The organism is Paenibacillus sp. J31P190 (assembly GCF_059692075.1).
The window spans coordinates 1-57671 of record NZ_JCAUAS010000028.1; the positions used below are offsets into that span (position 1 = coordinate 1).

Annotated in this window: 51 protein-coding genes and 2 riboswitches; of the genes, 3 read left to right on the forward strand and 48 right to left on the reverse strand. The window is 45.6% G+C overall.

Annotated elements, in window-relative coordinates; all coding sequences use genetic code 11:
- Positions 1 to 320 precede the first annotated feature (320 nt).
- The 25 genes from lysS to AC58U0_RS31520 form a co-directional block, all read right to left on the reverse strand.
- Positions 321 to 1817 (reverse strand): lysine--tRNA ligase, encoded by a 1497-nt coding sequence (lysS, locus tag AC58U0_RS31400; protein ID WP_497382736.1) that lies wholly within the window; start codon positions 1815 to 1817, stop codon positions 321 to 323.
- Between the two features lie 87 nt (positions 1818 to 1904).
- Positions 1905 to 2381 carry a transcription elongation factor GreA gene (gene greA, locus AC58U0_RS31405; protein ID WP_029197805.1) on the reverse strand — a complete coding sequence of 159 codons (477 nt, stop codon included), beginning with the start codon at positions 2379 to 2381 and terminating at the stop codon, positions 1905 to 1907.
- Between the two features lie 221 nt (positions 2382 to 2602).
- Positions 2603 to 3619 carry a tRNA dihydrouridine synthase DusB gene (gene dusB, locus AC58U0_RS31410; protein WP_497382737.1) on the reverse strand — a complete coding sequence of 339 codons (1017 nt, stop codon included), beginning with the start codon at positions 3617 to 3619 and terminating at the stop codon, positions 2603 to 2605.
- A 17-nt stretch (positions 3620 to 3636) separates the two neighbouring features.
- Positions 3637 to 3849 carry a helix-turn-helix domain-containing protein gene (locus AC58U0_RS31415; protein WP_047682939.1) on the reverse strand — a complete coding sequence of 71 codons (213 nt, stop codon included), beginning with the start codon at positions 3847 to 3849 and terminating at the stop codon, positions 3637 to 3639.
- Positions 3831 to 4346: a 2-amino-4-hydroxy-6-hydroxymethyldihydropteridine diphosphokinase gene (gene folK / locus AC58U0_RS31420; protein ID WP_307436240.1), complete on the reverse strand. Its 516-nt coding sequence runs from the start codon at positions 4344 to 4346 to the stop codon at positions 3831 to 3833. Before folK ends, AC58U0_RS31415 begins: the two co-directional genes overlap by 19 nt.
- Entirely contained in the window at positions 4343 to 4711 is a 369-nt protein-coding gene (gene folB, locus AC58U0_RS31425; protein ID WP_057303848.1) for a dihydroneopterin aldolase, read from the reverse strand. Before folB ends, folK begins: the two co-directional genes overlap by 4 nt.
- Positions 4712 to 4728: 17 nt before the next feature.
- The gene (folP, locus tag AC58U0_RS31430) at positions 4729 to 5553 is read right to left on the reverse strand and encodes a dihydropteroate synthase (RefSeq protein ID WP_497382738.1); all 825 of its coding nucleotides are present in this window, start codon (positions 5551 to 5553) and stop codon (positions 4729 to 4731) included.
- A 29-nt stretch (positions 5554 to 5582) separates the two neighbouring features.
- Positions 5583 to 6440, reverse strand: a complete 858-nt coding sequence (gene pabC, locus AC58U0_RS31435) for an aminodeoxychorismate lyase (RefSeq protein WP_497382739.1) — start codon at positions 6438 to 6440, stop codon at positions 5583 to 5585.
- Positions 6441 to 6443: 3 nt separating this feature from the next.
- Positions 6444 to 7025, reverse strand: a complete 582-nt coding sequence (gene pabA / locus AC58U0_RS31440) for an aminodeoxychorismate/anthranilate synthase component II (RefSeq protein ID WP_497382740.1) — start codon at positions 7023 to 7025, stop codon at positions 6444 to 6446.
- A 33-nt stretch (positions 7026 to 7058) separates the two neighbouring features.
- Entirely contained in the window at positions 7059 to 8618 is a 1560-nt protein-coding gene (locus AC58U0_RS31445; protein WP_497382741.1) for an anthranilate synthase component I family protein, read from the reverse strand.
- A 116-nt stretch (positions 8619 to 8734) separates the two neighbouring features.
- Positions 8735 to 9676 carry a cysteine synthase A gene (gene cysK / locus AC58U0_RS31450; RefSeq protein ID WP_057303843.1) on the reverse strand — a complete coding sequence of 314 codons (942 nt, stop codon included), beginning with the start codon at positions 9674 to 9676 and terminating at the stop codon, positions 8735 to 8737.
- 111 nt (positions 9677 to 9787) lie between these two features.
- On the reverse strand, positions 9788 to 10729 hold the full coding sequence (locus AC58U0_RS31455) for a peptidyl-prolyl cis-trans isomerase (RefSeq protein WP_497382742.1): 942 nt from the start codon (positions 10727 to 10729) through the stop codon (positions 9788 to 9790).
- 44 nt (positions 10730 to 10773) lie between these two features.
- Positions 10774 to 11640 carry an Hsp33 family molecular chaperone HslO gene (gene hslO / locus AC58U0_RS31460; protein WP_497382743.1) on the reverse strand — a complete coding sequence of 289 codons (867 nt, stop codon included), beginning with the start codon at positions 11638 to 11640 and terminating at the stop codon, positions 10774 to 10776.
- Between the two features lie 23 nt (positions 11641 to 11663).
- Positions 11664 to 12428, reverse strand: coding sequence for a type III pantothenate kinase (locus AC58U0_RS31465; RefSeq protein ID WP_047682965.1), 765 nt, complete (start codon positions 12426 to 12428; stop codon positions 11664 to 11666).
- Positions 12425 to 13294: a carboxylating nicotinate-nucleotide diphosphorylase gene (nadC, locus tag AC58U0_RS31470; protein WP_497382744.1), complete on the reverse strand. Its 870-nt coding sequence runs from the start codon at positions 13292 to 13294 to the stop codon at positions 12425 to 12427. The genes AC58U0_RS31465 and nadC overlap by 4 nt, the downstream gene beginning before the upstream one ends.
- 1 nt (position 13295) lies before the next feature.
- Positions 13296 to 14906: an L-aspartate oxidase gene (gene nadB, locus AC58U0_RS31475; protein ID WP_497382745.1), complete on the reverse strand. Its 1611-nt coding sequence runs from the start codon at positions 14904 to 14906 to the stop codon at positions 13296 to 13298.
- Between the two features lie 120 nt (positions 14907 to 15026).
- On the reverse strand, positions 15027 to 15965 hold the full coding sequence (gene nadA / locus AC58U0_RS31480; RefSeq protein ID WP_057303838.1) for a quinolinate synthase NadA: 939 nt from the start codon (positions 15963 to 15965) through the stop codon (positions 15027 to 15029).
- A 212-nt stretch (positions 15966 to 16177) separates the two neighbouring features.
- Positions 16178 to 18130, reverse strand: coding sequence for an ATP-dependent zinc metalloprotease FtsH (gene ftsH / locus AC58U0_RS31485; RefSeq protein ID WP_497382746.1), 1953 nt, complete (start codon positions 18128 to 18130; stop codon positions 16178 to 16180).
- A gap of 97 nt (positions 18131 to 18227) precedes the next feature.
- Entirely contained in the window at positions 18228 to 18767 is a 540-nt protein-coding gene (gene hpt, locus AC58U0_RS31490; protein WP_029197788.1) for a hypoxanthine phosphoribosyltransferase, read from the reverse strand.
- Between the two features lie 71 nt (positions 18768 to 18838).
- Positions 18839 to 20251 carry a tRNA lysidine(34) synthetase TilS gene (gene tilS / locus AC58U0_RS31495; RefSeq protein WP_497382747.1) on the reverse strand — a complete coding sequence of 471 codons (1413 nt, stop codon included), beginning with the start codon at positions 20249 to 20251 and terminating at the stop codon, positions 18839 to 18841.
- Positions 20252 to 20286: 35 nt separating this feature from the next.
- The gene (locus AC58U0_RS31500) at positions 20287 to 21192 is read right to left on the reverse strand and encodes a protein kinase domain-containing protein (RefSeq protein ID WP_497382749.1); all 906 of its coding nucleotides are present in this window, start codon (positions 21190 to 21192) and stop codon (positions 20287 to 20289) included.
- Positions 21176 to 21895, reverse strand: a complete 720-nt coding sequence (locus AC58U0_RS31505) for a vWA domain-containing protein (protein WP_497382784.1) — start codon at positions 21893 to 21895, stop codon at positions 21176 to 21178. Before AC58U0_RS31505 ends, AC58U0_RS31500 begins: the two co-directional genes overlap by 17 nt.
- A 157-nt stretch (positions 21896 to 22052) precedes the next feature.
- On the reverse strand, positions 22053 to 25376 hold the full coding sequence (locus AC58U0_RS31510) for a collagen binding domain-containing protein (protein WP_497382750.1): 3324 nt from the start codon (positions 25374 to 25376) through the stop codon (positions 22053 to 22055).
- 197 nt (positions 25377 to 25573) lie between these two features.
- On the reverse strand, positions 25574 to 26380 hold the full coding sequence (locus AC58U0_RS31515) for a transglutaminase-like domain-containing protein (RefSeq protein WP_497382751.1): 807 nt from the start codon (positions 26378 to 26380) through the stop codon (positions 25574 to 25576).
- A 12-nt stretch (positions 26381 to 26392) separates the two neighbouring features.
- A riboswitch (cyclic di-GMP riboswitch) is annotated at positions 26393 to 26480 on the reverse strand.
- 87 nt (positions 26481 to 26567) lie between these two features.
- Positions 26568 to 27269 (reverse strand): class D sortase, encoded by a 702-nt coding sequence (locus AC58U0_RS31520; RefSeq protein WP_497382752.1) that lies wholly within the window; start codon positions 27267 to 27269, stop codon positions 26568 to 26570.
- Between the two features lie 526 nt (positions 27270 to 27795).
- Here AC58U0_RS31520 and AC58U0_RS31525 point away from each other — a divergent pair.
- Both AC58U0_RS31525 and srtB read left to right on the forward strand, forming a co-directional pair.
- Complete coding sequence (locus AC58U0_RS31525) at positions 27796 to 33189, forward strand: SdrD B-like domain-containing protein (protein WP_497382753.1); 5394 nt, start codon at positions 27796 to 27798, stop codon at positions 33187 to 33189.
- Positions 33190 to 33276: 87 nt separating this feature from the next.
- Positions 33277 to 34086 carry a class B sortase gene (gene srtB / locus AC58U0_RS31530; protein WP_497382754.1) on the forward strand — a complete coding sequence of 270 codons (810 nt, stop codon included), beginning with the start codon at positions 33277 to 33279 and terminating at the stop codon, positions 34084 to 34086.
- 24 nt (positions 34087 to 34110) lie between these two features.
- Here srtB and AC58U0_RS31535 read toward each other — a convergent pair whose 3' ends face one another.
- The 14 genes from AC58U0_RS31535 to spoVT all read right to left on the reverse strand — a co-directional run bounded on the left by AC58U0_RS31535 (position 34111) and on the right by spoVT (position 47179).
- On the reverse strand, positions 34111 to 34950 hold the full coding sequence (locus tag AC58U0_RS31535) for a transglutaminase domain-containing protein (RefSeq protein ID WP_497382755.1): 840 nt from the start codon (positions 34948 to 34950) through the stop codon (positions 34111 to 34113).
- A gap of 54 nt (positions 34951 to 35004) precedes the next feature.
- Positions 35005 to 35088, reverse strand: a riboswitch (cyclic di-GMP riboswitch).
- A 46-nt stretch (positions 35089 to 35134) separates the two neighbouring features.
- On the reverse strand, positions 35135 to 36277 hold the full coding sequence (locus tag AC58U0_RS31540; RefSeq protein WP_497382756.1) for a response regulator: 1143 nt from the start codon (positions 36275 to 36277) through the stop codon (positions 35135 to 35137).
- Between the two features lie 313 nt (positions 36278 to 36590).
- Positions 36591 to 39083 carry a stage II sporulation protein E gene (gene spoIIE / locus AC58U0_RS31545; protein WP_057303852.1) on the reverse strand — a complete coding sequence of 831 codons (2493 nt, stop codon included), beginning with the start codon at positions 39081 to 39083 and terminating at the stop codon, positions 36591 to 36593.
- Between the two features lie 327 nt (positions 39084 to 39410).
- Positions 39411 to 40007: a S1 domain-containing RNA-binding protein gene (locus AC58U0_RS31550; RefSeq protein ID WP_056833811.1), complete on the reverse strand. Its 597-nt coding sequence runs from the start codon at positions 40005 to 40007 to the stop codon at positions 39411 to 39413.
- 108 nt (positions 40008 to 40115) lie between these two features.
- On the reverse strand, positions 40116 to 40439 hold the full coding sequence (locus AC58U0_RS31555) for an FtsB family cell division protein (RefSeq protein WP_171649120.1): 324 nt from the start codon (positions 40437 to 40439) through the stop codon (positions 40116 to 40118).
- A gap of 15 nt (positions 40440 to 40454) precedes the next feature.
- Complete coding sequence (gene yabQ, locus AC58U0_RS31560) at positions 40455 to 41030, reverse strand: spore cortex biosynthesis protein YabQ (protein ID WP_497382757.1); 576 nt, start codon at positions 41028 to 41030, stop codon at positions 40455 to 40457.
- The gene (gene yabP, locus AC58U0_RS31565; protein WP_029197777.1) at positions 41027 to 41314 is read right to left on the reverse strand and encodes a sporulation protein YabP; all 288 of its coding nucleotides are present in this window, start codon (positions 41312 to 41314) and stop codon (positions 41027 to 41029) included. The genes yabQ and yabP overlap by 4 nt, the downstream gene beginning before the upstream one ends.
- 139 nt (positions 41315 to 41453) lie before the next feature.
- Positions 41454 to 41717, reverse strand: coding sequence for an RNA-binding S4 domain-containing protein (locus AC58U0_RS31570; RefSeq protein WP_497382758.1), 264 nt, complete (start codon positions 41715 to 41717; stop codon positions 41454 to 41456).
- The gene (locus tag AC58U0_RS31575) at positions 41717 to 41989 is read right to left on the reverse strand and encodes an HU family DNA-binding protein (protein ID WP_029197991.1); all 273 of its coding nucleotides are present in this window, start codon (positions 41987 to 41989) and stop codon (positions 41717 to 41719) included. Before AC58U0_RS31575 ends, AC58U0_RS31570 begins: the two co-directional genes overlap by 1 nt.
- A gap of 164 nt (positions 41990 to 42153) precedes the next feature.
- A complete protein-coding gene (gene yabN / locus AC58U0_RS31580) occupies positions 42154 to 43680 on the reverse strand; it encodes a bifunctional methyltransferase/pyrophosphohydrolase YabN (protein ID WP_497382759.1) in 1527 nt (508 codons plus the stop codon).
- Positions 43681 to 43831: 151 nt separating this feature from the next.
- A complete protein-coding gene (locus AC58U0_RS31585) occupies positions 43832 to 43975 on the reverse strand; it encodes a hypothetical protein (RefSeq protein WP_497382760.1) in 144 nt (47 codons plus the stop codon).
- A 15-nt stretch (positions 43976 to 43990) separates the two neighbouring features.
- Complete coding sequence (locus AC58U0_RS31590) at positions 43991 to 44140, reverse strand: hypothetical protein (RefSeq protein ID WP_497382761.1); 150 nt, start codon at positions 44138 to 44140, stop codon at positions 43991 to 43993.
- 405 nt (positions 44141 to 44545) lie between these two features.
- The gene (locus AC58U0_RS31595) at positions 44546 to 46504 is read right to left on the reverse strand and encodes a putative polysaccharide biosynthesis protein (RefSeq protein ID WP_497382762.1); all 1959 of its coding nucleotides are present in this window, start codon (positions 46502 to 46504) and stop codon (positions 44546 to 44548) included.
- A 132-nt stretch (positions 46505 to 46636) separates the two neighbouring features.
- Positions 46637 to 47179, reverse strand: a complete 543-nt coding sequence (gene spoVT / locus AC58U0_RS31600) for a stage V sporulation protein T (RefSeq protein WP_497382763.1) — start codon at positions 47177 to 47179, stop codon at positions 46637 to 46639.
- A 60-nt stretch (positions 47180 to 47239) separates the two neighbouring features.
- Here spoVT and AC58U0_RS31605 point away from each other — a divergent pair, with 60 nt between their 5' ends.
- On the forward strand, positions 47240 to 47407 hold the full coding sequence (locus tag AC58U0_RS31605) for a hypothetical protein (protein WP_497382764.1): 168 nt from the start codon (positions 47240 to 47242) through the stop codon (positions 47405 to 47407).
- A 179-nt stretch (positions 47408 to 47586) separates the two neighbouring features.
- Here AC58U0_RS31605 and AC58U0_RS31610 read toward each other — a convergent pair whose 3' ends face one another.
- From AC58U0_RS31610 to purR, 9 genes are all read right to left on the reverse strand, one after another.
- On the reverse strand, positions 47587 to 48684 hold the full coding sequence (locus AC58U0_RS31610; protein ID WP_497382765.1) for a peptidylprolyl isomerase: 1098 nt from the start codon (positions 48682 to 48684) through the stop codon (positions 47587 to 47589).
- Entirely contained in the window at positions 48671 to 52192 is a 3522-nt protein-coding gene (gene mfd, locus AC58U0_RS31615) for a transcription-repair coupling factor (protein WP_497382766.1), read from the reverse strand. The genes AC58U0_RS31610 and mfd overlap by 14 nt, the downstream gene beginning before the upstream one ends.
- A 74-nt stretch (positions 52193 to 52266) precedes the next feature.
- Positions 52267 to 52494, reverse strand: a complete 228-nt coding sequence (fin, locus tag AC58U0_RS31620; protein WP_497382767.1) for an anti-sigma-F factor Fin — start codon at positions 52492 to 52494, stop codon at positions 52267 to 52269.
- A gap of 131 nt (positions 52495 to 52625) precedes the next feature.
- Positions 52626 to 53186 (reverse strand): aminoacyl-tRNA hydrolase, encoded by a 561-nt coding sequence (gene pth, locus AC58U0_RS31625; protein ID WP_029197997.1) that lies wholly within the window; start codon positions 53184 to 53186, stop codon positions 52626 to 52628.
- A gap of 390 nt (positions 53187 to 53576) precedes the next feature.
- On the reverse strand, positions 53577 to 54224 hold the full coding sequence (locus tag AC58U0_RS31630) for a 50S ribosomal protein L25 (RefSeq protein ID WP_497382768.1): 648 nt from the start codon (positions 54222 to 54224) through the stop codon (positions 53577 to 53579).
- A gap of 152 nt (positions 54225 to 54376) precedes the next feature.
- Positions 54377 to 55780 (reverse strand): bifunctional UDP-N-acetylglucosamine diphosphorylase/glucosamine-1-phosphate N-acetyltransferase GlmU, encoded by a 1404-nt coding sequence (gene glmU, locus AC58U0_RS31635; RefSeq protein WP_057303820.1) that lies wholly within the window; start codon positions 55778 to 55780, stop codon positions 54377 to 54379.
- A gap of 131 nt (positions 55781 to 55911) precedes the next feature.
- Positions 55912 to 56196 (reverse strand): septation regulator SpoVG, encoded by a 285-nt coding sequence (spoVG, locus tag AC58U0_RS31640; protein WP_028557369.1) that lies wholly within the window; start codon positions 56194 to 56196, stop codon positions 55912 to 55914.
- A gap of 118 nt (positions 56197 to 56314) precedes the next feature.
- Complete coding sequence (locus AC58U0_RS31645) at positions 56315 to 56698, reverse strand: RidA family protein (RefSeq protein WP_171690726.1); 384 nt, start codon at positions 56696 to 56698, stop codon at positions 56315 to 56317.
- A 4-nt stretch (positions 56699 to 56702) separates the two neighbouring features.
- Positions 56703 to 57539, reverse strand: a complete 837-nt coding sequence (gene purR / locus AC58U0_RS31650) for a pur operon repressor (protein WP_029198001.1) — start codon at positions 57537 to 57539, stop codon at positions 56703 to 56705.
- Between the last annotated feature and the right edge of the window lie 132 nt (positions 57540 to 57671).

Consider the following 57671-nt stretch of genomic DNA (forward strand, 5'->3'; position numbering starts at 1 on the left):
TTTGAAAGCTTAATTGCTCATTTGCGTTGCTAGCGAGATTTTGCAATCTCTTTTTTGAACGATTTCTCGTTCGTGCTTACTCACTCGTTGTTCAGTTTTCAAAGATCAATTCCTCTTGTTCAACCCGCCCTCTTTCGAAAGCCGGAAGACCAATATACCATACCGAGAATTACTTTGCAACTTATTTTTATAAGTTGTTTTTGTTAAGCTCTTTGTTGTCTCAGCGGCAACTTTTATAAGATACCACAGACGCTATGAACATTGCAAGTGCTATTTTAAAAAGTTTCGAGACACTGATAGGTGCCTCGAAACGCAAGCCATTATTCACCTTGACGTTCCCGCATAAGCGGAAACAGCAGTACATCACGAATGGATGGTGCATTCGTCAATAGCATAACCAAACGGTCAATTCCTATTCCTAAACCACCTGTTGGAGGCATGCCATATTCAAGTGCACGAATGAAGTCCTCATCCATCTCATGTGCCTCGTCATTGCCTTGCTCTTTCTCACGCAGCTGAGCTTCAAAACGCTCTCTTTGATCGATAGGATCGTTAAGCTCCGTAAATGCATTGGCATGCTCACGCGCTACGATAAAGAGTTCGAAGCGATCCGTGAAGCGCGGATCCTCGGGGTTCTTTTTGGCAAGCGGCGAAATTTCTAAAGGGTGTCCGTAAATAAAAGTTGGCTGAATCAAAGTCTCTTCTACGAATGTTTCAAAGAATTGATTCACGATATGACCGAATGTCATATGAGGCTCAACTTGTACATGATGCTCTTTGGCCAAGCGATGAGCTTCCTCGTTCGACATGTGCACGCTAAAGTCTACGCCCTTAACTTCTTTAATGGCATCTACCATGGATACACGTCTCCAGCCAACAGCTAGATTAACCTCGTGATCGCCATATGGAACCGTTGTACCACCAAGAACCTCTTGCGCAATATGTGCAATAAGCTCCTCCGTAAGCTTCATGATGTCTTTATAGTCAGCGTAGGCCTCATAAAGTTCAATCATCGTAAACTCCGGATTGTGACGCGTAGAGATACCTTCATTACGGTATACACGCCCAATTTCGTACACTTTTTCTAATCCACCAACGATCAAACGCTTTAGATGAAGCTCAATCGCAATACGCATATGCAGCTGCATGTCTAGAGCATTATGATGTGTGTTAAAAGGACGTGCAGATGCTCCGCCAGCTACGGAGTGTAACGTTGGTGTCTCCACTTCTAAATAGCCCAGAGAATCCAAGTACCGACGCATGGACTGAATAATACGGGAACGAAGAATAAATGTCTGCTGCACATCTTGATTCATAATCAAATCAACATAACGTTGACGATAGCGCAGTTCCACATCACTAAGACCATGGAATTTATCCGGCAGCGGAAGCAAGGATTTGGTCAAAACCTCAAGCGATTTCACTTTAATAGAAGTTTCACCGGTTTTTGTTTTGAAAACAACACCCTGAACCCCAACCATATCGCCTAGATCCAGAAGATCAAAGGCTTGGTATTTGTTTGCGTCTAGCGCATCTTCACGCACATAGATTTGAATTTTGCCTGTAATGTCTTGAAGATGTGCGAAGCTGGCTTTACCCATGCCTCTTTTTTGCATAATACGTCCGGCAATACTGACCTCATGTTGTTCAGCATCCAACTCTTCTTTGGTTTTATCTTGGTAGGCTGTAAGGATTTCTTTGGTTGAATGCGTCCTTACGTATTTGCTACCAAACGGATCGACTCCTAGACCGCGAAGCTCGTCCAATTTATTACGGCGAATGACGAGCAATTCGTTCAATTCCAATTCCTGGCTCATGCTTTCATCTCCTACTTATTAGTAAAGGGTGCTAAAACCGGAAAAAAGCTTCCGAAAGGAAGCTTTCCAAAGGAATGCGGCTGCACGCTACTTTTTAATATCAATAATTTGATACTGAATGACGCCAGCAGGAACGGTAACGTCAACGTTCGCGCCCCTTTGTTTACCTAAAATAGCTCTACCTACAGGGCTTTCATTGGAAATCTTATTCATCAACGGATCGGATTCCGCCGTACCTACGATGTTATATTCAACCAAATCACCGAATTCTAAATCCTTCAGCGTTACGATTGAGCCAACACTCACGGTGTTGGTATCGACATCATCGTTATTAATAATACGCGCATTGCGCAGCAATTTTTCTAAAGTAATGATTCTGCCTTCAATAAAAGCTTGTTCGTTCTTCGCGTCTTCGTACTCTGAGTTCTCACTGATATCGCCATATCCGATGGCAACCTTGATTCTCTCAGCCACTTCCCGGCGCTTCACTGATTTCAGATGCTCAAGCTCATCTTCGAGCTTTCTTAAACCTTCTGGTGTAAGAATGACCTCTTTTTCAGCCATTTCCAACTGATCTCCCGTCATGTGAAAGATTTTCATATCGTTGAATCGATGCTTCCTGCTAGGAGTTGGGTCTTAAAAGAGCTGATTCAAGTAGTATGAATTCACGTTTCTTAAATAAGTTAGTTGCTCGTTTGTCTTTCAATATATGCAGGAACACATTAATATTGACTGATTATATTGCAACGGTTTCAAAATGTCAATCTCAACCATAGCTGCATTTTTTATTGAAGTACGGCTGATTCTTCATTCGTAGGTGATGAGGAATGCGCATATAGATGCTCGACATAATCATTCAAAGCTCGCACCATTTCATCACGCTTCAACATCTCCATAAGAGCATCCTTCACACGAGCCGCCCCTGTCATGCCCTTAAGGTACCACGCCATGTGTTTGCGCATCTCTTTCACAGCAACATGCTCACCCTTTAGAGCAACAAGACGGTCCATGTGTAATATCGCGATACGGATCTTCTCATCCGGTGTCGGCTCCGGCGGTAATTCACCATTAGCAAGGTATTGCACGGTACGGTAAAGCATCCAAGGGTTGCCCAAGGCGCCGCGTCCAATCATCACGCCATCTACACCCGTATGGTCTAACATGCGTTTAGCATCCTCAGGTGTTACAACATCACCGTTCCCAATAACGGGAATAGACAGAGCTTGCTTGACATCACGAATGATGTCCCAATCTGCTTTACCTGTATAAAGCTGCTCCCGCGTACGCCCGTGGACGCTTACAGCGCTGCCACCGCCTCTTTCGACAGCTTTAGCATTTTCTATCGCATAAATGTGCTCGGAATCCCAGCCGATACGCATCTTCACAGTTACAGGTTTGCTTACTGCCGCAACAACGGTCGCGATCATTTCTTCAATTTTCTCAGGTTGGAGCAGCCATCTCGCACCCGCATCACACTTTGTGATTTTCGGTACTGGACAGCCCATATTTATATCAATAATGTCTGCATTCGTCTGTTGGTCAACGATTCTAGCCGCTTGCACTAGCGTTTCGGTATCGCCACCAAAGATTTGCAGACTTAGCGGTTTTTCTCGATCATCAACATAAAGCATTTCCATCGAGCGGGAATTCCCGTGAACAATGGCTTTATCACTAACCATTTCTGCACAGACTAAACCTGTACCAAATTCTTTGGCTATGAGTCGGAACGCAGGGTTACAAACGCCCGCCATTGGGGCAAGCACGACTTTATTGGGAGCTTCGACATTTCCTATTTTCAGCACCGAAGATTCCACTCCTCTCATCTCGCAACCGTTGCGACTAACTCATCCGGTTCAATATTTAGAACTTGCGAGATTTTATTTATTATTTTGGTATCCGGTTTACGGGTACCTCTTTCTATAGCACCTAAGATGGCAATCGACACACCGAGTAAATCAGCTAATTCGTTCTGAGTGTATCCTTTTAGCTTACGAAAAGCGCGTATACGCTGAGCTACTGAGCTTTTTTCCATAGGATGACGCCTTCCTTTCCTTCCAGTTTCTCCAAATGCGCGGAGATGAATTCAAATGCAGCATCTTGTCGCTTGTAGAGAACCTCAGTGAGAGGAACTAATACAAAAGCCCGCTCATGCATCCGCGGATGCGGAATGATCAAGTCGGGGGTTGTAAGCTGATGGTCGCCGTAAAGGAGTAAATCCAAATCGATCGTTCTCGGGCCCCAGCGCAAATCGCGCGTTCGACCCAGTCTTTTCTCGATGGCAAGCATAGTGAACAACAACTCTTCTGCAGGTAAAACGGTGATGATTTGAATAACCATATTAAGAAAAGCAGATTGATCTACATAGCCAACCGGTTCGGTTTCGTAGATGCTGGACAATCCAGTAACCGTTATGCCCGACTCCTGATTCAGCGCTGTAATCGCATCCTGCAAATAGTGTTCACGATCATCTATATTGGATCCCAATGCGACATAAGCTATCGTGCCTTGTTCTCGTTCTTCGGCTGTCATTCATTTGCCCGCTTTCGGTTAATCTCTACAGTTACCCCGTCAAAAAATACGGCAAAGGGCGGATGCGGCTTAATGACGCGAACCGTCACTTCATTGATACTAGTATAAGTATGCAGCAGCTCGGATGCAATATTTTCTGCTAAAGCTTCAATTAATTTATAAGTGCGGCCTTCCACAACCTCTTTGACTTTAAAAAATACTTCCCCATAATTAACCGTATCATCCAAATGATCCGACTTGCCGGGTTTGTCTAGCGGAAGCATAAACTCTACATCTACATAAAAGCGTTGACCGAGCTTATTCTCTTCCGGAAAAACACCATGATTACCAAAGAATTGCATGCGGGAGAGTGTTATTTTATCCAATGTAGGAACCTCCAAGTTTAGGTTAACTGCGAACGAATAATGGCATCTGTCATAACCGCTAAACGTTTCATCGCTTGAACATCGTGTACTCTGATCATCCCGCAGCCTTGGGCAATTCCAAGCGCCACAGTCGATGCTGTTCCTTCCAGACGTTCCTCAGGAGGCAGACCCAGTGTCAGGCCGATGACACTTTTGCGAGATGTGCCTAAAAGGACCGGATATCCGAGATCGACGATCGTACGCAGATGGTTCATAAGGAACAAGTTCTGTTCGTAGGTCTTAGCAAATCCGATGCCTGGGTCTAAAATAATACGCTCTTCCCGAACGCCAACTTCTCTGGCTTGATTCGCATAAAACTGTAAGTCGGTAGTAACGTCACGGAGAAAATCAGAATAGGTGGGGTTCGCACGATTATGCGTGATGATAAACGGACAATCGTAGCTGGCCGCTACCTCTGCCATTCGAACGTCGGCTTGGCCGCCCCATACATCGTTGATGATATGCGCCCCCGCTTCTAATGCTTGCTTCGCTACCTCCGCTTTGTAAGTATCTATAGAAATAGGAATGTTTACTTCCTTACTTATTGCTTCAATGACCGGAATAACCCTTTGCAATTCTTCATCTTGTGTGACCTTGGCAAAACCAGGTCGGGTCGATTCTCCCCCGATATCAATGATGTCGGCGCCTTCAGCTACCATTTGGCGAGCTCTGCGCACCGCATCCTCTACCCTTACGTAATTCCCACCGTCCGAGAAGGAGTCCGGAGTTACGTTTAATATGCCCATAATGATCGTTCGATCACCAATGGGCAGCTCATGTCCTCTACAGGATAACACTTTCATTACTGTTCACTTCCTGTTGCTATCAGATGTTAGTTATAAAGCTCACTAAATTGGCGAGTTATCGGACCTACGATGCCCTCTCCAACGACGTGAGATTGTCCACTCGGTGTAAACAGTGTCGTAATAGGTACGATCTCTTGTATGGAATTAACGATAAACACCTCGTCGGCCTCCATGAGATCTTCCCATCGATATAGGCCGCCCTGTGTTGGAATCTGCTGCTGCTGTGCCAGCTGTAACACATAAGCTCTTGTGATGCCAGGTAAGATGCCTGTATCCAGCGATGGCGTATAGCAGGCTCTATCCTTTATGAAAAAGATGTTGCTCACGATACCCTCAGCTACGTAACCTTCTTCGGTCAGCATCAGGCCTTCTGCGCCAGCTGCCCAGTCATACTGCTGCAGCTCTCTTTTAGCAAGGATATTATTCATATAGTGAAAGGACTTGAAGCGGTATAAACCTTCCGGCGTATTACGAGGCAGCTTCAGCAGCTGCAGCGCTTTGCCCTGTGTATAGATCTGCTCGTCCCTTGGTGGAAGCGGCTTGATGTATATGATCTCTGTTGGGTTTTGATAGACGTCTGATGGCAGCCCAAGGATATCAACTCCGGCCGAAACGGAGTAGCGGATATACGCATCCTCTAGGTTATTGGCTTTAAGCAGCTCATCAATCAGACGCTGAATGTGTGCAAGGTCCGGCTCATAGCCAATCCCAAGCTCACGGCAGCCCTCTGTTAGACGCCGAAGATGCTCGGGCAGCAGGAACGGTTCTTTCTTATAGGTGCGAAATGTCTCAAAAAGGCCGAGGCCGTAAAGAAAGCCGTGATCGTAAACCGAGACCACAGCTTCCTTATCATTTGTTAGAATCCCATTGACACTAATAATCATAGATTAAACTCCCGCTTTGGCTGTACGGCGAAGAAAATTCCGCAGGATCTGATGACCGTGCTGTGTAATGATAGATTCTGGGTGGAACTGCACGCCTTCAATCGGATATTCCTTATGACGCAATGCCATAATTTCACCCTCAGCTGTACGCGCACTAACTTCCAAGCAATCAGGCAGCGTCTCGGCTTTGACGATTAAGGAATGATACCGAGTCGCTATAAAAGGGGATGGAAGCCCCTCGAATAATGTTTTACCATCATGGAAAATCTCTGAGGTTTTACCATGCATTAATCGCTCTGCGCGAATGACGTCGCCGCCAAAAGCTTGACCAATCGATTGATGGCCTAGACAGACGCCGAAGATGGGGATTTTACCCTTGAAATGGTCGATAAGTGATAAGCTAATTCCGGCTTCATTCGGCGTGCAAGGACCCGGAGATACTAAAATATGATCCGGCGCCAAGGCCTCAACGCCAGCTAAATCAATTTCGTCATTACGACGAACGATGACTTCTTCACCGATCTCCCCCAAATATTGGACGAGGTTGTACGTAAACGAATCATAATTATCAATCACTAAAATCATTCTAAGCTCCCCTTTCGTCAGCCCTGCTAGGGCTTAAGCTCGGCTCATGCTCCGCTCGCTATATTCTATCGCTTTCCACATCGCTTTGGCTTTATTCAAGGATTCAATGTACTCACGTTCAGGTATGGAATCAATGACGATGCCTGCCCCTGCTTGAATGTGGCCCATCCCTTGAACAGCTACCAGCGTGCGTATAATTATATTAAATTCCATATTCCCATTATAGTCAATCCATCCCATGGATCCTGTATAGGGTCCGCGGCGAACCGGCTCTAATTCTTCAATAATTTCCATGGTGCGAATCTTCGGAGCGCCTGTGATCGTGCCTCCAGGGAAGGTCGCCGCAATGACGTCATAGGCATCCTTCCCCTCTGCGAGCTCGCCGACGACTTCCGAGACGATATGCATCACATGGGAGTAGTATTCGATGACCATGAAGTCTTTCACGTGGACGGAGCCGTACTTCGAGATGCGGCCAAGATCGTTGCGCTCGAGATCGACCAGCATGACGTGCTCGGCGCGCTCTTTGTCGTTGTCGATGAGCTCGCCGGCTAGGCGCAGGTCATCCTGCTCGTCCTTGCCGCGCGGGCGCGTGCCAGCGATAGGACGCGTCCGCAGGACGCCGTCCTCGAGCTGTACAAGCAGCTCCGGCGAGCCAGAGACGAGGGCGAAGCCTGCGAAGCGCAGCAAGCCCATATAAGGCGAGGGATTGACGATGCGCAGCGCCTCGTAGATCTCCTCCGGCGTCGTGCGCAGCTGCCGGCTCTGTCTAACGGACAAGTTGACTTGGAACACGTCACCTTGGGAAATGTAGGCTTGGATGCGCTGCACCGCCGCGATGTAGTCGGCTTTGCCGAAGGCAGGCTGGATGCCTGCGATGCTCTCGACGTCGATGTGCAGCTGCTCGTGCGTGATTGCCGGTTGGTCCACACCGCTCAGTTGCAAGCCTGACCAGCTGCTGGAGCGGACTGCATGCCAGCGAGCGAGCATCGCCTCAGCCTCAGCGTGCGCCTGTGCATAAAGCTGCCGGAGATAAGTGTCATCGGCCGCTCTGCTCTTCTCTAGCGGCATATGCACAGCAATGTACAGACTCTTATCGATATGATCCAAGGTCCAAACTTGATCATACATAGCGAAGCTATAATCCGGAATCGGCAGGTCATTTGCCGCTTGCTCCTGGAGTTTCTCAATGGTGCGGATCACATCATAGCTCCAGTAGCCTACACAGCCGCCAAGAAATTTAGGGGCTCCATCGACTTTGGGGCTATGATAAGCTGACATCCATTGCTTCACAATATCGAGCGGTTTGCCTTGCAAGCGTGAAACTTGAGGCTTGCCCTTATCAACTTGGTTGGTCATGCTCATTTCCGCATCCAAACCGTTTCCATGAATCGTAGAAAACGGCTGTAAACCGAAGCAAGTGTAACGCCCCCCTTTGCCGCTTTCCAGGACAAAGGAATCCGGCGCAGCTTCTTTCCACGCTTCTTGCCAAGAAGCGATCCGGTCGTCGGCAAGTCCCAGTTTAATGACATAAGGCAGCATCGTATACGTGGAGGACCAATTACGCCACTGCTCTACTGTTGTTAGGATCATACTTGCCCTCCTTCCTGTGACATCCGATGATTAGTTGTCCATTAGTATACTCCAACCTTACACAGAAAAAAAGCCCCCAGCTGCAGCAGCTGGAGGCTCGTTCGTAGCAAGTAATCTTATTGCTCTTCGAATTGATACAATGGCGTAGAAAGGTAACGCTCACCGTTACTTGGAATCACAGCAACTACACGTTTGCCTGCGCCAAGTTCTTTAGCAACTTTAAGCGCTGCAAAAATCGCTGCACCGGAGGAGATACCACCAAGGATACCTTCTTCTTTGGCTACACGGCGTGAAGTTTCGAAAGCATCTTCGTTTTCTACGGCAATAATTTCGTCATAGATGCTTGTGTTCAGAATGTCTGGAACAAAGCCTGCGCCGATACCTTGAATTTTATGAGGACCTGGCTTACCACCGGAAAGTACCGGAGATGCAGCAGGTTCAATGGCATAAATCTTGATGTTCGGGAAGTTTTCTTTCAGTACGCCACCTGCGCCTGTAATTGTTCCGCCCGTACCGATACCCGCAATAAAAGCGTCCAATTTGCCATCGTGAGCATTAATCGCTTCAACGATTTCCGGACCTGTTGTTTCACGGTGGACTTTCACGTTTGCTAGGTTTTTGAATTGTTGCGGGATGAAGTAGGAAGGATTCTCTGCTTGAAGCTCCTCAGCACGTTTGATAGCGCCCTTCATTCCTTCTGCTCCAGGCGTCAGAACCAGCTGAGCCCCGTAAGCGCGAAGCAGGTTACGTCTTTCCAATGACATCGTTTCTGGCATAACCAGAATCGCCTTGTATCCTTTTGCAGCTGCTACTAAAGCTATTCCGATTCCTGTGTTACCGCTAGTCGGCTCAACAATCGTATCGCCTGGCTTCAATATACCTTCTTGCTCAGCTACTTCGATCATGGAGATGGCAATACGGTCTTTTACGCTGGCACCTGGATTTTGGTACTCAAGTTTCACATAAATCTCTGCGCTTCCTTCCGGAACAACGCGGTTCAAACGAACAAGCGGTGTATCGCCAATCAAATCCGTAATGCTTTGCACTAATCTTGCCATGCTATTTCCCCTCCAGGTTAAATAATCGATGATTTCCGAGTTAATTAGTCGGTATTAATACATTCATCTTATCAATGCACTTACTGGTTGTCAACCATATTTTCCAGAATGTCAACGCAATTGAGGGTCAAGAATGCTAACCTTCCATTTTCCTCGAAGCTGCTGCACATAATCCTTAAGAGGTGGTGCTTCTTGAAGCGCTAGCTCTCTCCGCACATTTTCTCGAACGAAAGCAAGATCTGGATTTACTTTCTCTCGCCGATTTTTCAGCTTCACAATCGCGAATCCTTGTGGCAGAGGGACAGGCTTACTCACTTCTCCAACCTTCAGTTGTTTCGCCGTCTCAAGAACAGGAGCAGCAACAAAAGGATCGTCTCCTTCAATCCAACCCAAATCACCGCCGGAGTTATTGGTTGCATCATCCAGGGAACGATCTCTGGCAAGGGTCGCAAAATTCTCTCCTTTCGCCAGTTCCGCAATGACTTTATTCGCTTGATCCTTGGTTGACACGATAATCTGAAGAATATTATATTCGGTATCTTGCTTGAATTCATCGGCGTGCGTCTTCATATAGTCTTCTACCTGAGCATCCGTTATCTGAATATGTTTGGTTGCGAGCTTCTCAAGTAACAATTTATTGGTTACATCTTCCTTGATTTCTTGCTCTGACAAACCTAACTGATTTTGCATGGATGCATAAAATTGTTGCTCACTCTCATAACCTTGCTGCATCCGTTTCAACTCACGGTTAATCTCCGCGCTTCCAATCGTAGTCCCTGTCTCGTTGCCTTCCAGACGTATCACTTCACGATCCAACATTTGACCCAGCAGTTCTGCCCCATAATGACGTTCAAGAGCTGTTTGAAGCTCCAGAATGGTCATATCACGATTTCCAACTTTGGCGACTACCCGATCATTCTTCTGCTCACCCTGTTTCTCAGGTTCTGGTGGTTGACTTGGTTCTGATTGGTTTATGGTATGGGTGAACAGCAAGGATGCGAGCACGAGATTACCTACAGCCATCACGATAATGACTCCCCACAATCGCTTCACGTTTGCATCCTGACTCCCTCTTTACATCTATAATGCTGCTTGCTCTATAATTCAATCATTCGTTTCAAATCATCTTCGTTAAACCGATAAGCTTCATTGCAGAAATGACAAACGACCTCAGCAAACCCTTCATCTTCAAGAATTTCTTGCAGCTCTGTCTTCCCTAAGGAAATAAGCGTTGTTTCAACTCTTTCACGACTGCATTTACAGCGGAACATGACATCCATCTGATCAAGCTTCTGGAAAGATGGTAGTACGGTTTGAAGGATTTCTTCTAAGTTCAAACCCCCGCCGAGCATGTTTGTGAAGGATGGAATGCGAGCGAGCATCCCTTCAATGTCCCCAATTTCATCATTTGTTAATCCTGGGAGCAATTGAATAACGAATCCGCCTGAAGCCAGAATGGAGTGATCCGTATTTACCAATACCCCTAGCGCAACTGCTGACGGCGTTTGTTCAGACATGGCAAAATAATACGTGAAATCTTCTGCCAACTCTCCTGAAATGAGAGGAACGCTGCCTTTATAAGGCTCTTTCATGCCTAAATCTTTGGTTATGTACAAAAATCCATCCGTTCCGACTGCAGCAGCAACATCTAGCTTGCCATTCTCCTTAAGGGGAGGATCGACTAACGGATTATCAACATAACCGCGTGCCTCGCCCTTCGCATTAGCATCGACCACGATTTGACCGATGGGTCCATCGCCTTTAACTTGAACAATCAGATGCTCTTCACCCTTGAGCATGGCTGCAATGAGAAGTCCCGCAGCTGCCGTTCTTCCTAATGCTGCCGTGGCTGTTGGTGTGGTTTGGTGTCTTCGGCTAAGCTCTTCTGTGAGGACAGTCGTTTCCACGGCAAAAGCGCGAACTTTTCCGCCCAGCGCTGTTCCTCGAATCAAATAATCGCCCATGTTAAATCCTTTCCTTAAACAGCTTATGCATTTTTCTCATAAATCATTTGTAGACCTTGCAAAGTAAGCAGTGGGTTGACGATCTGAATGGTACGAGATTCACTGGAAATCAACTCCGCTAGACCACCCGTAGCAATAACTGTCGGATTGACATTAAATTCTTGAATAACACGTTCAACAATCCCATCAACTTGGCCTACATAGCCGAAAATAATCCCTGCCTGCATCGCCGCTACGGTATTACGACCGACGACACTCTTCGGCTTAACCAGCTCGATGCGCGGCAGCTTCGCCGCCTTTTGATATAAGGCTTCCGTTGAGATCCCGATTCCTGGTGCAATCGCGCAACCAACAAGCTGCTGGGAAGGATCGATGTAGTCGTATGTGGTAGCCGTCCCGAAATCAACAATGATACAAGGCGCCCCGTACAGCTCAAGAGCCGCCACAGCATTTACAATGCGATCAGCACCGACCTCTTTGGGATTGTCTACACGCACATTCAATCCTGTCTTAATGCCAGGACCAACGATGAATGGGGTCCTTTTCAAATAGTGTAAGCAAAGGTTTTCCATTACATTCATAAGCGGAGGAACAACGGAGGAGACAATGACACCTTCCACCTGTGTAAATGAGATGCCCGAGTGTTGAAATAGGCTATGCAGCTGCATCCCATACTCATCGACTGTCGCTGAACGGTTCGTACTAACCCGCCAGTGATGAAGGAGCGTTCGCTCTTGATAAAGTCCGAGCACAATGTTCGTATTCCCAACATCGATAACGAGAATCATAGTGCCGTCTCCTTCCGCTCATTCAAGTCCAATGAGATATCTAGCGCTGCAACCGAATACGTCAAGCGCCCAACGGAAATCACATCAACGCCCGTTTCCGCCATCGCTTTAATCGTCTGAGGTGTCACAGAGCCTGAACCCTCTACTACAATATGCGGCGCTTTACTTTTAATTATGGAAACTGCTTCTTTCATCTTCGCAGGAATCATATTATCGAGCATGATGATATCCGCACCAGCCGCTAATGCTTCGTGCAATTGGTCAAAATTCTCGACCTCCACCTCGATCTTCATCGTGTGGGGGATCTGCTGCCGAGCCGCTTGTATAGCTTGTGTAATGCCGCCTGAACCTTTAATATGGTTGTCTTTAATCATCACAGCATCGTAGAGTCCAAATCGGTGATTATGACCTCCACCAACTCGTACAGCATACTTCTCAAGCAATCTGTGTCCCGGAGTCGTCTTCCGTGTATCGACAAGTCTAGTCGGCACGCCTTCTAAAGCATCGACAAACTCACGTGTTTTGGTTGCAATTCCAGATAATCGCTGCATCAAATTAAGGCTTAATCGTTCACCTAGCAGAATACTGCGCGTATTGCCTTCCACTTCAGCTAGTATGGTCCCTTTATAAACAGACGATCCTTCAACTACTTTAGTTTCAAAACGAAGAGAAGTATCAACCACAGTAAAAACTTCCTGGGCGATTCGGAGTCCACAGACTATTCCGTCTTCTTTGACGTGGATAATCCCTTTGGACGCATGTTCCAAAGGGATCGTTGTCAGAGTCGTGACATCGCCGGTTCCAATATCCTCTTCCAGCCAAAGCCGAATATGTTTACGAATGAGTTCCATATTTAAATCCAGCATATTAAATCCACTCCTCAATGCTATCTTCCCCGCGCTTAAAAACAATATGCTTCTTCCATGCTTGATCATCCCGTTCAGCGAAATCTTCCCGGTAATGACCGCCACGACTTTCCTCCCGCGCTAGAGCCGCTGTTGTCGTTAGAAGCGCACAGTTAAGTAAATTCGCAAACTCATAATCTTCACGTTTCGTCATCAAAGAACCGAAGATAGAGAGTTGTCTTGCCAATTCGTCATACCCTTTTTGCAAGCCTTTGGCTGAACGTTTCAGTCCCGCGTAACGCAGCATAACCTTCTGCAGCTTAAGCTTTTTCTCGACAACGGCTTGATTCGGGATTTCCGTTCTTGGCGCTTTGGATTCAGCACGTATTTGAATGTTGCCTTCCAAAGGCGCGAGCTCCTGAATCCGTTCGATGATTCTTCTACCGAACACAATAGCTTCAGATAGGGAGTTACTGGCTAATCGATTAGCGCCATGTACACCTGTAGAGGACACTTCCCCACAAGCGAAAAGACGGCGGATGATCGTTTCTCCGTGTAGATCTGTCTTGACACCGCCCATCATATAATGAGCTGCGGGAGCAACCGGAATCCAGTCGGTGCTCATATCTAGACCGTAATTGAGGCAATATTCATATATCGTCGGGAATCGATGTTTAATTAACTCTTCGGATTCGTGCGTAATGTCGATATAGACGAAGGTCGATTTGCAATTCTCCATCTCGTCGACGATGGCACGGGCCACGACATCCCTAGGCGCTAGCTCAAGCTGGGGGTGGTAACGCTCCATGAAGCGCTCCCCCTTGATGTTACGCAGATAAGCCCCCTCGCCGCGCACCGCTTCCGAGATCAGGAAGCGCGGAGCACCAGGGTAGCAAAGCGCCGTAGGGTGGAATTGAATGAATTCCACGTCCTGAATTTGCGCACCGGCGCGGTGAGCAATCGCTATTCCATCGCCTGTGGCGATGTCAGGATTCGTTGTGTAGCGGAACAGCTGTCCCGCACCACCGGAGCAAAGGATCGTAGCATTGCCGCGCACAAATACGCGCTGACCGCTTGGTTTCTGCACAAGAGCGCCGTAGCATTCGCCATCCTGGGTGATCAGGTCGATCACGAAGTGATCGTCCCAGATCTCAATGTTCGGATCTTGCTTCGTGCGTTCCGAAAGAGCTCGTACAATTTCAGCGCCTGTGGCGTCGCCATGCGCATGCAAGATGCGGCGTTGACTATGCGCTCCCTCTTTGGTCAAAGCAAACTCCCCGTTCTCGAGATCGAACTGGGTACCCATCCGAATGAGATCCTGAACGCCGTTGGGGCCTTCATGAACGAGAACGTCAACGGCCTCCGGCGAACATAGTCCCGCACCTGCTATCAGGGTATCCTGCATATGATATTCCGGCGAATCCTCGTCCGATATAACAGCAGCAATTCCGCCTTGCGCATAGCGCGTGTTGCTGTCGAGGAGCGATTTCTTCGTAATCATCAGCACTTTCTTATTTTCACTAGCGCGAAGAGCAGTGAATAAACCTGCAATGCCCGCGCCAATCACAATAACATCTGTATGTACATGAGGAATGGAATCTAAATCTACATCTACGAGGTATCTAGGAATCATGCCGTTTCACCTGTTCTTCACCATTAATTGCTCGCAAAGCAAACGGTATCCGATGGATTATTCGAATACAGGAATGCTTCGCGAGGGTACCCTGCCTATTAAACAAGAGAGTAGCGCATGCTACTTTACTTGTAACATGCGCTCTAAGGACAATCTTGCTTTATTGGCTACATCTTCTGGCACATAAATCTCTGGTTGCATCGTTTCAAGACATTTCACAATTTTCTTCAAATTGTTTACTTTCATATTCGGGCATACCAAGTATTTGGTTGCAAAATGGAACTGTTTATCAGGACTGTCCAGACGAAGCTGATAGCCCGTTCCATCTTCCGTTCCAACGATAAACTCTTTGCAATCGGACTCTTTGCAATATTTGATAATTGCTGTTGTACTTCCGACGAAATCTCCCAGTTTAACAACTTCTGGACGACATTCTGGATGAACAACGAACTGAGCATTCGGGTATTGGGCTCTCATTTCTTCCACATCTTTAACGGTCAGCATATCATGTGTATTGCAATAGCCTTCCCAGATGATCACTTTTTTGCTTGTGAATTTTGATACATAGTCGCCCAAATTTTTATCCGGCACCCAGATGATCTCATCTGAATCGACGGAATTGATAACATTGATAGCATTTGCCGAAGTACAGCAAATATCTGTTTCTGATTTCACATCAGCAGATGTATTAATGTAAGCAACAACTTTAGCATTAGGATGCTGGCGTTTCAAAGCACGTAGACCTTCTACATTCACCATATCCGCCATCGGGCAGCCTGCACGTTCGTCAGGAATAATGACTGTTTTGTTAGGAGCAAGAATCTTAGCACTTTCCCCCATGAAATGTACGCCACAGAATACAATCACATCAGCATCGGTTTGCGCTGCCTTCTGCGCAAGCAGAAAGGAATCCCCCCGGAAATCGGCAACCTCTTGAACTTCGTCACGTTGATAATAATGAGCAAGAATAATAGCATTCCGTTCTTTCTTTAGCTGCAGCAACCGTTCCTTGAGTTCGCGGTTCTGCTCCGCTTTGCGTTCTAATGCTAGAGCTTCCATGGTGCTTCCTCCCCTGTCTGGGACGTAAAATGTACTTCTTGTCTATCTAAAAATAGGATTAACAATAGTATGTTCTAATCGTAATAAAATTAGAGATTTACAACTAATTTACACATTCTCACATCCCCTGTCAATGCGCAAATATGCCGAAAAAACCAGAAAATCCGGGTACACCTGACGTGTACACCGGATTTACGAGTTGCTATTGCTTGTTACTCTTCGGAATGATCCGAATTGGACTCTTTATCTTTGTTTAACTCCAATTTGTTGCTTTCGCTAGATTGGCTTTGCCCTTGAATGTTCACTTTGACCTCTTCGTCATCCGCGCTTGCATTCAATTTGCCTTTCTCTAGAAGCTCGATGATTTCGTCTTTATCGAGTGTTTCTTTCTCAAGCAGCGTTTTGGCTACGAGATGAATCTGATCCGCATGCTCCGTAAGCATCGCACGAGCACGATCATAACAAGTGCGAATAAAGTTTTGCATCTCTTGATCAATCTCATAAGCAATCGCATCACTGTAGTTTTGTTCATGTCCGATATCGCGGCCTAAGAACACTTGGCCTTGCGAGCTGCCGAACTGCATGGGTCCAAGCTTATCGCTCATACCATATTCCATAATCATGCGACGAACAATACCGGTTGCTTTCTGGAAGTCACTATAAGCCCCAGTGCCTATTTCTCCGATAAATAGTTCTTCGGAAACGCGGCCTCCCAGGAGTCCTGTTACTTTATCCAGCAATTCGTTCTTCGTCTGCATCATGCGATCTTCGCCTTCTTTGGGCAGCATCATGACATAACCGCCAGCGCGTCCGCGCGGAACGATCGTGACTTTGTGCACCATATCAGCATTCTCGGCGTAATAACCAATGATCGCGTGTCCCGCTTCATGATAGGCAACAATGCGTTTCTCAGTTTCGCTGATAATCCGGCTTTTCTTCTGTGTACCTACAATAATACGGTCAAAAGCTTCTTCGACTTCAGCCATCGAAATATCTTTACGGTTACGACGGGCAGCAATCAAAGCTGCTTCGTTCAATAGATTCTCGAGATCAGCACCTGTGAATCCAGTTGTGTAGCGAGACAGAGCGTCAAGCTTCACGTCTTTGGCAAGTGGTTTGTTGCGGGCATGTACTTTCAGTACAGCTTCGCGGCCTTTGATGTCAGGACGATCTACCGTGATTTGACGGTCGAAACGACCTGGACGCAACAAGGCTGGGTCAAGGATATCTGGGCGGTTAGTCGCTGCAACGATAATGATACCTTCGTTCGCGCCAAAGCCGTCCATTTCTACTAGCAATTGATTGAGTGTTTGTTCACGCTCGTCATGTCCGCCGCCTAAACCAGCGCCACGTTGACGACCTACAGCATCAATCTCATCGATAAAAATGATACAAGGTGAGTTCTTCTTCGCGTTCTCGAATAAGTCACGAACACGGGAAGCACCGACACCGACGAACATCTCAACGAAGTCAGAACCTGAAATACTGAAGAATGGTACGCCTGCTTCACCAGCGACAGCTCGTGCAAGAAGGGTTTTACCGGTTCCTGGAGGACCATTGAGCAGAACCCCTTTAGGAATTCTAGCACCGACTGCTGCGAATTTCCGTGGATCTTTGAGGAATTCGACAACTTCGATCAATTCTTGCTTCTCTTCGTCTGCACCTGCCACGTCTTCAAATGTGACGCGTTTTTTCTCCTCATTATATAAGCGGGCACGGCTTTTGCCGAAGTTCATCACTTTGCCGCCGCCACCTTGAGCCTGATTTAACAGGAAGAAAAACAAGATGAAGATAATGACGAATGGGATGATGGAAGTTAGGAAACTAATCCAAACGCTATCCCGTTCCATAGTCTCGTAGGTTTCCGATGGAACGCCATTCGCTTCAATCAGCTGAACGACCATAGGCTCGAACGGAGCATGGGTCTCAAAGCTTTTCTTATCAGCACCACTTGGTGGGTTAATATACTTACCTTTAATCAAATATGTGTATCCATCAAACTTTAAGGTCACGGATTCCACATTTTTGTTAACCACCGCTTGGCGGAATTTATCGTAAGTAATTAACTCCTTTTGCTCGTTTTGGGTACTAATGAAATGGACGATACCTACAGTAACCAAAAATATAAGTAAATAAAAGCCGGTATTCCGGATAATTCGATTCATCCCGAGCCTCCTCTCAAACGGCACACGTTTATTATTTTACCACATCCCGGTAAAGCACTACAACATAACAGCGCTGATGAGTCTGCGGGAAATGACATTAGCTACTGTAGATCTCTGGTTTCAATATGCCGATAAATGGAAGGTTGCGATACTTCTCTGCATAATCCAGACCATATCCGACTACGAACTCATCTGGGAGCACATAACCTGCATATTCAGGTTCGAGATCCACAGTTCTGCGTGCCGGTTTATTAAACAGCGCAACGACCGAAATCGTCTTAGCATTGCGTCGCTCTAGCACATCTATCAGATAACTCAGCGTTAAACCGCTATCGATAATGTCCTCCACGATAAGAATATGACGTCCTTCCACAGGTACATCAAGATCTTTAATAATCTTGACAACACCAGAAGATTTCGTGGATTGACCATAGCTGGATACAGCCATGAAATCGAGTTCCAATGGTACTCTGATTTGCTTCACAAGATCAGCCATGAAAATGAAAGCTCCCTTAAGCACACAGATAACCAATGGGTTCTTACCTTCGTAATCGATGGAGAGTTTCTCCCCTAATTCTTTAATCTTGCCTTGAATTTGTTCTTCACTGTAAAGAACTTCTTGAATATCGCTGTACAAGGATGAACCCCCTAGTTTTATATTATGAATCCTTATAAATTTACATTCTAGAAGAACGAAATTTACGCATATTACTTCAGCACTAGCTTCATATGAAGTACACGTACTGTATCTGGTCCAACCAGAGCGTGCTTGGACCTACGAAAGCCAGCAATCCAAAGAATTTGCCCGGAAGCATCGACCAGCAGTGGAATGACATCACGCCGGCTTAGCGGCATTTTGGCATCAATGAACATATCCTTTACTTTTTTGGATCCATTTAAACCATGCGGCTCAAACCGATCTCCTGACCTGCGGCTCCTTACAACAAGCGGCAAGTTAAGTTGATCCAGATCCAAAAACACGTCCGTTGCAGATGAGAAATTAGCAGTCTCCTTCGAACTAGCCGGCACCCATGAACAGATCAGTTTGGCTTCCACTTCCGGCAGGCTCAGCTCGCTTGTATCTAATCCAACCTCATAAGCATAAGGCTTCGGAGAAGGAGCGAAGGTCTGAAATTGAATAGATTCATATTCTCTCACAATATAAACCTGTTCATCCACCTGAAGGACTTGATTAGAAACCTTATCCTGTAAAATCAACTCACGCATACTTTCAATTCGTGTAAAATCCAACCGATCTCTTTCCAAACAAAGACAGTTTAATATTAATTTAATCAAACGCCTTTGTAAAGCAACGTGCAGCTCAGTGAAATCACGTCTTTCGATGCGGCAGCAGGCTTGCTTGAAAGTTGTTATTCGGTGAAAAACCTGCTCGGCTTCTTTGGCCAAATAATCATCCTCAGCTCGCATCAAATCCGTCAATCGATTCAGTGACTCTGGAAGTTGTTCATTATACTGCTTCAGCATCGGCATCAAATCAAGCCGAATCTGATTACGAAAATACTTCCGCAGCTCATTGCTGCTATCCTTACAATACGTCATTTCATGCTGAGCACAATAATTCACAATATCTGCTTTGTATATACGTAAAAACGGACGAATCAGTTCCACTTTTTTTTCGCGCCTGCGTTCCGGCATGCCAACCAGGCCTGAAGGGCCTGTCCCTCTCAGAATCCGCATCAAGACGGTTTCGGCTTGATCATCCGCATGATGAGCGAAGGCAATACGTTTAGCGCCGTATTTCGCTGCGATCTGATGTAGAAATTCGTAGCGCTTCTCACGTGCCGCGGCTTGCCCATTGAGTGATGTTTCCTCTATAAAGGCTGGCACATCAATGACGCCGATTTCGCATGGAAGACCTAAGTCATCTGCAAGCTTCCCTACGAAAGAGGCTTCCGCATCCGATTCCGCACCGCGGAATTGATGATTCACATGCGCAACAACGAGTTTCCAGCAATAACGCTCAGCAAGGGCAAAAAGGACATGAAGCAGCCCCACGGAATCAGGTCCTCCTGAAACCGCAACGACCACCACATCTCCTGGATCGACGAGTTTTTCTTCGATAATACGTTGTTCTACCTTGGCAACAAGATCGATTTCCATCAGTATTCCTTTCTATTCCTGCACTTCCCATCATGCTACCAGTACATATAGAGCGTTGCCCCAAAAATAAAAATGGAAGCGGCGAAGCATATTTTCAGCCATGGCATTTGGAGTGTTGACTGTGTAATCTTCTTACCGGAGACCAACGTTCTCCAGTACTGATAGGCTTCTTGCGAAGAACTAAACTCACTATTCAAAGCTTTATGAAGAAATGGAGCGATATGGGCGGCAACTGAATTTTCACGCATAATGACTGTGAGTTGATCTAGATCTCGGTTTTGAGGAAGCGTCTTGGCTAAACCAGTGAAGCGTTTGCGTTGATCGAGCGATTTTAATAGTAAAATGGCAAATGAAAATAAATCATAACTTTCTTCCGCAACCCGCTCCCCCATATTCCAAAAGCCGCGGTCATACACTTCGGTTAGCTGTTTAATTGCTCTGCCTTTAGGAGTCACACCCCCAAAATCAATGAGATCCACATCGCCATAATTGGAAACGATCATATTCTCGACCTTCAGATCACCAAAAACATAGCCGCTCTTATGAACTTCCGTTAACTTTCGAAGCAGGTTAGAACCAATCACATAAATCCAATCCTGACCACGTTTATGTATAAAATTAGAAATCGTCATTCCCTCAATATATCGCATGACATAGAAGGAAACTTCTTTCCCATTTATTGACATATCATCGGCATCTATTAAAAAGTTCTTGAACGAGGTTTCTGTCAGCGAAATAGCAAGCAAGGAATTAATCTCCGATTGATGATCAACGGTCTCATGACCTGCCTTAAGCGCGAATCTAGCTGTTCCTCTTCGTACGAGAGCCACTACTCCGTTGGAACCAGCACCTAATAAACGTTCGACCACATACGTCCGGCCGTTCCATTTCCCTTGGATTTCTGCCCCTGGACGGAAGGCGTCATCATACCACGTAGTCACTCAGCATCCCATCCTCGGTCTTTGGTAAGATAGGCTTCTCCGTTATGAACTGCAAAGTTTGCAGTAACGCTGGACCTGTCGGAGTTGTACCCTTCATGTTTATTTTATAGAACATCTTGTCTAAATTTGCAAGTTGATTCGTCCAACTGAGATCCATTTCTAGTTCCTGATCTCTCGTTTTGGTCGAAGGAAAGTGGAAAACAGCCAGCTCACTCTTGCCGCTGCGGGCTCTAAGACTAAGCAAAAGATCATGAATCGCTTCACGCACAGCTGCATGTTTAGGCTTCATACTAGCACTAGCATCTATTAAAAGAGCAACGCAGAGTGAAGTAGTTTCACTCATGGTATCGATCACTTGAACCACTTCCGCGCGCTTATCTGGAGGTAACTGCTCCAATTGATTAAAGCCTAGAATACTTTGTAACTCCTTGCCTACTGCATGCTGAATCGTTGTTGTGACCGTTTTGCGCGTCATCATCTGAACTGTCTGGGAAAGTTGGCCTGAATTCACGATTCGGCTCATCCCGCCGCCTGCCGCAGCAATCTCTTGAATCTCCTCTGTGCCTAGCACCCCTAGCTCACCATGGTCAATCACACCTATGACATTCACAGTAACGCCTTCGGTATGCGCTTGTGCTGCTGCTATTACCGGACTTACCCCTACATTGGAACATCCATCTGTAATTAAAAGAATTTGCTTCATCATGATATCTGCCTCCCTGGCTCAAGAAAAGATTAGCTCTCTAGTAGTTCTCCTCCTAGTTTTTCCATTTAAGAGAGAGTCTAATCACGAGTAAACTAAGCGAAATAAAAAGACAGCCCGCCCCATGGTAATGGCAGACTGTCTCAAGATTAAAGATTTACCGAGTGAATCTCCTTCTTAGGATAAGACCAAGTAGGATTAAGGTGATACCTGCGATTTCCACGTAGAGATGGCTAGATTCCCCTGTCTTCGGGAGGGTCTCTGGTTTAGTGATAGGAGGGATTCCCCCTAATGGTACATCATTATCAGTATCAATTGGTAGGTCCGGATCCGTCGAAGGTGTAGGAACCGTTGGCGGTGTTGGCGGTGGTGTTTTCGGCGGTGTTGTTGGCGGTGGTGTTGGCGGTGTTGTCGGCGGTGTTGTTGGCGGTGTTGTTGGCGGTGTTGTTGGCGGTGTTGTCGGCGGTGTTATTGGCGGTGTTGTCGGCGGTGTTGTTGGCGGTGTTGTCGGCGGTGTTGTTGGCGGTATTTCAGTTGTCTTCGTATTGATCACATTGAGAAGAAGTTCATCTCCCGGATGAAGGGTTATTGGATTATCCTCTCTATTTAATACGTACCCCAGAGGAGCTGTTATTTCACTCACTACATAATCACCTGCAAGCAGATTGTTAAATACAACCGTACCTGTTTCATCCGTTGTTAACGTGTTGATTAAAGTCTTCTTATCACCTGATTTGCGATACAGTTCAAAGATTGCGCCGCTGAGCATTAAGGTGTTATTTGCAGAGTCAATTTTGTTAACCGTCAATGACCCTCGAACACCGCTACCAGTGCCAGATCCGTCCGAAACACCTACTACAATTTCCTTGGTCGTTTCTTTCGTGATAGTGGTTACGTTAGTGCCGCTAAGTCTGATTCTATTGGTGACCGTTTCGTGATCGTTGGCCCTAATTAAAGATTGATATTCCAAAATATACGCGGTTGATATCTGTTTGACGAAACTCAGTTCAAATGTTTGTTTGCCTTGATTATCCGTATTAATAACTAGTGTGTAGGCCACGCCTTTCGTTAATTCTGATCCCTTCATGACATTTCCGTTGCTAGTAACAGTCGTTGCAAACAAATGGAAGGAATCCGGCAATACTTGTTGATTGATGGACGGTGTATCGATGATTTTTGCATCGTTTAACGTGGACTGACCATAATTGATTTGAACGGACCAGTTTATTTTATCTCCACTTTGCGACCCGCTTTTACTCACGTATTCACCGCCCTTAGGAATGGGCAGGGTTGCTTTGAGATTGCCGGAAACCTGTTTAGTTCCATCATATGCAATAGCTGTATTAGAAACCGTGCTGTTAATCAGTTGACCTTGCAGACTCGTTTTAAAAACAATATAAAATGGTTCCGAAATGGGTTGAAGGAAATGAACAACTAGCTTGTTTTGGTTATCCACTGTGTACTCAAATTTTTTACGGTCTATCTCCCCGCCTCGTGATGGGTTGCCATTTTCCGGATTGATCGTCATTTTATATACATGAAGCGAATCAAGCGAATTAACATCAAACTTTTGATTTGACTCTAACGCATCTTGAACATTAGCATTTGTAAGAGTTTTGCCGTTATAGTTGACTCCCACTGTCCATGTGATTTCTTTCGTAACAGCGTTGTACCCACCGAATTTAAACCCATTGTTCTTCACTTCAATTCTTGGAATAAATGTTGCTGTTTCCGTTTGCGTCTTTGTTTTATCAGTGCTATCGATCCAATCAACCTTAGCTGAATTAACGAAATCAGTAGTTCCCGGAGGGCTGATCCAATCTATACTAAAATCTGTTTTGTAAACAATCGAAATTGCTTCTGATATCGCGTTCGTGAATTTCACTTTGAACCCATTCTCAACGGGGACAGAACTATCAAGGATATAGTCCGTCGACGGTACGATCACGTTTCCTTTTTTTATGACTAACGAATCAGGTATGAAACGTAATCCTTTTTTCGGAAATGTATCTGTCACGACCACATTGTTCATCAAATGACTGTCTCTGTTAATAACAATATGCCAAGCTACGGTTCTGGCATTGTAATCTGCGGTTCCAGGGTACTTGTGAACAGCCCCCTGTTCAATAACCCGTGTTGCTGTATCACTTTCTTCGCTGCCGGATGTAACGGTATTCGTAATGATTGCATTTTCCGGAACAGGATTGCTTGCCTTGGTCTGATAAGTAATTTTATATGCTGATGAAATATTATGATTAAATTGCAGTTTAAATCCTTTCTTGCCAGCAGCTGCCTCCGTTGTCACGGTGTACTCTCCACTCGGTAATTCACTTCCCAGTGTCTCATTACCACTAGAATTGAACGTTACGGGATAGATATGAAGGGATCCTGCAACTATCTCTTGTGTATCATTGAATAAGTCCTTTAGGAATGCTGCTGATCGGTCAATTGACCTCTCGTTATAGTTATATTTGATTCCCCAATTAATAATCTGCGTAACGGGACTATAGCTTTCCGCTATTTTATCCAAAGAGCTGCCACGAGTTACTTGGACGATCGCAGAGGATTGAACAGGGTTTTTATTACTTCCTCCAAAACTTGCCGTATTCTCAAAGGTCTTTTTATTAAAATCAGTAATTGGCGTTGTATATTGAATCCGGTAAGCCGTGTGAATAGGAGATTCCGTGAAATGAACAGAAAGATTCGCTCCTGCAATACTTACTGTATACTTACTGCTATCCACCAATGCTCCTTGTACGACAGTTCCATCTAGATGAACCGCTATATCATAAACAGCTACAGTAACTGGAACAGATAGCCCTGGAGGAATAGGATCCGTCATCACTGCGTTCTGAACAGAATCCAGCGTCTTATTCACATCCACGGTCCAATGAATATCTTTCGGGTTAAAACCAGTGGGTACGCCTCTCTTTTCGATGGTGGAAGTGACCGAAGGTCTAAGATGAAGAGTGAAAATCTGATCACCAGATTTAACCGGATTGGTAATCGTTACTGTTGTGCTTTCTGTAAGTTTACTTGTATCTAAGTGTGTTCTGAAAGTGAGTGTGCCATGTACATTATCACTTTTTATGTGGTCGTTAAAGGTGATCAGCACTTGATGACTATTTCGATTAACGTTGAAAGTTCCAAGCTGATCCTGCCCCATGACCAAAACACCGGAAATATCACTGAAAAGTAAAAATTGCTGCGGCAGAGTGAATGTAAACGTATCACCACCTTGATATCCATGACCGTTAGGCAGAGACCACGTATAGTCAAGCTGTATTGTGGAGTTTGGCTCGTAAACATTGCCGGTCACGACTTGACCTGCGCTGTCATATACAGCCATCGTCACGCTGTCAAGAATATTGTTTGAAATCGTGTTCGCACTGGCCTTAGTAATAATGCCAATCCCGTAAATACTCTGCATAAAAATTAATAAAGTAATCAGCAGAGCACTCGTCTTTTTCTTCAACATCATTTCATACCTCCATTCATGGATCAATTTTTTCTAGAGATTATTTATGTGTGCTACCTCCTATGACTTTGAAACAAAATGTATCATTATCAATGATATATGATACAAGATGTATTGTAAATATTGGAATTTAATGTTTTTTCAACATAAACGGCACAAAAAAACCTGTACTCAGTTGAGTACAGGTTTCTTCATTTACTCTAATATATTTTGGAAATTTGATAATTATGATCGTTTTTTATTATATCTATTGCTTCACCACCCTGTATATGAACAGCGTCATACGTCGTATCGATCGTCACCCATTCCTTACTTTCCTTTAGAAAGACTTGATTCCACGCATGATAAGTATCTGGCTCATGACTTTCATATCCCATAACCAGACGGGTTGGAATCCCCTCACTTCTTGCCATAGCCGCAAAAGTAGCTGCAAAGTCATAACAAATTCCTTTGGACTCTGCATAGACCGTATCCAGATTAGGTATATAACTATCTGCTACAGTTTGGGCCTTCTCATAATCATACTGAAAATGCGTGGTGATATATCCATAAATGGCTCTTATTTTGTCGATATCTTTTTCTTTATCTCCAACTAATTGCTTAGCCTCAACGACCGCCTTAGATTCATCGTTCCAATCGATCAACGGAATGGACTGCAGAAATACGGCATTCTCGTCTTCCATTTCTAAATCGATTTGTTCTTGCGCTACAACTTTATATTTATTAGCCCCAATGGACTCACCAATCAGCACTTTATACTGGCCGTTTCCAAGCTGCAAAGGGTACTGATCCCCTTCTGCGAAGGTGTAATCATATTTAACATTTTCTCTCATGATTCGCACGAGAACTTTGGAGTTTTTATCGTTTGAATAATGAACCGAGATAATCCCTTTATTCAGAGCATCTTTATCAATCACGGAAGGATTGGAAGCTGCAAATATCCCTTGCGGAGCAAGAGCAAACAGAAAAGTTGCTATAATCGTTCGTATAATTGGCTTTTTAAACACAAAAAATCCCCTTTCGGTAACTGGCTGCCAACTTAGTTCGGCTAAGGAAGGCCCTTTAGTTTTGCGTCTCTAGTTTTCGCTAGATTTGCCTTTATCGGAGGAACGCACCGACTCCCTATAATCACTAAATCACTATAGTGCAATCTTAACATAGGCTTGTCTCTCTGAATAGACAAAATATTACATTTTATTCCTTCGACTGCACCATGATTCCCTTAATCGCAATACGATGAGTCGGATTTTCCATTGGATGGCAAGTTATTAGCGTAATCTCCCGATCTTTGCCGTTGCCCTTCAGCACCCAAACATCCTCTGGGAGGACATACTGTTTGTCCACTACTTTGTAGATATACGTTTTGCTCCCTGTATTCACTTCAATGAAATCCCCTTCAGTTACTTCATCTAATCTATTAAAATTTTTCCCGTAGGTCAGATTTCGATGACCCGCAATGGCATAATTACCAACAGCGCCTGCTTTGCCTGTATTAGCTATGCTTGCAACGGAAATCTTCAAATTATTCACGGTAGCGTCTGTCAGAATAGGAAGCTTCAGATCAATTTTATCGATAGTGAGGACACCCTCTATATTCTTCTGCGGCAATGTTACAGGCTTCGGTGTCGTTTTCGCGGCCAAGGGGCTTGGTTGGCTGCTCGGCTGGCTGCTTGTCGGCAGAGCTTCCACTGCGGGACTGGAAGAAGGCACGACCAACCCCGCATCTGTCTCCTCCTCGAGGACAGAGCCTGTTTGATCCATATCCTGCAGATTTTCCTGCCATTGTTTCAAAATTTTGTTCTGCTGATAGCTCTCATAACGATCGTTTAACGTTGGATAGAGAAAAATGATAATCCCAAGAACGATAACTAACAGTGATAGCTTTTTTCTAATCACAAAGGGTACCGCCTTTCTCTTGGATCTCATACAACCACAAACATTCCGAGAAGTTTCTGTTAAGAATATGCATATTTCTGTTCTAGATATTTGCGTAAATTCCTTTCTTATCTTGCCAACAGGTGTTACAGCAAATAATGTCACGATAGCACAGAATTTTGTCGTTTTTGCAAGAAATTGTTCAGAATTTGTTCAGTCTAATTTGGTGTAATAAAAAGAATTCTTTTTTTTGGCATAGTTCGTTTTATGGTCATTTGTAAATATTTATCTATCTGGTGAAAATTTATCATGTTTCCGAGGAGGTGAAGGACGAATAGAGCAATCTCCACGACTACATAAGCATTTCTTACTCTGATTACAGGATTGTTCGTCCTCATACATAGATTAACGCAGAAACAACAGCACTTATTTCTTATGCCAGGAAGAAGAATCAAGATTTACAGTTGTTTAAGAGACATGCAGTTGGAATATTTTGAAAATAAAATACATTGCCAGCTCATGTTATCTGATTATGGGGGAGCAATGTATGGAACATTTATTGAGTTTGAAAAGAAGCAGAACCCTCTTGCATTTGCCTAAAAGAGTGCTGTTCTTGCTTATGGCTTTATCACTAGCGATATTGCCTTATTACAATTTTGTTGCGTCTGCCGCTATTTCTTTGTCTTTGGAAAAAACAGTAGATAAAACATCAGCAGTACCTGGGGAAACGATCACGTATACGATCAAGTATGCGAATCCTAGTACCACGGAAGATGCCGTGAATATGGTCATCACTGATGTTTTGCCAAATACACTGGACTACGTGGGCGTCGATACCTCGGCTGATGTCGATCATGTCGATTTAAGTACTCCTGGTACAGTTAAATTCGTTATGGATAACCCATTACCTGCTGGGACAACGGGCGTACTCAAGCTGAAGACCAAATTCAAGTCAGGGGTAACTCAGCAAGGAGACACAGCACTGAATACCGCAACAGCTAAAGCCGATAATAGCGGCTTGGTTTCGTCAACTGCACAAGTAGTTACGGCAACTCTGAATCCTGATAACTGGTCGATATCCAAAACCAAAATCCTTCCTACGGTTGATCCTGTTTTGAACAGTGATGTCACCTATCAGGTTAAGCTGAAAGGGAACAGTGCACTTGGTGGCGCAAATATTCAAAACGTTGGAATTTACGACACTCTGCCTATCGGCTCTACATTTGTTTCAGCCACTGGCGGCGGGGTTTATAGTTCCGTGTACGGCAATGTCTACTGGAGTCTACCTACATTAAACGCTGGACAGGAAGTCACCTACAATGTCGTATTGAACTTCCCGAGTCCTACGTTTCAAGTAGGCAATTCAGTAACGAATTCCGTTTACGCTGCAGGTACCAGCCTGAGCGGGGCTGCTCTTACTACAAATACAGCGTCAGTTACCCACCTACTTTCAGCTCCAATGCCAGGCGTTTACGGTATCAACAAAGACTCCCGCCAGACTAATGATGAGTATGCTGTCGGTCAGACCGTAGATTATAGAATCAATGGCTTTGGGAATAGCGGCAATGTCCCTTTGAATAGCTTTATTGTCGAGGACAACATACCGAAAGAAATTAATTTAACCCAGATTTCAACAGGTACCTACGCGAATAACACGGATGTCAAACTCACCTTAGATTACCAAAAAAATGGACTTGGCGTCTGGATTCCATGGACTGGTGGCGCGGGTCTCGACACAAGCATCAACCAAACTTTAGATGTATCTTCCTTAGGCCTTATAGGCCCAGATTATGTATCTAAGGTCCGCTGGACCTACGGAACAACGTCAGATGGAACGGTACCAAGCGGTTTCCGCATTTCTTCTGATATGCATGTGAAAGGCACTCTGTTGGGCACCGATCATCTCGGAGGCGCTGTGGTTCCCGATGTAACCACCTTTGACAACACAGCTACACTTAATGCTAAGCATTTGTCAACCTCGCTAACTCAGAGTAGTGATACCACCACCGTCAAGGTTGTTCACCCTCGACCTTGGATATTAGCTGATAAATCAGTCACAAGCAGTTCCTCTGTTAGAGAAGGCGATACAGTTACTTATAAACTGAGGGTTCAGAATCATCCTTTTGCGACTGGGGATTTGGATTCACCGGTTGTCCTTGATTTTTTCCCTAACGAATTAGAGAACTTTACAGTCATCGGTGTTCCAGATCAACATACTACGACACCCAGTGTTGCACCCACGTTCTCCAACCATCCCGAAACGATAAGTACAGTTTCGTATTCGGTTTACCGCTGGGAATTCCCAGGTGCCATTTTGAAGCCAGGCGATTACATTGATGTTACCGTTAGCGGTAAAGTCAAAAGCCATACAGTTAATGGCAATTTTAGTAATACTATGTATGCAACGTCTGTAACCACAAATGATTATAAAGGCACGACAGTGAATGACAGCCCCGACGATTGGGATGATATTCCGGCTACGACGCAATTCGTAAAGGACACGACCAACGTATACGTGAAATTCACTGGATCTCTTGAATCCGTCAAATGGGTAAAAGGTGAAGTAGATGGAGCATTCACGAAATATCCGGCTAACGGAGAAACACTTCCGGGCGGGAAAGCGATGTATCAATTGCGTGTAAGTAACGCGAATTCTAACGGCCCAATCTCCAACATCGTCATTGTCGATAAGCTGCCACGTATCGGAGATACAGGAGTCGTTGACACCAGTGGTCGTAGTTCCGCTTGGAAGCCTTATCTAGTGAATAACGTTACCGGTGCAAATGGCGGCATATTTTCCATTGTTAAGTCCAATGATATCAGCTATGTCTTACGCCCAGCAACAGGTGTTACCATTTATTACTCGACCAGTTTGAATCCTGACGTGGCCGATATATCCGATCCACTTCACCGTAATCATCATACAGGCTGGAGCACGGATCTGCCTCAAGATATTACAAGCGTAACTGCGTTGAAATTTGATTTGGGCAACAATGTTCTCGGACAAGGAGAATCTGTCATCTTAGAATGGGACATGCGAGCACCGGTAAGTGCACCAAGAAACCAGATCGCTTGGAACTCTTTTGGTTATGGCGCTACTTATCCTGACGAGGGCGGACCTCAGGCATTCTTACCAACAGAGCCTATTAAGGTAGGCTTTCAGGTTAAAAATGTCGATCCCGCTGGCACAGGAAATTTAGGTGATTTCATCTGGAATGATACGAATGCCAATGGTATTCAGGATGCTGGAGAAGACGGAATTAATGGGATTCTTGTGAATCTTTACAAAAATTCCGATCTTACACACCCAATATCCTACACTAGGACTGGTGATGAGCATGGTACGAATAAACATGGTTATTATGAGTTTCCTAATCTTCTTGCTGATGATTACACAGTAGAGTTCGTTATGCCGGCTGGTTACTTCCTTTCACCTCATGATGCAGGTTCGGATGACGCCAAAGACAGTGATTTCACTCTATTTGACACTCCAACCAGAACATATCGAGTCACAACAAACCTTGGGAATCAAGAGACCGATATGACACTTGACGCTGGTATCTATACCAAAGGATCGATTGGAGATTTTGTTTGGTTAGATAAGGATGCCGATGGCCAGCAGGATGCAGGAGAACCTGGCTTAGCAGGTGTAACGGTTAAACTCTATAACGCAGCTGACCTTACGACTTCTTTAAGTACTGCTACTACCGACATCAATGGTAAATATAGCTTCCCGGGTCTAGACCCTGGCAATTATCGCGTAAAGTTCATTAAACCAACTGGTTACAAATCCTCGCTGAATGATCAAGGCGGCAATGACGCCCTTGACTCTGATCGGGATGAAGTGACGGAATTAAGTCACACTGTGGTATTGAGCTCAGGCGAAAATGATCTTACCGTGGATGCAGGTTTTTACTTAGGCGAAATAGGCGACCTGGTCTGGCACGACAAAAATGCGAATGGCATTCAGGATGCAGGTGAGCCCGGCATCTCAGGGGTAACGGTTAAGCTTTATAACGCAAGCAACCTTTCGACTGCTTTGACTACTACTACGACCAACGGAAGCGGTATTTATAATTTCTCTAGCCTCCTTCCAGGCAGCTATGTAGTCAAATTTACCCACCCAAATGGTTATGATTTCTTCTCTCCACCCAATAAGGGAGTAGACGATGCGAAAGATAGCGATGCGATCTTTACTAGCCGAACGGATGCTGATGCAAGTATTAACAACATTACGCTCAATGATGGCGGACGTGATTATACCTTTGATACCGGTTTATTCAATCCAGCCAAACTTGGGGATAAAGTCTTTCTAGATGCTAATAAGAATGGCCTACAAGACTTAGGAGAAGCACCGGTACCAGGCATCAAAGTTAACCTTTACAAGACTTCGAATCCAACTGCAGTATTTGATACAACATTTACTGATGTCACGGGGATCTATCAATTTACAAATCTGGATCCAGGCAGCTATTTCGTTGAATTTATTACGCCGGCCGGTTATGGTATTACATCCAAGGATCAAGGCAATGATGATACACTCGATTCTGACGCTGAGCCAGCTACAGGAAAAACAGCTAGCGTCACGTTGTCCTCAGGTGATAATAATACGACATTGGATGCAGGACTTTATCTACTAACAAATGGTTCTCTAGGAGACATTGTCTGGGATGATTTGAATGCAAACGGCTTGCAGGATACTGGGGAACCCGGCATATCGGGTGTAACGGTTGAGTTGTACGATGCAAATACGAACGCTCATCTTGATACCAAAACCACCAATGCTGGAGGACTCTACCTCTTTACTAACCTACTTCTAACAGGCAACTATAAAGTGAAATTCCTTAAACCGAATGGGTTCAAGGAGAGTCCAGCCAATGCTGGAAGTGATGATAGTAAAGACTCGGATAGAGACCTATCGACTGGATTCAGTCATAACGTATCTTTACTTACAAGTATTAATGATTTAACGGTAGACGCTGGCTTCTATAAGCTCGCCACACTTGGCGACAAGTTGTTCGTCGATGCCAATACAAACGGCATCCAGGACGCAGGTGAAGTCGGGTATCCCAACGTTACAGTCAAACTGTATCGCTCCGACGCTCCGACAACTGCTATCCTAACAACAACTACGAATACGAACGGCAACTATCTTTTCGAAAACTTAGAGCCAGGTTCTTACATTGTTAGCTTCGCATCCGTTAGCGGATATAGCTTTACATCTAAGAAGGTAGGTTCAGATCCTGCTGTTGATTCCAATGTAAATAATGCTGGTATTACGGATAGCATTGTTTTACAGTCAGGTGAGGATAATCGTACGGTAGATGCAGGAATCTATGAGTACCGAAATAGTGGCGGCGGTGGCGGCTATATACCGCCAGTAACAGAACCACCTGTTACACCTGCACCAACTCCAGGACCTACACCAGGGCCATCGCCTGGAACTACTCCTGGGACAACACCAACACCTGTACCGACGCCAGGTACACCAACACCTGCGCCAACTCCAGGGCCTACACCTACGCCAGTTCCGGAGCAACCTGTTGTCACGGATGAGAATACACCAGTAACTGGTGAAATCCCGAACGCAGCACCGAATTCCGAAGGTGAGAAAATCCCTAATCAGGTGACCGTTGAAGACCAGCCTGAGAACGGAACCGTGGAATTGACAGATGACGGTAAATGGGTCTATACACCAAAAGAAGGATTTAACGGAGACGACTCCTTCACTATCGGAGTTAAGAATGATAATGGCGATATTGATTATCAAAAAATTCAGGTAAGTGTCCTTCCTAAGGGCACCAAAAAAGGCTCTACATCCCTAGTTCCAAAAACGGGCCAAGATGCTCACAGTAATTACTATCTAACTGGGCTAGCAATGGTTCTTGCTGGACTAGGCGCACTCGGAGCAACACGTTGGCTGCAGCGTAAATACAAGTAATACGAACAGGGGCGGCGCCATGCTGCCCCTGCTTCTTTATCAATGTACAATCATGCTACTATAGTCGTAGGAAGGAGGGAAATAAGGATGACAAGATTTTCAGTCACGCCAAAAAAATACCGAATTATCTATTGGGCAGCCTCATTATTCATCGTAGGGGGAATTACCCTTTTAGCCATAGATCTCTATACGCAGCATGTTGAAAGCAAGCAAGCCCAGCGGCTAAAAAGTCAACTTGCAAGCTTTCACCAAACCAATACCACTTATCTGTCTCAGCCAATCAATTCCGATCCTGGATATGACCAAATGAAAGAAGACATTAGCCCCGCAGCTAGCGCTCCTCCCGATAGCATAAATTGGAGTAGTTTGCTTGCCATCAACAAAGAAGTCGTTAGCTGGCTTCACATTGAAGGCACTAGTGTCGATTATCCGGTCGTACAACATAAGGACAATGATTACTATTTAAATACAGACGCAGCAGGCAAAAAATCAATTTACGGCAGTATATTTATGGACTACCGTGTAGACATCAGCCAACAACAGCGAAATACAATCATTTATGGGCATAATATGTTAGATGGTTCTATGTTTGGAAGCCTTCAAAATTATAAAAACAAAGATTTTTATTTGGAACACCGCGACATTCTTTTAGAAACACCCGAAAGGAAAACAGCCTGGGAAATCTTTTCGGTTTACACCATTGATGCCAGTAAAGATACGGTCGATCTCTCCTATGACAACGATCAAGCATTTCTTCAAGCTTTAGACCAATATCGTAAAAAATCATTGTATCAGACTACTGTCATTCCGCGAAAAGAAGATGAAATTCTCACACTGGTGACATGCAGTAATGAAACAGATGACACCCGTTTAGTTATCCATGCCATGAAAAAATAGGGACCCTGGACAGGTCCCTTTTACTTATTTTATATAAAGCTTATCTGCGACTGGATAGTCACTTTCCACCCATGTATGACCCAAGCCTAGGAGAGATTCATTTGTTATATTGAAGTAGTCCGTTGACTGAACCCCTGGTTTATCGGGCGTAGGATCATCAAAAACGGTATCCAGCATATACCAGTTATCCTCAATGTTCACTACATTCCACATGTGTGACTGTACAGGATCGTCATTTAAATACCCTACTACTAGTTTACTGTCAATGCCTGCTTTTTTGAGAAGCAAATTCGTTAAGATAGCGTAGCCTTGGCATACGGCCTTTTTGTTGTACAGTGCCGAATAGGCTGTATGTCCGATTTCATCTAAATCCTCATAAGAGGTATGCGAAACCACATAATCGTGAATCGCCGCTTCCTTTTCAAATGCGGTCATCCCGGTTGTCAGGATTTCACCCAGAATACGATCGATTTCCTTATTTACGAAATTATCCTGTTCAATGGTCGTAAGGTATTCGGGCTTTAATGTAATCGTGATGTTGCCAATACTCCCCTTCATTTTGTATGAAAGGCTCTTCATGTTCCAAAACAATTCCTCTTCTAAACTTGATTGCGCATGAGATATAGCATTCTTAATACCTTGAATGTAACTAGCCGAGTCTTTCGACTCCCTGGATGTATAGGTAATGATAATGGATTCCGGCTTTTTGGCGAGCTCACTTTGGAGCTTTTCTTCTAACTCTGTCAAATTACCAGCTTGTAGATTAGAGGAACTAGCATATGCCGTTTCAACATTTACATTTGTTGTTACAAGAAACAGGACCATGGTCAACAGGGCGATAGCCATTTTAAATTTTGAATACACAAAAAAACCTCCTTTGTAATGGAGCCAAAAGAGGATAGAATGCTTATGCTACCTCCTGGCGGCCCGACGATCATAGCAAAATGCTTTAGACTCGTGGCTTTGCGTCCCTGCCTTTCGACAGGTTTGCCTTTTTCAAAAAGTTACTAGAATATATACGGGTATCATATCATATCTACTATTAAAGTCAATTTATATTATTGGTTAATAGCCGGAAAGTTTCGTTAAACCATTGTGTGATAGACGAGCTCGGAGATATAGCAAGCTCCTCCTCAAGACGATTCCGCAGTATCTCATACTGCTGTTTAATTTCAGCGAAATTGCTAAGCTTAAGATACACTCGCATGAGCCCAAAATAGCCATCTTCAATGAGTGGGGAATGATCTTTCATCTGCTGAAACAAGTCCCCTGCTTCCGTTAAAAGCCCTTGCTCCAGGCAGAAATTTGCAAATCGTTGAAGATACTGCCACCTAATAAGTCGCAAGCGTTCACGCTCGGCTTCCGCCCATTGAAACTCCGATTCAGCCAAATAGTCTCCTTTGTAAATAGCAAGCAAATTCGTGTAGGTACCCACAGTAGACAAATTCATCTCAGGCGCTTGTTGAAGCTCTCGTTCCCATCCATCAACATCCACAAGAATATTGTCGAGCTCTAAACGGTAACCTTCTTTTTCGTAGACTACTTGAATAGTTAGTCCTTGATCTTTAAGCATCTTTCGAATTTGATATACGGTCGTATGAAGCAGCACAGCAGCGCGGTTCGGGTCCAGGTCAGGCCATAGCAGTTCCATGAGAAAATCCTTGCGAACGACCGGTCCTCGACGTTGATGAAGCAGGAATGTAAACAATTCTTGTGTCTTGCTTGTCCGCCATGAGAAGGAACGTATTCCTTCCTCTCCATTGATCCAGTGAAGGGATTGGAAGCAGCAGATCTGCACAGCATTCATTATTATCTTATGGGGATGCCTTGGGACAGCTGCTTTGCGGAGTCTGTCTAGCGTTTTGTTCAAACGGCCAGCAAATACAGGTTTTAGCAGATAGTCCAGCGCATTCAGTTCAAAGGCCTCCACGGCATACTGGTGAAACGCGGTCACAAATACGATCCGCACGTCAGGCAGCAGTGTATATAACTGTTCAGCTAGCTCCATGCCACCAATCTCTGGCATTTCTAAGTCCAGGAAAATAGCATTCACTTGCTCTTGCTGGGCCATGATCAATGCTTCTCTGGGATCCACTAGAGCGGCAACAACCTCAATATCTTTATGATTGTCTAGCAGTTTCTCCATACTTCTTAATGCTAAAGGTTCGTCATCAACCAATAAAACTCTCAAACTCATCACCTCTTCTCGATATCCAAATCGATATCTTAGTCCCTAAGCTCGGTGTACTCTCTATATGTAAGCCTTCTCCGTATAATTTGCGAGCTTGCTCCATTCCTACACAGTTATCCGAACGGCATTTTCCACAATAGGCGGAATCCAGATATGCATTATATCGGAAAAAAATTAGCTAACTTGAAGACGTTGACCCCATCGTTTGATATATAAATAAATTCTACTAATGCTATTCCATTCTGTATATAGGGAATAGCAGCGCACAAAAAGCCATAACAGCAAATGAGCTGTTATGGCTTCTATTCCTCCATTAGCTAACCGTCTTGGGACGCTCCATTCGCGTAATTCCTGGCCACCGGAATGTGGCCCACTCCGGCTGCCTCTTCTCGACACGTGCAACAACGACGGTCATATCATCTTGAATTTCGCCATGATGGTGGCGGAAAATCCTTTCTAATAAACAGTCCGCAAAATCCTGCGGCATCGTCGTATCAATTTCCTGAATCATCCGCTTCATCCACATCTCTTTGTTTACCGCATGTCCCGGTGCATCGTAAATACCGTCTGTCATCATGACAAGGATATCACCCGATTGGAGCGGAATCGAGACCAGATCAACATCAATCTCACTCAGGATGCCGACTGGCAGATTATTCGCCGATATCGAAATCACTTCCGTCCCGCGCTTAATGAAGCTAGGGGTAGAGCCAATCTTCATGAACGTTGTGTTTGCACTGTACATGTCGATCAAGGCCATATCTACGGTCGCGTACATCTCGTCCGAAGAGCGCAGCATCAACACCGAGTTCAGCGATTTGATCGCCAGCTTCTCGTCCATCCCTGACTGCAGCAGCTGCTGCAGGATGCTCAGAGCCGTCTGGCTCTCCGCACGCGCGCGCTCGCCGTTACCCATGCCGTCGCTTAGCGCCACGGCATACTTGCCATTGCCCAGCTCCACCGTGGAGAAGCTGTCGCCCGAGAAAAGGTCGCCGCCTTTGGCTGCGCCGGCGACCCCGGTCTCAACCTCGTATTCCTTAGCGGAGCCGAATACGACCGTGCTGTAGCCCTCGCCGCGCTCATGCATTTCCTCGCGCATGACGGCGACATTCTCGCCGATAATTTCGCTCAAGAGCGGCGCAATGATTTTCCGACATTCATCGAAGCCCTTCGTATATTGATGAATGATCTCAATCTCGATATTTCCTTCATCCAAGGAAATGATATCGATGGTATGGATGGATAAGCCCAGCTCCTCCAGGGCATTACGAATTTGCTCTTCTTGAAGGAACAGCTCCTGTCCTTCCCGTTTAATCTCCTTGGCCAAGTCCTCCATGACTTGGGACACGCCCGAAAGCTGGTCCGCGACGAGATGTCGGCTATCCATAATCTGCTTTTTCCAATGCAAATCATTCTTGTACAAACTATACTGCTGCTTCATCACATCCAGCACTTGATCCGTACGAATACATACCTTCCTCCACTCCGGTGGAATATTCTTCTTCGTCATACTCTCCTTCATCTCAATTTGGGTCATCATATCGGTCATATACGTATAGGTTTGATAAAATTTTTGATCCCAGCACTGGCTCTTTTTCCAGCAGGAATCACAAGCCTTCTGCGCAACCGCATTCATAAAATGGCCGACATCCTCCTCCTTGCGGCTCACCGCATCATCCGTCGTCAACTGCTTAAAGCTGCGCGCCAGCTGGCGGAACACTTCAGAAAATTGTTCCACACGTCCTGCCGTAACATCCCGAACCCGCTTCGCATAGTCCTGTTGGGATTTCAGATTTTCCTGCGTGCCGGGCACATATTTAGCAAGAGTCAGAATCAGACTCCGCGGTGTCAACAGGAACAGCGCAACAGCTGCAAGCGACTCCCATGTAGAGTTGATCACATCAGCTCCCGATCCCATATAAAAGGCAAGTATCGATGACCCCAGAAGCATTCCGAAAGCAACGGCCAATCGATTACCATCTTTGAGAAGCCCTGCTAACATCCCTGAGAAAGCCAGTAAACTCATTTGATAAACTGCATTACTATTCGCAAGACTTAGGATTAATCCTGTTATGACTCCTACCGAGGCTCCGAAAGGCGCTCCTCCCACCAGCGCAAATAATAGTATTAAATAACGAGAAAGCACATGTTCTACGGTGATTGGACCCACAACCCAGCTCACCGTTCCTGTCATCACAGAGGCTAACAAGATAATCAGACATATAATTTCTTCATGTTTCAAATGGTAGTTCTTGCGGGTAAGCGTAAATACAGGAATTGCTTGAATAAAAATTAGCGTCAGCACTAGACTTAGCAGTGCCTCAACGGAAACCATCATTAGCGTATACCAGCTTAAGTTTGAGACTACAAGCTCTGCAAAGAGCTGAACCAGTAAGGTCGAGCTGAATACAAGAAGCGGTGCTAAGGAAATATCGGAGCGTTCGAATTTCTCCAAAGCTTTTTGGATAAGTAAGAAAACGATGATCTCCGTAACTAGATAACCCGTATTCGAACTCAGCGAGAATAGGCTTCCAGCAAATGCAGCGACACCTACCCAGTGTAAAATATCTCTCCTTGTAAAATAAATGACAGCAATGAACGCAAGCGCAAACGGAGATAGCTGTTCCAAAATCATCGCACGACCGAGTAAGAAAGCCATCACGATGAGCAGTAAAGACCACTTCTTAGCTACAAAGGCTTGTACGAATCGATTTTCCACGGCAGCGCTATGTGCGCCTGTTTTCGCTTTCTGCCACAATCCCGACCAACCGCCACCAATCACTGTGCCTAAGCTTCTTCTCTGCATGTTTTCGAACACCATCCATTCATTCCTTATTTGTTTCTCTAGTATAGAGACAATCTAGCAGAAAGTTTGTCAGAATGAGTTGATAGATTCAAAGAAATTTCCGACAAGCCGCGTTCGCCTTGTCACCATGCCTCAGCCCTTGCCTAGTCTCGTTTTACCGTATCGAAAACGTTTCCAAAAGTCTGATTGCCTCGAACTTTCGCCCTGCGTATGGGGGAGATACCCGTAATTCCATGTCGATTGTTCTTTACGTTATTTTAACGATTTGACACTTGGATAAAAAAAAACCACACCCGCCTAAGCGAATGTGGTTCGTTACTGCATCTATTAATCTCTTCTTCCGCCTCGGCCACCGCGTTTGGACTCGGTGTTCTTTTTCAAAGACGAAATCCGCTCTTCACTATCTTTAAGGAACCGAGATACTTTATCTTCGAACGAAAACGGTCTAGCTCCGCCTTGCTGCTTGTTAAAGCCGCCGCGACCACCACCGCCGCCGCCTCGATTGAAGCCACCGCCGCCACCTGGACGACCGCCACCACCACCGGGACCACCGCTTGGAGGACCACTACGTTCTCCGCCGCTACTTGGACGACCACCTTGGTAGCCTCCTGGACGATCTCCACTTGGACGTCCTTGATAGCTGCTGCCACCTGTACGTTCAGGACGAGCTGGTCTTTCCTCAACTGGCTTGTCAACCGTCTGCTTGATCGACAGTCCGATCTTGCCATCCTTGTCCACGTTAATCACTTTGACCAATACTTTGTCATCCAGCTTTAAATGGTCATTAACGTCTTTCACATAGTTGTCCGCGATCTCCGAAATGTGAACAAGACCGGTAACTCCTTCAGCAAGCTCGACGAATGCTCCAAAGTGAGTAATCCCCGTCACTCTACCCTCTAACTTGGTGCCAACTTCAATTGCCATAAAGTAAAATGTTCCTCCCTTAAAATGTTGAAAACACTGGCTACGCCGATTATAACCGATGCAGAAACCACGGTCAACACGGCAACAGCCTCTTCTTCTTGTTGATTTTTATTGCGACTTTGAAACACTTAGTGGCGTCTCTCCGGTTTTACTATAATGAAAATCTCGACGAATAATTTGATCCAAATACTCGTCATTATGAAGTCGAGCGATTTCTTTCGTTGTTTGCTCTTTGAGTTTCTTGGACTCAACAAGCTGTTGCTCCATATTCGCTACGACACTACTCTTCTCTTGCAGCTTAGCGAACTGCCCCCAGATGTTCACAGCAGCCCAGCTCATAAAACATAGGACAAAAATCATTAGAAAACGCAGTCTTCGTTTCGAGCCTACACTGTTGCTGCGCTTGGATGGAACGGTTGCTTTAGCATGCATGAATAGGAATGCCTCCTACTTTGAGAATAACCTGCGAAAGATCAATATGATATTACCCTTAAGTTTCTTCAACCAAACAGGGATAACAAAATATTTATGCACAGGCCGAGTCATCCAAAGGAGTAATCTCCACACAGGATAAAGCAATTGTAGCACAATTCTATAAAGGAATATAGCTACAGCTAGTAAAAAGCCCAAAATAATCACAGTTAGACGATATAAGCCAATAATCGGTTTGATCAGGATAATTTCGACAGTTTTAGCAATGATACGGTAGATAGCAATCGTAATTCGAATGAGAAGCAGCGTAAGCCGGATGACCCCATTGCTGAGGAAGGCGAAATAAAAGCATATACCAATCCCCATCCCGAGAAAAATAAATACACGAACTTGTCCTTCATTACTGTAAATGAGCAGACGGAACACGAGGATTGTCGCCACAATCCAATAAACCATATCAATGAACGGAATCGTCCAACGCGGCAATCTCAGCTTGCCAGAGAGCACACGAAACACATCGAAGATCGCACCTATGGCGATTCCGCTCAGGAACATCATGAAGATCGTATGGAACTGAACGTTAAGGGTCACTTGAATAACTTACCAAGGAACCCCTTGGATTTCTCCTGGGTATTTCCATCTACATAAGCTAATTCGTGAATGATTCCTTCTATGGCGACCAACCCTTGTTCCAAACTTAAGTTCTTGATGTGCAAATTCTGTCCTTTAATCATCAAGTAGCCCATTTCCGTTTCAAGGAGGAACTCTTCACTGTCAAAGCTTTCAACGTTCAAAACTCCGGAGATCTCCAAGAGCTTGCGATTCAGCATTTTAATTTCTTGCCGCTTATTCGTGTTTTTCACGGGTTCAATCATGGCCTGTACCCCTCCTTCATCTACCACTACGATATGGGAGGATGTCCTCTTTTAGAACCATGCAAAACCCGATATTTAAATATAAAAATAGCCCAAGACCCCTATTCAGGAATCTCAGGCTATTTCACAACTTACAGGGTTATTCGGATTGAAAAGCTTCTTCCTTAATCAGCGTGTACATCTGAGCAGCGTCTTCTTTGCGAGTTGACTCTGATAGAACTTCCACTCGAATCGTCACTTTTTTCTGACCGAACTGAATAGAGAGCTCATCTCCGACTTTCACGTGTGTACTCGCTTTGGCGTCTCTACCGTTAATCCAGACACGCCCTTGATCGGACACATCCTTCGCCACGGTACGACGTTTGATGAGACGAGATACTTTGAGAAACTTATCGATACGCATTATTTTACAGCGTCTTTAAGCTTGTTGCCCGCTTTGAAAGCAGGAACATTGGATTCCGCGATCACGATTGGGTTGCCTGTTTGCGGGTTACGGCCTGTACGACCAGAACGTTTGCGAGTTTCGAAAGTTCCGAAACCGATTAATTGAACTTTATCTCCGGATGAAAGAGCGTCCGTTACTTCACCAAGGAATCCGTTAAGTACAACTTCAACGTCTTTCTTAGTAAGTCCGCTTTTTTCTGCAATGTTGTTGATCAAATCTGTTTTGTTCATGTGGTTTCTTTACCTCCCAAAAATGTTTGAAGATCTAGTCTTCTACTATGTAGCCAATTTGCAAAGCTGAGAGAATTTGAACTTTGTTCAAAGATCCCTATCTTATATTTCCATATTCAACCTTACACCAAATTTAATATTCTGCTTTTTTCGGCAAAATCCTTCTATCCCTGCCCAAGTTTTGCAACTTTTTTTGCTTCCTGCCATAAATTTTCCATCTCTGATAATTCAGTTTGTTCAAAAGAAAGCCCTCTTAAACGTAGTTGATCTTCGATATATGAGAATCTTTGGACGAATTTGCGGTTCGTCTGCGCGATAGCCTCTTCCGGATCAACCTTCAGGAATCTAGCGACATTGACGATGGAGAAAAGGACGTCGCCCAGCTCCTCGAGCCGATCTTGAGCCCCTGCTTCGGATGGATTAGCGATGGCTTCGCGAAGCTCGGTTAGCTCTTCTTCCACCTTATTCAGGACATCTTCAAGCTCTGACCAATCAAAACCAACTGTCGCTGCTTTCTTCTGAAGCTTCAGCGCCTTCATGAGGCCTGGCAGCTCGCGCGGCACTCCGTCCAGTACGGATTGCTTCGTGATATCAATGCCCTTCTTACGCTTCTCCTCAGCCTTCATGGCATTCCAGTTAACAAGAGCTTCGTCGGCATCCTCAGCCTTGTTCTCACCGAATACATGAGGGTGACGGCGGATGAGTTTCTCATTCAACGTAGCGATGACATCATAAACGGTGAACGTGCCAATTTCCTCTTCCATCTGCGCATGCAGCATCACTTGTAAAAGCAGATCGCCGAGCTCCTCACACATGTGCTCCGGATCGTCCTCGTCAATCGTCTCAAGAACCTCGTACGCTTCTTCGATGAGATTTTTGCGCAGGCTGGCATGCGTCTGCTCACGATCCCAGGCGCAGCCTTCCGGGCTGCGCAGGATTTGTACAATTTCATGCAATCGGCCAAAAGTGCGGTAATAATCTTCATCCTTTTCACTCTTCGGCACCCAGACAAGGGATAGATTGCCGTACCCCTTTACATGATCGAGCTCATGCAGGGGGACCTCGATCAACTGTTCCTCACCTGCTACACCCAAGGAATGACCAACGACAACACGGTAATCATCCGAATAAGCATCCATGAGACTAATCTTAAGATCTGATGCCGTAAGGCTATCATACACTTGTCCAATAACCGTATGAAGCTGCGGATTAAGAGTATAACGGCTCAGGCTGGTCGCGTCAAGCAATTGAAAGCCATCAATCGGGTCAAAACCAAAACGTAGAAACGCTTGATCCAGAAAGCTCTCCCCGCCGATGATTTGGAGCGAGATGCCCTCGGACGGACAGCGTTGTTTCAGAAGCTGCACCGTATATTCCGCCACCATCGGATGGCCTGGCACTGCATAAATAACCTCGAAAGCTTGCGTCTTGGCGGACTGGATGAGCGCCTCTGCGATCGATTCATACACTTGTTCGAAGCTTTGGTGCGCTAAGTAATTCTCGTCGAACGTTTGGTAAGGAATCTGGTTCATATCCAACATCTGAACCATCGGATGATCTTTCGTTCGCAGGTAAAGCACCGCTTGCTCCTTGGCGGCCAGCTGCAGCTTTTTCCAGACACCTAGTGTGAGCTGGTCTTCGTCTCCCGTTCCGAGTCCGAGGACGGTTATTTGCGGGTTGGTTGTTGACATTAGGAAACACCTCCTGATTGTTGGTTGACTGCTATATGTAACGATGGGATATAAGGATTATGCGAAAAATTTCTATGCTAGTCAGGACCAGCCTGACCAATGTTAGTTGTAGATAGTGCAGGTAATCCGAGCTCAAAACCACTATCCAGAGCTACCACACCTGTTCCGCATCCCAACTGACGTTTGCTGTAGATAGCGCAGGTAATCCGAGCTCAAAACCACTGTTCAGAGCTACCACACCTGTTCCCCATCCAAACGACGTTTGCTGCAGATAGTGCAGGTATTCTGAGCTCAAAACCACTATCCAGAGCTACCACACCTGTTCCGCATCCCAACTGACGTTTGCTGTAGATAGCGCGGGTAATCCGAGTTCAAAACCACTGTTCAGAGCTACCACACCTGTTCCCCATCCAACTGACGTTTGCTGTAGATAGCGCGGGTAATCCGAGTTCAAAACCACTGTTCAGAGCTACCACACCTGTTCCCCACCCAAACGACGTTTGCTGCAGATAGTGCAGGTATTCTGAGCTCAAAACCACTATCCAGAGCTACCACACCTTTCCCCATCCCAACCGACGTTTGCTGCAGATAGTGCAGGTATTCTGAGCTCAAAACCACTATCCAGAGCTACCACACCTTTCCCCATCCCAACCGACGTTTGCTGCAGATAGTGCAGGTAATCTGAGAAAACAACTCATATCCAGCAAGTTTTGCTGCAAAATGTGCAGCTAAAATAGAGGAAATCAGTCGATTCGGCTGTTTAGACGAAATTTAACTGTAGGAAATGCAGCAAATTGACTAAAAACAACGATGTAACATTGATTTTACTGTAGTTTTTGCAGCTTATTAACCAGAGTAAGATGCGTTAGCCGTGGTCGCGGGGGCCGGCTGATGCCTTCGCCGGCCATAGCTTCGCCAGGACCGGCGCCAGCTTCCGGTCCAGCTCCGGCATCAGCCGCAGCTCCTCGCGGCTGATGCTGCCGCTGCGCAGCAGCGTGAGCGCGTAGACGGCTGCGCCGCCGACTACGCATACCAAGGCGATTGCGCTAGCGCTCAATCGCTCAGGCACGTGCCATGCCGCGGCAGCAGGCATGGCCAACAGCTGCAGCGCTGCAAGGCAGCCGCCCATGAGCCCCACGGCAAGCGTGGGGCTGACGGCGTACGGCCGCAGCGCGAAGCGCGCCCCGGTGCAGCGGCGCAGCTGCACCAGATTCAGCCCCGCCGCAGCGGCATAGGCGATCACCGCGCTCAGCGCGGCGCCGTCGATGCCCCAGCGGGGCATCAACACCACGTTGCCGAGTGCTTTCAGCACGATGGCAACGAGCAAGGCCTTCACCGGCGTGCGGATCGCGCCGGCCCCCTGGAGAACGCTGGCCGAGACAGCGTTCAGCGTACTAAACAAGGCCGTGAAGGCCAGCACGGCCATCGTCCAGCTGGCCTCATTACTTTTGTAAAGCATCACGTTAATCGGCACTGCTGCAAAGGCAAGTCCGAACGAGGCTCCAAGCCCGATGAGCCAGGAGAGCCTTATCGCCATCTCAGCCCTAAAGCGGATGAGTTCGTCCTGCCTTCTTGCCTTGGCTTCTGCGAGAGCTGGAACAAGCACGGCGGACATAGAGGAAGCGATCATGACAACGAGCTGAACGAGAGGAAGCCCTCGGTTATACAGCCCGAACTGCCGCATAGCCTCTCCCTCGCTCCCTTGTGCAGCCTCAAGAAGTCGCGGCATGGTAAACGTGTCGACAAGCGTGAGCAAAGGAACCACGATAGCACCCAAACAAACAGGAATCGCATAAACCGTAATACGCTTCGCCCACTCCCAGGAGGAGAGTTCCTTCTGCGGCAGCACGCCATCCTTTCGCTTTCCATCATGCGGCCACAGCCTGTTCCACTCCTCAGGATGCAGCCCGTCTTCTTGTCGACTTCCACCCCTCGGCCCCTGCCTACGCTGCATCTTGTGATGCATCCCGCTCGCTTTTTGCATACCATCATCTGGCCGCAAATTACACTCTTTAGACAGCAGCCCGTCACCTTCACTCATTACATACTGCCTCTGTCCCTCTATATCCCCAGACTGCCACCGGTCCTCTTCATTCACTCCATGCTCCCGTATCCGATCCCGCTCCTGCCTCATCGCTTTCCGCCAATAAACATACATCACCGACAGCCCAGCCGCAGCACCTGTTACCGAGCCAAACGTAGCCCCAGCAGCAATCCACTCCTCGTCATAAGCTAAGGCCACCATATAGAGCAGCAGCGCGACCATGGTAATCACCCTTATTAGCTGCTCAATCACTTGTGAAACAGCCGTCGGCACCATATTCTGATACCCTTGGAAATAGCCGCGCAGGACAGCGAGCATCGGGGATAGCAGCAGTGCGAAGGATACGCTTCGGATCGCCCTTTCTGTCTGGCTAATGCCGATCCAACTGGCGATCTCTCTAGCTCCGAAGTACAACAGAACAAACACTACAAAACCGGAGCCCAATAATATGGCTGTGGAGACATGGACAATACGTCTAGCCCCTTGATGATCACCATCAATAGCCCGTTCGGCTACGAACTTGGATACAGCTACCGGAAATCCGGCTGTAGCCGCGAACAAAATTAGAATATAGAGCGGATAAACCGCATTATAAATACCAAAAGCCGTATCACCGGCTACATTTTGCAGCGGAATCTTCTGCAGTGTTCCCAATAGTTTAGAGAGAATAGCGGCAGCCCCAAGTAGAGCAGCACCTCTTAACAGCTTGGCACCCTGTTTACCGACATTCCTCTGGAGCCCCTCTTTATCATCTTGATGCCCCTTGTCGGTGTCCCCCATCTTACTTCTCCTCTACCCTGACTTCATGCATATAGACATATTATAACGAAATCCGTCATGGCAGACAAAAAAAGCTTCACTTACAGATGCGGGGGCATCTCGGTAAGGAAGCCTTTATGTCTTATTTTTCTTTCATTGCTCCATCTGCTTTGCCAAAAATCCAGCGGCAGTCTCCACCATCTTAACTTCCATATTCCCCATTTTCACATTATCATCTTTGGAGAGCAAAATGACGCATCCAATAGGGTCACCACCGGCTACAATCGGAGCGGCTACGAAAGAAGAAAATGTTTCATTTGTATCTTTGATAAGCTCAAATTGACCACTTCCGCTTTCCAGAATCGCTTTGCGATTTTCCATACAGGATTCAACGATCGATCCAACCGACTTTTCGAAATAGTCTTTTTTGGACCCCCCAGCCATCGCAATAATGTTATCTCGATCTGAGATCAGGGCGACATGATTCGTACTTTCAAATAACGATTCCGCATACTCCTTGGCAAAATCACCAAGTTCACCAATCGGTGAATACTTCTTAAGAATCACTTCACCATCTCGATCCACGAAAATTTCCAAAGGGTCACCTTCGCGAATGCGTAGTGTGCGTCGTATTTCCTTGGGAATAACAACTCTCCCTAAATCATCTATCCGACGGACAATTCCAGTTGCTTTCATACCTCTAGATGCCTCACTTTCCGCTCAGTAATTAGATACGACAGGAGCATGAAATCTTGTATGCTAGATCGGGATTTGGTGGGAACTCGAATTCTATCCATAGTATTCTTCACTTCCCATTCTTCTATGCAGACGCTTTTACTACGGAATTTACTTTATTTAGCTTTGCATCCTGCTGCGCTTATCATGTCCAAAAATGAGAAAATCTATATCGAAGAAATTCAATGATGAGCGACCGCGCTTAGCAGTGGAGAGACTTTGGTCTCCGACCGACCAAAGATCCCTATATATGGTAGATTTTATCGCCAATAAGAAAGCTGTTTTCGTGAACCGAAAACTTATATTTGCTTTCTTATGTGGTAACAAATAAAAACAGGATGCCCGCTATCGGACATCCTGGTAAGTTCTTACTTTGCAGCTGGACTTGGTGCCGGACTTGCCGCTGGACTTGCAGCTGGAGCTGGGCTCGCTTCCGGTTTCGGCAGATTGTTGGTTTGAATCAAGTTCGGATATTCTTTCTCTGCAAATTCAGATAAGGATTTCTCCGCAAGCTGAGATTTGATTTGTGTTTTGAGCGTATCATCCAGTGGCTTTGTGCTTCTGGACTCTACTTTCATAACGTGGTAACCGAAAGAGGATTCAACAGGATCACTGATCGTGTTCAAAGGAAGCGTACTAGCTGCTTGTTTGAATTCAGGCACCCATTGATTGATGTCCGCATCTTTATACGTACCGCCAGCGTCTTTGGAGCCTGGGTCGTCGGAATATTCTTTCGCAAGTGCTGCGAAATCGCCGCCTTTATCCAGTTTCCCTTTCACTTCTTTGGCTCTTGCCAAAGCTTCATCTTTGGTACGCAAATCTTTTTGTGTAGCTGCATCCTTCAAAGAGATCAGAATGTGGCTAACTGTTGCAATATCAAAGGCATGAGTAGCCGCTTGTTCTTTGTAGGAATCTTGAACAGCTTGATCGGTTATTTTACTCTCCATGCTGCCCATGGTGTAGAAGCTCATTTTCATTAATGACTCGATATCCTTAAGCTCGATACCATTGTCTTTTAACTGCTTGTCCATTCCGCCTTCTTGCTTACCGAAGTAATCCGTGATGGCTTTCATTTGCTCCGTCACTTGTTTGTCAGCATCAGCTTTCACTTTATCATCCGCTTTAGCCGACAGAACACGGAAAGTAACCATTTGCTTCAACATATCTTGTTGAAAAGCAGGGTCTGTCATGAATTGCGCTAGCTGCGGTGAGAACATTTTGTTCACATTGATGAAAGAGTTAAACTCGCCGCGTGTAATTTTACCGCCCTCTTTATACGTAGCAATCACGTCACTCGGGTTACCTGTAGCCGCTGCAGTAGAGGCAGGTGAAGGTGAAGCTGTTGCTGCACCTTCCTTTTTACTTCCACATGCACTTAGCACTGAAAATGCAAGGAGCAATGCTACCATGCTTAAAATCCATTTTTTCGAAAAACGTCGTTGTTTGCTAGTATCATTTGGCAACATCCTGTAATTCCCCTTTCGTTTTCAGAACATCCTTATATTGTACCAGAAACTTCTCCACCAATTCGATGGAAGCTTCTGGTTTCATGCCTTTACATCGAATAACAATATGAAGCTGCGGGTCCGCGTTCAACTTGATTCGACCATCAAAGCCTTTGGACAATGCGATAAGCTTCTGTCCTTCCAGCCTGCCATTCTGGTCAATATGAACCTTGATTAGGTAATCATCCCCTTTTTGGCTGATCGTTTCTATCCGGTACTCCGAACCGTATGCTTTCAAACGAGCCACTGACAGTAAGTTGAACACGGCCTGCGGCAGATCGCCGAAACGATCAACAAGCTCATCATGCAGATCCGCGGCTTCTTCCAACGTTCGAATGGCGGCCACTTTTTTGTAGATTTCGATTTTTTGCATGCTGTCGTAGATGTAGTCGGATGGTAAGTACGCATCCAATTGTATATCGATGGAAGTATTCCACTCCGGTTCCGGAATGACAGCTTCCCCATCTATTTCTAGTTTCAGCTTTGCAATTTCTTCTGCTAGCATTTGGGAGTATAAATCAAATCCGACAGATGCAATGAAACCATGCTGCTCTGCGCCAAGCAAATTACCAGCACCACGAATAGATAAATCCCTCATCGCAATTTTAAAGCCTGATCCAAGTTCTGTAAACTCTTTAATCGCTTGAAGGCGTTTCTCCGCCACTTCCGTGAGCACTTTATCACGCTGATACGTGAAATAAGCATACGCTACGCGATTAGAACGTCCTACTCGTCCACGCAGCTGATAGAGCTGGGACAGCCCCATTTTATCCGCATCGTGAACAATCAGTGTGTTGACATTCGGAATATCGACACCCGTCTCGATAATACTGGTGCTTACGAGCACATCGTATTCCCCATCGAGGAAATCAAGGATCGTCTTTTCCAGCTCCTGCTCGCCCATTTGTCCATGTGCCACAGTAACACGGGCATCCGGAATCATCATGGAGATCTGATCAGCGATTTGAGTAATACCTTGTACACGGTTATATAAATAATACACTTGGCCTTCACGCGCTAATTCCCGTTCAATCGCTTCTCGAACAAGTGTAGGTCCGTACTCGACCACATAAGTCTGGACAGGGAAACGATTTTCCGGCGGAGTCTCGATGACCGATAAATCACGAACACCTAACATGGACATGTGTAATGTTCTCGGAATCGGTGTTGCCGTCAGTGTTAGCACGTCCACATTCGTCTTGAGACGTTTCAGCTTTTCTTTGTGGGACACGCCAAAACGCTGCTCCTCATCGACTATCAGTAAACCAAGATCTTTGAACTGCACGTCCTGAGACAATAGCCGGTGAGTACCAATAACGACGTCAACCGTCCCTTTCTTGACGCCTTTCATAACTTCAGTCTGCTCCTTCTTGGAGCGGAAACGGCTTAGTACTTTTACGTTAAAAGGATAGCCCGAGAACCGTTCACGGAATGTTTCGTAATGCTGCTGAGCCAAAATCGTCGTTGGCACCAAAACAGCAACCTGTTTGCCGTCAATCGCTGCCTTGAAGGCCGCGCGTACCGCAACTTCCGTCTTCCCATAGCCCACGTCGCCGCAAAGCAAACGGTCCATCGGACGCGCTTTCTCCATGTCTCCCTTAATTTCTTCGATCGCGCGAAGCTGATCCCGCGTTTCATCGTAAGGGAACATCGCTTCGAATTCGTTTTGATAGGAGCTGTCTTTACTAAATCCGTAGCCGGTTGCCGCTTGGCGCTCTGCATAGAGCTTGATCAGCTCATCGGCAATATCCTTAACGGATGCCCGCGCCTTGCTCTTCACTCTAGCCCAGTCAGCGCCTCCGAGCTTATAAACCTTCGGTTCCTTCTCTTCGGAACCTACATATTTCTGGATCAAATCAATCTGGTCAATTGGTACAGACAGCTTGTCGCCGCCAGCATACATGATGTGCAGGTAATCCTTATGAATACCGCCCACTTCCAAGGTGCCTATCCCAACATACTTCCCGATCCCATGATTCACGTGAACAACATAATCGCCAACCTTAAGCTCTTGATAGCTTTTGATACGCTCAGCGTTCTCCAGCTTCTTCTCGACCTTACGCGCTTTACGCTGTTTCTGTGTGAAGATTTCGCCTTCCGTGATGACGACCAAATGGATCGAAGGCATTTCAAACCCTGTCTGCAGATTCCCATCTACAATTTCGGGGACGTCAATTTGGTAGTCCTGAAGCACTCGCCGAACACGTTCAGCACGGTCCTCCCCGTTTGCCAGCAAAATGACATTGCTTCCATTTTTCTTCCAGCGTTCCATCTCCGCTTTGAGGAGATTCATTTGTCCATGGAAGTTTTGCATGACCCGGCAAACGAAGTTAACGATATTTTGCGGTTGAATCCCAGCCACTTGGCGCAGGAATAGCGATACATATAAGGTCGGGAAAGGCCTGCGATGCAGCAGAGTTTCATACGATTTGGACAGCACAAAAGCCGGCAAGCTCTTCCCCTCTGTCAGCGCATGCATCATCCACTCTGCCTCGTCACGTTCTAGCTGCTTTGCTGTCTCCAGCAATCGGGCAGGTTCGTCGATGATAAGCACAGTATCCTTTGGCATGTAGTCCATGAGGGTCTGTCTTTCCGTATATAAAAGCGAAATATATTTATAAATACCAGGGAACGTCTGCCCTTCACGAAGCAGTTCAATATCATGTCCGATGCCTTCGAGCAGCTTGTCTTTGGCTGATCGGTCCGTCATTTTCTCCAGCTGCGCTTGAAGCAGCTCATAAGCATGCTGCGCGGCCGATTGTAACCGCTTTCTATCCGCTTGAATCTCGCGGCAAGGGGGAATCGTTATCGCGTTTAATTTATCAATTGAACGCTGGTCACTTACATCAAAAGTACGAATAGAATCAACTTCGACATCGAACAGCTCAATCCGAATGGCGTTCTCCGACGTTAGCGGAAATAAATCCAGAATTCCGCCGCGCACGCTCATTTCACCTTTGGTCTCAACCCGCTCCACGCGCTCGTAACCCAGGCTGGATAAAGCGCCAAGGAGCTCATCCAATTGCACGGTATCTCCTACGTTGATCGTAACGCGGGATTCCTCGAATACTTGCTTGAGCGGAAGCAATCGACGCACCCCAGCAAAAGGAGCTATAACAACCCCACGGAAACCGCCAGCTAACTTGGTGAGAACGTCAATACGCTGCGCTAGCATCTCAGGGCTGGAAGCCGCTTCTTCTGTCGTCAGAAGCTCTTGAGATGGGTAGAGCAGCACTTCATCTGGTGATAGACATTCTAGTAAATCCTCCGCTATTTTCTGAGCGGCGAACATATTGTGAGTAACAATGAACAGCGGGCGCGCTAACTCTCGCGTAAGAGTGGCAATCATTACCTGCCTGGAGGAACCGGTGAGTCCGGCAACGAGCTGCTCTTTCATTTCGGACCTGAGGCCTGTCACGATCGTTTGAAAGTCGCTATCCGTAGAAAAAGCTTGAATTAAAGCTTGCAAACAAGTACACTCCCCTCACAAAAAGAAGCCTCGGCACACTTGCCTCGGCTATTAACTCTTTATCTTCATCAATTTTACTGCAACGGACTTGCCAGCAGGGACAGTTCTGGGTTTGCTTCTAGCGCCTCACGACAGTAGTCACAAACGACCCTTACCGTAACATCTCCATTCGTGTTATACGATATTATATCTCTACGCTCATCGGGGGTCAAGAAATGGAAGCCTAACTGCTGCTCCGTGATCGATTCCTGATTAATTTCCCCAACAAAGGTATGACAATGTCTGCAAATATACTTAATCATATATGTATGCCTCCTTCGACTATTCGATTACATCCTAGTATGACCATTCTTCGGAGAAATTAGCCGAATGTGCCATTGTCATTTTCGAATAGCGAACTTGCATACAATGAGTCTGAAGCAGATGACTTCACTTATTTATTAAACTTCGCCATCGTCTTTTCGAATGACTCACTCAGACTGAATAGCATGGCTTCGCAGGTGAGGTCGAGTACCTCATCTATTGATTTCATCTCGTCTTTGGAAAAGTTAGATAAGACATAGTCGGCAATATTATAACCGGGCGCTGGCCTGTTCACACCCACTCGAATTCGGTTGAAGCTTTGCGTACCAGCATGTTGAATAATAGATTTAATCCCATTATGACCGCCAGGGCTGCCTTGATAGCGGAGTCGAATTTGACCGAATGATGTATCCATATCATCATAAACAATCGTAACGTCTTCCAGTTTTGCTTTATAAAAGTCCAAGAACGCCCGCATGGATTCGCCCGAAAGATTCATATAAGTCATCGGTTTAAGTAAATATACCTTCGTTCCATTGACCATACCTTCGCCTAGAAGACCCTTACTTTTATTTTGAAAAGAAGTAATACCCCATTTGGCAGCAAAACGGTCAATGGCCATGAAACCAACATTGTGTCGATTCATCTCATATTGTTTTCCCGGATTACCCAGTCCAATAAAACATTTCATCTTCTTCTAAATCCTCCTAAAGTTAAACTAAAAAATCCTTTGCGGAACCATCATCTAGAGGTTATTGTTTACCTATATGAAAACGAACCATCAAATTTAAAGCTGTGGGTGAATCAGTCATATGTATTTAAATGGTCAACAGCTTACAACCGATCTTCATTTACAAGATCATGCTGAATCCTGTATTCCCGTCCAAGTATACTATCAAAATGTACATAAGGATATAGGCTTCATCGAAATCTACACCTTGTATTTTATCAAAGTAAATAATACATTCTACAACCGAAATACTCACGTTTTTCTTTCGCGACCCGGATATTAAGCGCTTACAACATAGTAATAAAGGATACCCTCCATATAGATGTGAGGGTTCCTTGTCGTTGGTTTGATCTAAACCGGCTGTCCTTCAGTCGCAGCTTCGTTCGATGTTTCCGCTTGTCCAACCTTCTCTTCATTATTTGCTGGCTCTTCTACATCAGTCTCTTTCTGAGGCGCAAGAACCGTGAGAACCAAATCATTAGAGTCAGACTTCACTTCAATCCCCGCAGGGATAGTGAGTTGGTTTACTAATAAGTTATCTCCGAGTCCGATGTTCGAAATGTCCACCTTGATCGAACTTGGTATCTGATTGGGCAAGCATCGAATCTCCAGCTCATGCATCTGAATTTGAACAATGCCGCCTTCTTTGGCCCCTTCAGCCTCACCAATGAATTCCAAGCTGACAATCGTTTTAACAGGCTCATCCATATTAATTTGATGAAAATCGACATGCAGCAGCCGCTCTCGTTTAAGTTTGTCCCGCTGGATCTCGTTGATCATCACGGGTTGCTTACCACTGCCGTCTGGCATATCCAAATCAATAATAGCATGAGGATTTTGGCGCAGCAGCGCTATTAGTTCTTTCTGATCAACCGTAATGACCTCAGAGCCCACCTTTTGGCCATATACAACGGCAGGTATTCTACCTTGGATACGCAGTTGTTTAATATCTGATTTCGTAGTTTCTTTGCGGGATTCCGCTTTTAATGAAAATGCCATAAGAAAAAGAACCTCCTAAGGGTTTTGCTCAGCACCTCGCTTGAATAAGCAGTGCCAAGTGGGTAACAGCTAGTTCATAGCCTACCCAACCTCAAGAAGTTCCATCCAAATTCATCCTCACAAAGTGAGATTTACCGTTCCTATGTTGTGAATTACTCTTTGTTCTGTTTATTTTCCTTCTTCGCTTTAGCTCGCGCTCTAATTTTATCCGCATATCCAGACTTGTTGGATTGTCTCTCACGGGCAATCGCTAGATCGCCATCATCTACGGAATGTGTAATTGTAGAACCTGCAACAACATAGGCGCCCTTGCCGATTTTCACAGGAGCAATCAAATTCACATTACTGCCAACAAAGGCATCATCGCCAATTTCCGTTAAACTCTTATTGAATCCGTCATAGTTTACAGTAATGGCGCCGCAGCCGATGTTTACATTCGTACCAACAACTGCATCCCCTACATAGCTTAAATGAGAAACTTTCGATCCCTCACCTAGTGTCGCGTTCTTAATCTCAACAAAGTCGCCAATTTTCACTTGCTTCCCAATATTAGCGCCAGGTCTCAAATAAGCAAACGGCCCCACACTGGCCTCATTATCCACATAGGCATCCTGAAGGACGGATTGTTTAATCGTAACCTCATCCCTAATCGTCGAGTCGATAATTTCCGTTTGCGGTCCAATTGTACATTGTTCCCCAATAACCGTACGACCCCGTAGAATAGTACCCGGCAGCAGTACCGTATCCATGCCGATGGTAACATCTTTTTCAATATACGTATTCAATGGATCTACAATCGTAACCCCGTTCAGCATGTGCTCACGGTTAATACGCGCTTTGAACAACCGCTCAGCTTCAGCAAGTGCCACACGATCGTTCACACCGATCGATTCTGCGCTGTCCTCCATGCAATAGCCTTGAACAACTTCTCCTCCGCCTGTCATAATCCCAATGACATCAGTCAAATAGTATTCATTTTGCGTATTATTGTTCGTAACCGACGCTAATGCCTTAAATAGTTTCCGATTATCGAAAATATAAGTGCCTGTGTTGATCTCCTGAACTGCTGCTTCTTCGCTGCTGCAGTCTTTCTGCTCAACAATCCTTGCTACTCGGCCGTCTTCACCGCGAATAATGCGTCCATAACCATGCGGCTCATCGAGTTTGGCTGTCAGAATTGTCGCAGACGCTCCAGACAACTCATGCAGCTCAATGGTGCTCATCAAGGTAGCTTCCGAAATCAACGGTGTATCACCGCAAATGACAACAGTCATCCCTTCCTCTTCGCCAAGAGCATCCTTCGCTTGAAGAACAGCGTGACCCGTTCCCAACTGCTGCTCCTGCAAAGCGTACTCCACTCGATCTCCCAGATGTCCCTTTACGGCTTCGGCCCCGAATCCAACAATGACGAGTGTTTTTGTTACTTCTATATGCTGCAGCGTGTCTACAACGTGTTCCACCATTGGCTTACCTACAACCGGATGAAGCACCTTGTAAAGCTTCGATTTCATGCGTTTTCCTTGTCCTGCGGCCAGTACGATCCCCATGAGTTTCAACTAACATTCAACCCCTTTAATATAAATAGTTACACACTACTATATGTATAATCGATGAGTTCTTCAACCAAATATAGCATCAATACCACCCAAAAGAAAAGAGAGCCCAAGGGCTCTCTCAATAATCTGAATTATGCGCCTTCTTCAATTACCTCTTCTTCTACAGCCGCGCGATCGTATTCAGCTAGTACAGCCGCTTGAATTTTCTCACGTGTTGTGGAAGAAATCGGATGAGCGATATCACGGAATTCACCATCCGGTGTTCGTTTGCTTGGCATAGCCACGAACATCCCATTATTACCGTCGATGACACGTATGTCATGAACGACGAACTCGTTATCAATGGTAATGGAAGCAATCGCCTTCATCCTCCCCTCGGAGTTGACCCGGCGGAGTCTTACATCTGTAATTTGCACTTGTGTTCACCACCTTTTTCCATCTCTGAGACTTGGGTGTAATATTCCACATCGTCGTGCAAATTCCTTCTTCTTTTTTTGAAATTTTCGATAATTTTATACAATCTTAATGTTACTGTTAAATTTCGACAGAAATCACAGCAATTAACTCGATTTCGACAAAAACATCGCGAGGTAATCTGGCCACTTCGACAGTGGATCTAGCCGGTTTATGGTCTCCGAAGTACGAACCATAAATTTCATTCAGCTCTGCAAACTGATTCATATCCTTCAAAAAAACCGTCGCTTTCACAACTTGATCAAATGATGAACCTGCTGCTTCAAGCACACCCTTCAAATTCGCAAACACTTGATGGGCCTGTTCCTTGATTCCGCCCTCTACAATCTGTCCATCCAAGCCAAGTGGAATTTGTCCAGAAGTAAAGAGAAGGTTACCTAGCTTTACCGCTTGCGAGTAAGGTCCGATAGCAGCAGGTGCTGCTGTTGTTGAAATAAGTTCCATCGTTTTACGAATCTCCTTTTTTACTGTCAAAATAGTTGCCTGGCTCTACTGTGATTTGTTTCGTCTTGGAATCTACGCCGTATAAACGAGCAAGCGATACGTAGTGATCGACCAAATGCTCTTCAACCTCACAAGACTCCATGAATACACCAACCCCTTGAACCGAGGCTTTGAACTCCGCTAACAAATCCATCATACCGTGGATGGTACCTCCAACATGCATGAAATCATCAATGATAAGCACCTTTGACTCTTCTTTCAAAGCACGCCTCGCGAGTGACATCGTCTGGATCCGCTTGTTGGAACCTGAAACATAGTTGATGCTAACCGCTGACCCTTCCGTCACACGACTGTCCCTGCGGACAATCACAACAGGCAGATTCATATAAGTTGCCGTCGCATAAGCGAGTGGAATGCCTTTCGTTTCTACCGTCATAATTACATCAATATCACGACCAGCGAAAGCGGATGCAAACGTCTTGCCAATTTCATTCAAATATTGGGGCTGCCCCATAATATCTGACATATACAAATAACCGCCTGGAAGAATCCGTTCTGGCTGCTGCAGTTGTAAACAAAGGTTCTGTATAAATTTCAGTGATACTTCCTTAGGCACTTTTGGTGAAAACTTCACACCTCCAGCAGCCCCAGCAAGCGTATTCAGCTCGCCTAGTCCTTCTTCTTCAAATACTTCCTTGATGATCGCTAAATCTTCACTAATGGAGGATTTAGCAGAGTTGTAACGCTCGGCAAAAGTCGTTAAAGGGATTAACGAATGGGGGCGGAATAACAAATATTGCGTCATTTCCACCAGCCTAGCGCTCCTTTTCAACTTTTTCATCGCACTACCCCCAAAAATCCGAATATTATAATGAAAATATACCATTTTTATACGTATTTATTCAAGCTTCTCATGAAAATTATATTAACATCAACTTGACATCAATCTGACACAGTTTATGGAGTGGCTAGA

Bases quoted from the DNA above. Each gene is read 5' to 3' on its own strand.
- lysS (WP_497382736.1), bottom strand. From the start codon at position 1,817: ATGAGCCAGGAATTGGAATTGAACGAATTGCTCGTCATTCGCCGTAAT.
- greA (WP_029197805.1), bottom strand. From the start codon at position 2,381: ATGGCTGAAAAAGAGGTCATTCTTACACCAGAAGGTTTAAGAAAGCTC.
- AC58U0_RS31415 (WP_047682939.1), bottom strand. From the start codon at position 3,849: ATGGAAAAAAGCTCAGTAGCTCAGCGTATACGCGCTTTTCGTAAGCTA.
- folK (WP_307436240.1), bottom strand. From the start codon at position 4,346: ATGACAGCCGAAGAACGAGAACAAGGCACGATAGCTTATGTCGCATTG.
- folP (WP_497382738.1), bottom strand. From the start codon at position 5,553: ATGAAAGTGTTATCCTGTAGAGGACATGAGCTGCCCATTGGTGATCGA.
- pabC (WP_497382739.1), bottom strand. From the start codon at position 6,440: ATGATTATTAGTGTCAATGGGATTCTAACAAATGATAAGGAAGCTGTG.
- pabA (WP_497382740.1), bottom strand. From the start codon at position 7,025: ATGATTTTAGTGATTGATAATTATGATTCGTTTACGTACAACCTCGTC.
- AC58U0_RS31445 (WP_497382741.1), bottom strand. From the start codon at position 8,618: ATGATCCTAACAACAGTAGAGCAGTGGCGTAATTGGTCCTCCACGTAT.
- cysK (WP_057303843.1), bottom strand. From the start codon at position 9,676: ATGGCAAGATTAGTGCAAAGCATTACGGATTTGATTGGCGATACACCG.
- hslO (WP_497382743.1), bottom strand. From the start codon at position 11,640: ATGGGCGATTATTTGATTCGAGGAACAGCGCTGGGCGGAAAAGTTCGC.
- AC58U0_RS31465 (WP_047682965.1), bottom strand. From the start codon at position 12,428: ATGATTCTCGTTATCGATGTTGGGAATACGAACATTGTGCTCGGACTT.
- nadC (WP_497382744.1), bottom strand. From the start codon at position 13,294: ATGCTGGATTTAAATATGGAACTCATTCGTAAACATATTCGGCTTTGG.
- nadB (WP_497382745.1), bottom strand. From the start codon at position 14,906: ATGATTCCTAGATACCTCGTAGATGTAGATTTAGATTCCATTCCTCAT.
- nadA (WP_057303838.1), bottom strand. From the start codon at position 15,965: ATGGAAGCTCTAGCATTAGAACGCAAAGCGGAGCAGAACCGCGAACTC.
- ftsH (WP_497382746.1), bottom strand. From the start codon at position 18,130: ATGAATCGAATTATCCGGAATACCGGCTTTTATTTACTTATATTTTTG.
- tilS (WP_497382747.1), bottom strand. From the start codon at position 20,251: ATGGAAATCGATCTTGTTGCCAAGGTAGAACAACGTATTATCGAAGAA.
- AC58U0_RS31505 (WP_497382784.1), bottom strand. From the start codon at position 21,895: ATGAAGCAAATTCTTTTAATTACAGATGGATGTTCCAATGTAGGGGTA.
- AC58U0_RS31510 (WP_497382750.1), bottom strand. From the start codon at position 25,376: ATGATGTTGAAGAAAAAGACGAGTGCTCTGCTGATTACTTTATTAATT.
- AC58U0_RS31525 (WP_497382753.1), top strand. From the start codon at position 27,796: ATGGAACATTTATTGAGTTTGAAAAGAAGCAGAACCCTCTTGCATTTG.
- srtB (WP_497382754.1), top strand. From the start codon at position 33,277: ATGACAAGATTTTCAGTCACGCCAAAAAAATACCGAATTATCTATTGG.
- spoIIE (WP_057303852.1), bottom strand. From the start codon at position 39,083: ATGCAGAGAAGAAGCTTAGGCACAGTGATTGGTGGCGGTTGGTCGGGA.
- AC58U0_RS31550 (WP_056833811.1), bottom strand. From the start codon at position 40,007: ATGGCAATTGAAGTTGGCACCAAGTTAGAGGGTAGAGTGACGGGGATT.
- AC58U0_RS31555 (WP_171649120.1), bottom strand. From the start codon at position 40,439: ATGCATGCTAAAGCAACCGTTCCATCCAAGCGCAGCAACAGTGTAGGC.
- yabP (WP_029197777.1), bottom strand. From the start codon at position 41,314: ATGATTGAACCCGTGAAAAACACGAATAAGCGGCAAGAAATTAAAATG.
- AC58U0_RS31570 (WP_497382758.1), bottom strand. From the start codon at position 41,717: ATGCGTATCGATAAGTTTCTCAAAGTATCTCGTCTCATCAAACGTCGT.
- AC58U0_RS31575 (WP_029197991.1), bottom strand. From the start codon at position 41,989: ATGAACAAAACAGATTTGATCAACAACATTGCAGAAAAAAGCGGACTT.
- yabN (WP_497382759.1), bottom strand. From the start codon at position 43,680: ATGTCAACAACCAACCCGCAAATAACCGTCCTCGGACTCGGAACGGGA.
- AC58U0_RS31595 (WP_497382762.1), bottom strand. From the start codon at position 46,504: ATGGGGGACACCGACAAGGGGCATCAAGATGATAAAGAGGGGCTCCAG.
- spoVT (WP_497382763.1), bottom strand. From the start codon at position 47,179: ATGAAAGCAACTGGAATTGTCCGTCGGATAGATGATTTAGGGAGAGTT.
- AC58U0_RS31605 (WP_497382764.1), top strand. From the start codon at position 47,240: ATGCTAGATCGGGATTTGGTGGGAACTCGAATTCTATCCATAGTATTC.
- AC58U0_RS31610 (WP_497382765.1), bottom strand. From the start codon at position 48,684: ATGTTGCCAAATGATACTAGCAAACAACGACGTTTTTCGAAAAAATGG.
- fin (WP_497382767.1), bottom strand. From the start codon at position 52,494: ATGATTAAGTATATTTGCAGACATTGTCATACCTTTGTTGGGGAAATT.
- pth (WP_029197997.1), bottom strand. From the start codon at position 53,186: ATGAAATGTTTTATTGGACTGGGTAATCCGGGAAAACAATATGAGATG.
- AC58U0_RS31630 (WP_497382768.1), bottom strand. From the start codon at position 54,224: ATGGCATTTTCATTAAAAGCGGAATCCCGCAAAGAAACTACGAAATCA.
- AC58U0_RS31645 (WP_171690726.1), bottom strand. From the start codon at position 56,698: ATGGAACTTATTTCAACAACAGCAGCACCTGCTGCTATCGGACCTTAC.
- purR (WP_029198001.1), bottom strand. From the start codon at position 57,539: ATGAAAAAGTTGAAAAGGAGCGCTAGGCTGGTGGAAATGACGCAATAT.